Origin of the sequence: Acinetobacter sp. 18QD2AZ41W (genome assembly GCF_009829025.1) — a bacterium.
Taxonomy (GTDB): domain Bacteria; phylum Pseudomonadota; class Gammaproteobacteria; order Pseudomonadales; family Moraxellaceae; genus Acinetobacter; species Acinetobacter pseudolwoffii.
Genome location: NZ_WURP01000003.1, coordinates 288,357 through 336,974 on the forward strand (window position 1 = coordinate 288,357; position 48,618 = coordinate 336,974).

General features: G+C 44.3%; 42 protein-coding genes, 1 tRNA gene, 1 rRNA gene and 1 riboswitch (1 of these 45 cut by a window edge). Of the genes, 23 read left to right on the forward strand and 21 right to left on the reverse strand.

Annotated features, from left to right (window positions below; all coding sequences use genetic code 11):
* The 5 genes from GVV58_RS07230 to GVV58_RS07250 all read right to left on the reverse strand — a co-directional run.
* On the reverse strand, positions 1-835 hold the 5' portion of the coding sequence (locus GVV58_RS07230; protein ID WP_159516253.1) for a protein adenylyltransferase SelO family protein. The gene continues 611 nt to the left of window position 1, outside the view; only the first 835 of its 1,446 coding nucleotides appear in the window; the start codon lies at positions 833-835; its stop codon lies off the left edge, out of view.
* Positions 836-969: 134 nt separating this feature from the next.
* Positions 970-2,133, reverse strand: a complete 1,164-nt coding sequence (locus GVV58_RS07235) for an acyl-CoA desaturase (RefSeq protein ID WP_005095770.1) — start codon at positions 2,131-2,133, stop codon at positions 970-972.
* Between the two features lie 440 nt (positions 2,134-2,573).
* On the reverse strand, positions 2,574-3,287 hold the full coding sequence (locus tag GVV58_RS07240; RefSeq protein ID WP_005095772.1) for a glycerophosphodiester phosphodiesterase: 714 nt from the start codon (positions 3,285-3,287) through the stop codon (positions 2,574-2,576).
* 142 nt (positions 3,288-3,429) lie between these two features.
* Positions 3,430-4,014, reverse strand: coding sequence for a cob(I)yrinic acid a,c-diamide adenosyltransferase (locus GVV58_RS07245; RefSeq protein ID WP_159516254.1), 585 nt, complete (start codon positions 4,012-4,014; stop codon positions 3,430-3,432).
* 95 nt (positions 4,015-4,109) lie between these two features.
* Positions 4,110-5,930 (reverse strand): TonB-dependent receptor, encoded by a 1,821-nt coding sequence (locus tag GVV58_RS07250; protein ID WP_100329208.1) that lies wholly within the window; start codon positions 5,928-5,930, stop codon positions 4,110-4,112.
* A gap of 38 nt (positions 5,931-5,968) precedes the next feature.
* Positions 5,969-6,178: riboswitch (cobalamin riboswitch) on the reverse strand.
* 144 nt (positions 6,179-6,322) lie between these two features.
* Here GVV58_RS07250 and GVV58_RS07255 point away from each other — a divergent pair.
* Positions 6,323-6,967: a phosphoribosylanthranilate isomerase gene (locus tag GVV58_RS07255; protein WP_005095778.1), complete on the forward strand. Its 645-nt coding sequence runs from the start codon at positions 6,323-6,325 to the stop codon at positions 6,965-6,967.
* Positions 6,948-8,192, forward strand: coding sequence for a tryptophan synthase subunit beta (gene trpB, locus GVV58_RS07260; RefSeq protein WP_159516255.1), 1,245 nt, complete (start codon positions 6,948-6,950; stop codon positions 8,190-8,192). Before GVV58_RS07255 ends, trpB begins: the two co-directional genes overlap by 20 nt.
* A 122-nt stretch (positions 8,193-8,314) precedes the next feature.
* Here the strand turns inward: trpB and GVV58_RS07265 are convergent, their stop codons facing one another.
* Positions 8,315-9,955 (reverse strand): acyl-CoA synthetase, encoded by a 1,641-nt coding sequence (locus GVV58_RS07265; RefSeq protein WP_005095781.1) that lies wholly within the window; start codon positions 9,953-9,955, stop codon positions 8,315-8,317.
* Between the two features lie 233 nt (positions 9,956-10,188).
* On the opposite strand from GVV58_RS07265, the gene GVV58_RS07270 reads away from it, so the two are divergent.
* The 4 genes from GVV58_RS07270 (at position 10,189) to infC (ending at position 15,358) form a co-directional block, all read left to right on the forward strand.
* Positions 10,189-11,472 (forward strand): D-arabinono-1,4-lactone oxidase, encoded by a 1,284-nt coding sequence (locus tag GVV58_RS07270; protein WP_159516256.1) that lies wholly within the window; start codon positions 10,189-10,191, stop codon positions 11,470-11,472.
* Positions 11,473-11,484: 12 nt separating this feature from the next.
* The gene (locus GVV58_RS07275) at positions 11,485-12,654 is read left to right on the forward strand and encodes an alanine racemase (RefSeq protein WP_159516257.1); all 1,170 of its coding nucleotides are present in this window, start codon (positions 11,485-11,487) and stop codon (positions 12,652-12,654) included.
* A 224-nt stretch (positions 12,655-12,878) separates the two neighbouring features.
* Positions 12,879-14,801 carry a threonine--tRNA ligase gene (thrS, locus tag GVV58_RS07280; RefSeq protein ID WP_005095787.1) on the forward strand — a complete coding sequence of 641 codons (1,923 nt, stop codon included), beginning with the start codon at positions 12,879-12,881 and terminating at the stop codon, positions 14,799-14,801.
* A gap of 5 nt (positions 14,802-14,806) precedes the next feature.
* Positions 14,807-15,358, forward strand: coding sequence for a translation initiation factor IF-3 (gene infC, locus GVV58_RS07285; RefSeq protein WP_064094722.1), 552 nt, complete (start codon positions 14,807-14,809; stop codon positions 15,356-15,358).
* A gap of 43 nt (positions 15,359-15,401) precedes the next feature.
* Here infC and GVV58_RS07290 read toward each other — a convergent pair whose 3' ends face one another.
* Positions 15,402-15,953, reverse strand: coding sequence for a hypothetical protein (locus GVV58_RS07290; protein WP_159516258.1), 552 nt, complete (start codon positions 15,951-15,953; stop codon positions 15,402-15,404).
* 103 nt (positions 15,954-16,056) lie between these two features.
* Positions 16,057-16,512 (reverse strand): Hsp20 family protein, encoded by a 456-nt coding sequence (locus GVV58_RS07295; RefSeq protein WP_159516259.1) that lies wholly within the window; start codon positions 16,510-16,512, stop codon positions 16,057-16,059.
* Positions 16,513-16,793: 281 nt separating this feature from the next.
* Here GVV58_RS07295 and GVV58_RS07300 point away from each other — a divergent pair, with 281 nt between their 5' ends.
* The 5 genes from GVV58_RS07300 (at position 16,794) to rplT (ending at position 18,971) form a co-directional block, all read left to right on the forward strand.
* Positions 16,794-17,414 (forward strand): glutathione binding-like protein, encoded by a 621-nt coding sequence (locus GVV58_RS07300; protein WP_005095793.1) that lies wholly within the window; start codon positions 16,794-16,796, stop codon positions 17,412-17,414.
* A 74-nt stretch (positions 17,415-17,488) separates the two neighbouring features.
* Positions 17,489-17,779 carry a hypothetical protein gene (locus GVV58_RS07305; RefSeq protein ID WP_005095794.1) on the forward strand — a complete coding sequence of 97 codons (291 nt, stop codon included), beginning with the start codon at positions 17,489-17,491 and terminating at the stop codon, positions 17,777-17,779.
* Between the two features lie 7 nt (positions 17,780-17,786).
* Positions 17,787-18,209, forward strand: a complete 423-nt coding sequence (locus GVV58_RS07310) for a YqaA family protein (RefSeq protein WP_159516260.1) — start codon at positions 17,787-17,789, stop codon at positions 18,207-18,209.
* Between the two features lie 196 nt (positions 18,210-18,405).
* Positions 18,406-18,600: a 50S ribosomal protein L35 gene (rpmI, locus tag GVV58_RS07315; RefSeq protein WP_004278281.1), complete on the forward strand. Its 195-nt coding sequence runs from the start codon at positions 18,406-18,408 to the stop codon at positions 18,598-18,600.
* 11 nt (positions 18,601-18,611) lie between these two features.
* A complete protein-coding gene (gene rplT, locus GVV58_RS07320; protein ID WP_005095799.1) occupies positions 18,612-18,971 on the forward strand; it encodes a 50S ribosomal protein L20 in 360 nt (119 codons plus the stop codon).
* A 455-nt stretch (positions 18,972-19,426) separates the two neighbouring features.
* On the opposite strand, the gene GVV58_RS07325 is transcribed toward rplT, so the two are convergent.
* Positions 19,427-20,449: a hypothetical protein gene (locus GVV58_RS07325; protein WP_100357484.1), complete on the reverse strand. Its 1,023-nt coding sequence runs from the start codon at positions 20,447-20,449 to the stop codon at positions 19,427-19,429.
* A gap of 158 nt (positions 20,450-20,607) precedes the next feature.
* Between GVV58_RS07325 and pheS the strand changes: the two genes are divergently transcribed.
* The 3 genes from pheS to GVV58_RS07340 all read left to right on the forward strand — a co-directional run bounded on the left by pheS (position 20,608) and on the right by GVV58_RS07340 (position 24,399).
* Positions 20,608-21,588 (forward strand): phenylalanine--tRNA ligase subunit alpha, encoded by a 981-nt coding sequence (gene pheS / locus GVV58_RS07330; RefSeq protein ID WP_005095803.1) that lies wholly within the window; start codon positions 20,608-20,610, stop codon positions 21,586-21,588.
* 136 nt (positions 21,589-21,724) lie between these two features.
* On the forward strand, positions 21,725-24,106 hold the full coding sequence (gene pheT, locus GVV58_RS07335; protein ID WP_159516261.1) for a phenylalanine--tRNA ligase subunit beta: 2,382 nt from the start codon (positions 21,725-21,727) through the stop codon (positions 24,104-24,106).
* Entirely contained in the window at positions 24,103-24,399 is a 297-nt protein-coding gene (locus GVV58_RS07340) for an integration host factor subunit alpha (RefSeq protein WP_004783565.1), read from the forward strand. The genes pheT and GVV58_RS07340 overlap by 4 nt, the downstream gene beginning before the upstream one ends.
* 103 nt (positions 24,400-24,502) lie before the next feature.
* Here GVV58_RS07340 and GVV58_RS07345 read toward each other — a convergent pair whose 3' ends face one another.
* The 3 genes from GVV58_RS07345 to trxA all read right to left on the reverse strand — a co-directional run bounded on the left by GVV58_RS07345 (position 24,503) and on the right by trxA (position 27,110).
* On the reverse strand, positions 24,503-24,790 hold the full coding sequence (locus tag GVV58_RS07345; RefSeq protein ID WP_004647530.1) for a hypothetical protein: 288 nt from the start codon (positions 24,788-24,790) through the stop codon (positions 24,503-24,505).
* Positions 24,791-25,192: 402 nt separating this feature from the next.
* Positions 25,193-26,461, reverse strand: a complete 1,269-nt coding sequence (gene rho / locus GVV58_RS07350) for a transcription termination factor Rho (RefSeq protein WP_005095808.1) — start codon at positions 26,459-26,461, stop codon at positions 25,193-25,195.
* Between the two features lie 322 nt (positions 26,462-26,783).
* Positions 26,784-27,110, reverse strand: a complete 327-nt coding sequence (gene trxA / locus GVV58_RS07355) for a thioredoxin (protein WP_004278266.1) — start codon at positions 27,108-27,110, stop codon at positions 26,784-26,786.
* A 259-nt stretch (positions 27,111-27,369) separates the two neighbouring features.
* On the opposite strand from trxA, the gene ppx reads away from it, so the two are divergent.
* From ppx to GVV58_RS07380, 5 genes are read left to right on the forward strand one after another with little or no spacing between them, the layout of a single operon-like run.
* Complete coding sequence (ppx, locus tag GVV58_RS07360; RefSeq protein ID WP_005095810.1) at positions 27,370-28,890, forward strand: exopolyphosphatase; 1,521 nt, start codon at positions 27,370-27,372, stop codon at positions 28,888-28,890.
* 30 nt (positions 28,891-28,920) lie between these two features.
* Positions 28,921-29,745: an acetyl-CoA carboxylase carboxyltransferase subunit alpha gene (locus GVV58_RS07365; protein WP_159516262.1), complete on the forward strand. Its 825-nt coding sequence runs from the start codon at positions 28,921-28,923 to the stop codon at positions 29,743-29,745.
* On the forward strand, positions 29,682-31,058 hold the full coding sequence (gene tilS / locus GVV58_RS07370; RefSeq protein WP_159516263.1) for a tRNA lysidine(34) synthetase TilS: 1,377 nt from the start codon (positions 29,682-29,684) through the stop codon (positions 31,056-31,058). The genes GVV58_RS07365 and tilS overlap by 64 nt, the downstream gene beginning before the upstream one ends.
* Before the next feature lie 2 nt (positions 31,059-31,060).
* Positions 31,061-31,900: a pyrroline-5-carboxylate reductase gene (proC, locus tag GVV58_RS07375; protein WP_005095818.1), complete on the forward strand. Its 840-nt coding sequence runs from the start codon at positions 31,061-31,063 to the stop codon at positions 31,898-31,900.
* A 19-nt stretch (positions 31,901-31,919) separates the two neighbouring features.
* Positions 31,920-32,489 (forward strand): YggT family protein, encoded by a 570-nt coding sequence (locus GVV58_RS07380; RefSeq protein WP_005095820.1) that lies wholly within the window; start codon positions 31,920-31,922, stop codon positions 32,487-32,489.
* Positions 32,490-32,791: 302 nt separating this feature from the next.
* Here GVV58_RS07380 and polA read toward each other — a convergent pair whose 3' ends face one another.
* A complete protein-coding gene (polA, locus tag GVV58_RS07385; protein WP_159516264.1) occupies positions 32,792-35,554 on the reverse strand; it encodes a DNA polymerase I in 2,763 nt (920 codons plus the stop codon).
* A 161-nt stretch (positions 35,555-35,715) separates the two neighbouring features.
* On the opposite strand from polA, the gene GVV58_RS07390 reads away from it, so the two are divergent.
* Positions 35,716-38,424: a DUF2339 domain-containing protein gene (locus tag GVV58_RS07390; RefSeq protein ID WP_159516265.1), complete on the forward strand. Its 2,709-nt coding sequence runs from the start codon at positions 35,716-35,718 to the stop codon at positions 38,422-38,424.
* A gap of 47 nt (positions 38,425-38,471) precedes the next feature.
* On the opposite strand, the gene GVV58_RS07395 is transcribed toward GVV58_RS07390, so the two are convergent.
* On the reverse strand, positions 38,472-39,395 hold the full coding sequence (locus tag GVV58_RS07395; RefSeq protein ID WP_005095828.1) for a mechanosensitive ion channel family protein: 924 nt from the start codon (positions 39,393-39,395) through the stop codon (positions 38,472-38,474).
* A 9-nt stretch (positions 39,396-39,404) separates the two neighbouring features.
* Positions 39,405-40,184 (reverse strand): hypothetical protein, encoded by a 780-nt coding sequence (locus GVV58_RS07400; protein WP_167381259.1) that lies wholly within the window; start codon positions 40,182-40,184, stop codon positions 39,405-39,407.
* A 144-nt stretch (positions 40,185-40,328) separates the two neighbouring features.
* On the opposite strand from GVV58_RS07400, the gene gspE reads away from it, so the two are divergent.
* Complete coding sequence (gene gspE / locus GVV58_RS07405; RefSeq protein WP_159138729.1) at positions 40,329-41,816, forward strand: type II secretion system ATPase GspE; 1,488 nt, start codon at positions 40,329-40,331, stop codon at positions 41,814-41,816.
* 49 nt (positions 41,817-41,865) lie between these two features.
* Here gspE and GVV58_RS07410 read toward each other — a convergent pair whose 3' ends face one another.
* The 6 genes from GVV58_RS07410 to GVV58_RS07435 form a co-directional block, all read right to left on the reverse strand.
* Positions 41,866-42,258, reverse strand: a complete 393-nt coding sequence (locus GVV58_RS07410) for a DUF4951 domain-containing protein (protein WP_100355709.1) — start codon at positions 42,256-42,258, stop codon at positions 41,866-41,868.
* Between the two features lie 174 nt (positions 42,259-42,432).
* Entirely contained in the window at positions 42,433-42,858 is a 426-nt protein-coding gene (locus GVV58_RS07415; RefSeq protein WP_005095836.1) for an organic hydroperoxide resistance protein, read from the reverse strand.
* A gap of 105 nt (positions 42,859-42,963) precedes the next feature.
* Positions 42,964-43,791 carry a carbon-nitrogen hydrolase family protein gene (locus tag GVV58_RS07420; RefSeq protein ID WP_074384078.1) on the reverse strand — a complete coding sequence of 276 codons (828 nt, stop codon included), beginning with the start codon at positions 43,789-43,791 and terminating at the stop codon, positions 42,964-42,966.
* A gap of 20 nt (positions 43,792-43,811) precedes the next feature.
* On the reverse strand, positions 43,812-44,330 hold the full coding sequence (gene gigB, locus GVV58_RS07425; protein ID WP_159516266.1) for an anti-anti-sigma factor GigB: 519 nt from the start codon (positions 44,328-44,330) through the stop codon (positions 43,812-43,814).
* Between the two features lie 112 nt (positions 44,331-44,442).
* Complete coding sequence (gene gigA / locus GVV58_RS07430) at positions 44,443-45,411, reverse strand: RsbU family protein phosphatase GigA (RefSeq protein WP_005095839.1); 969 nt, start codon at positions 45,409-45,411, stop codon at positions 44,443-44,445.
* A gap of 102 nt (positions 45,412-45,513) precedes the next feature.
* The gene (locus tag GVV58_RS07435) at positions 45,514-46,404 is read right to left on the reverse strand and encodes a VacJ family lipoprotein (protein ID WP_005172531.1); all 891 of its coding nucleotides are present in this window, start codon (positions 46,402-46,404) and stop codon (positions 45,514-45,516) included.
* Between the two features lie 539 nt (positions 46,405-46,943).
* On the opposite strand from GVV58_RS07435, the gene GVV58_RS07440 reads away from it, so the two are divergent.
* Both GVV58_RS07440 and GVV58_RS07445 read left to right on the forward strand, forming a co-directional pair.
* Positions 46,944-48,481, forward strand: a 16S ribosomal RNA gene (locus GVV58_RS07440).
* Positions 48,482-48,541: 60 nt separating this feature from the next.
* Positions 48,542-48,618, forward strand: a tRNA-Ile gene (locus tag GVV58_RS07445).

The following is a 48,618-nucleotide window of genomic DNA, read 5'->3' on the forward strand; positions in this document are numbered from 1 at the left end:
TATAACGCCCCTGATAATCCGAATGGTTATTGATCCAGTTCGGACGGAAGCGTTCCATAAAGCCATAAGGACCAAAGTCCAAAGTCGAGCCGGTAATATTCAGATTGTCAGTATTCATCACGCCATGCGCGAAGCCAACCAGTTGCCATTTGGCAATCATGACGGCAGTGCGCTGAATAACTTTGGTGGCAAAGCTCAGAATCGGCTGTTCGGCTTGCAGGCATTCCGGATAATGCCATTCAATACATTTCTGGGTAAATTCAGCCAGCAGATCCGACTGATACTGATTGATCCATTCAAAATGCCCGAAACGAATATGACAGTCTGAGGTACGTAACATCATCGCACCCGGCTCCAGCCTTTCGCGCTGAATACCTTGCATTGAGGAAGTAAAACCTACTGCATTACTGGATGCTACACCCAAAGCATTTAATGCATGACCCGCCAGATATTCACGAATCACTGAACGCAGCACTGCACGCCCATCACCCATACGCGAATAGGGCGTTGCACCCGCACCTTTTAAATGCAGGTCAATAGTCTGACCTTCCTGATCAAGGATCTGTGCAATTAACAGGCCGCGACCATCTCCCAATTGTCCAGCCCATTGACCAAACTGATGACCTGCGTAGACCATGGCCAAGGGTTGAAACTCAGCAAAGACTTTCTGACCACTACACATCTCGACCCATTGCGCTTTGTCTTCATCTGACCATTGCAGTTGTTCTGCCAAAGCTACGTTAAAATGCCCGGCTTTTGCGCCTTTCAACGGCAGCGGAACTTGATGGTGATAAAGGGCAGCAGGAAGGGTTTGATAACGAGAGTTAAAATACATGGCACTCAGTACAGGCTTGGAATACCTTGACTATAACAAAGTTGCCTGTAGAAAACTGTTGTATAAACGAGAGTTCAAGTTATCTTTCAGACATAAAAAAGCCCCGATTGGGGCTTTTTTGTGAGCAGTTTTTATTAAGATACTGCTGATTTTTTCAAATTACGAACCAGTAGATTCAAGGTTGCCCGGTGATGGGATAAACGCTGTTCAACCAGCTGGAATTCAACTTTCAGTTTGTCATCCATCTGGTGAATTTTTTCTGCCATAGAAGCCTTTTTCACCTGAATTTCTTGCTCTTTCAGTTTGGCCCAGTCATTTAAAGTTTGGGTAAAGGCATCATATTCCTGTGCAATCTTGGTTTTCACAGTAATGATGTCTTCAGAAACATCATGACCATAGACCGCAAGATCCTGTTCAGCATATTTAAACTTCATCGCCAGTTCCGCTTTTTTGATATTAAAGCTAGGAATACGACGTAAGTTTTTGGCTAAACCCAGTTTAGAGCAGGTCCAGATCAACCATTTGGTTGGATCGTATTGCCACCATTTCACGCCATTACGGTAATCGTACTGGAAAATGTGGTGGTAATTATGATAACCCTCACCCCAGGTGGCAATCGCAAGTACGAAGTTGTCACGTGCAGTGTTTTCGTCGGTATAAGGACGATTACCCCACATGTGACACAGCGAGTTGATGAAGAAAGTCACATGATGGCTTAGGATTAAACGCACTAATCCACCCAGCAGCAAGACTCCCCAGACATCGCCGACTGCCCAGCCAATTGGAAGCAAAATAGCAGCATGAACGGCAATCACTAATGGAATATAGTATTTGTCCTGAAACATGACGACTTTGTCTTTTAACAGATCTGGCGCATTTTTATAGTTTGCCACACCTGATGGATAATCACGTAACATCCAGCCGATATGTGCATACCAGAAACCTTTGTTGATCGAGTACGGATCTTGATCCACATCATCGACATGACGATGATGAGTACGGTGACCAGATGCCCAGAACAAGATACTATTCTGTACAGCAAATGTACCCATAATCATTAAGATGATTTTTAATGGTAGAGTGGCTTCATAAGCACGATGTGCCCACAGGCGATGGTATCCTGCTGTAATGCCAAGGCTGCTTACGCCCAGTAAAACAAACATGCTGATCCAAGCGGCGGCGCTAAAATCATGGTGATACGCATATAACGGAATTGCAATCAGGGCGACAATGGGTAATAACACCAATGCAAACACCGCAATCCAGTTAATGGGGGCTTTGGGTAAGGGAGCATTCATCTCCAACAGCACTCCTAGAACCTCGGAAGGTTTAACAAAAAGCAGAAACCACTGTTGATTTTAACAGCAGCCTATCTTGTTTATATTAGCATGTGGCCTATAGCATCACTAGCATTATTGTACGGTTGTATTGTACTTGTCAGTAACAGGATAAGTAGGGCAAAAACGACCATTTTGCCAGTCTAGACGGGGCTTGATTTCCGACTAAGTGACTGAGGATTATCGGTCTTTTAGACTATTTAATTGGGCTAATATTAAGCGATTTAACTGTTCATCATTTCTACAATATTGCCAGAAAATTTGCAGAATATATCTCATAGAAAATTAATTTAACATTCAAGTCGAATCAATCTAAAAGTCAGACACGCTTTAATAGCTTGACATGAAATCGAGCTGTCTTAAATAAAACGATTTGAACTGATCAATAATCAGGCTGTTTTTTAGAGTTGCTGCAGCATCAGTTTTGGGTAATCGGTAATCAGCCCTTGAATTCCCCAATCACGCAGCTCTTTGGCTCGGCTCACATCATTGACCGTCCAGACACTGATATTCAATTCAGCAGCCTGGGTGGCCTGAATCAGGTCTTTGCTGGCCAGCTCATTCATCCAGCCAATATGACAGCAATCCAGTTCTAGCGCCTGATCAATCGCTTGATATTTTAGGTCGGTTTCGATGAGTAAACCGCGTTTTAGCCGGGAATTTTGCTGTTTGAAGGCTTGCAGGACTTTGGCATCAAAACTGGTAATGATGGCCGCCTGCTCATAGCCTTGCAGTTGCTGTGCAACGCCCAGTGCAATTTTCTCAGCCGCAGCTTCGGAATCGACACTTTTGATTTCGACTTCAATATGCTCAAAGTCTCGAATGACATTTAAGGTCTGATTTAAAAGGGGAGTGGCTTCGACTTTATTCCAGTCTGACCAGGTCACAGCATGATTATAGTGTGCAAGATCTTGACGATTGCATTCATATAAATGCTTTTGCAAACCTGTGGTTCGCACAAAATCATCATCATGCATGATGATTAAGGCATTGTCTTTGAGCTGACGCACATCAAACTCAACGGCGCGAATACCGATGTCTTGAATATATTGAAAACCGCCTAGGGTATTTTCAGGGGCTTCGCCACGTGCACCACGATGACCAATTATGCGCATAGACTGCCCATAAATTGAGAAGTTGATTTCATTGTATGCGTGCTATGTGACAAAAAGATGATAAGGCTTATTGTCGTCAGATGCACTGTAAAATCAAGATACATCTGACGCGTATTTTTAGATTTAGAATCAAGAAATAATTCTAGTTTTCGATGCTGTCATTGATATTTTTTTGCCACAGCACTTCTGAACCGCCCTCGCTGCGTTGCAAGGTGCGCGATGCTACAAATAGCCAGTCTGATAAACGGTTCAGCAGTTGTAGCGACGCTGCCTGAATATTCTGGTCGCGAGAGTGGACTGACATCACGCTACGTTCTGCCCGGCGGCAGACTGCACGTGCTTGATGGGCAAGGCTACAGACCATGGTTCCCGCAGGTAAAATAAAGTCTTTCAGCATCGGTAAGCTTTCATTCATACGGTCGATATCATTTTCTAAAAATTCAATCGATACTGGTAAGACAAGATTAAAGCCGGGAATACAGACTTCACCACCTAAATCGAATAACCAGTGTTGAATTAAGCTAAGAGATTTATCCCACTTGGCTTTGTCCTCAATTGTACTTAAAGCAATGTGTGAGCGAAGTACACCAATCACGGCATTCAGTTCATCGACATCACCAAGCGCATCAATACGTAAATCATCTTTGGCAACGCGTGAGCCATCACCTAAACCTGTGGTACCTGCATCGCCGGTACGGGTATAAATTTTACTTAAACGGTGTCCCATCACAATTCCTTGGTGTGTAAATCTTGAATATAAAAAAGAATCATGCCATAGCCATGACATGATTCTCAAAAGTATTTATTTAAAATGTGCTTGGCTTAGTATTTTGCAGTCATACCAATAGAAGCTAAGCGACCGCTGGCAATATAATAAGACGTGGCATCATTCACTGCAGTTTTGTACTGGGTGTCACCGACATTACGAATATTCACAAAGGTTTTTAAATGAGGATTGACTTGCCAATAGGCATTCATGTCAATCGCTGCATAGCCCGGAACATCGAGACTATCTTGAGCTTTGCCTTTGGCCACTAAAGATGTAGATGCACCATAGTGACCATTATCCCAACCCAAGCTTAGATTGAAATTTTGGCGTGGGCGATTTGGCAAATCTTTATCTTCATCATCATTTTTGGCTTGAATATAGGCATATTCAGCGTTGGCATAGAAGTCATTTTGTGTCCATTTTAAACCCAGTTCGGCACCATTAAAGGTTGCACTGCCCATGTTTTCAAATACCCAATTGGTTAATGCACCTGAAACCATGACATTGTCGACTTGGGTGTGAAAAGCAGAACCGTATAAGCTTACTGATGGATTGATCAAATGATCAAAACCAATCTCATAAGATACACTTTCTTCTGGTTTTAGGTCAGGATTACCACCCCACCAAACGGGTTCGCTAATAATCTGTCCCACAACAGGGGCGCGAAATGCTGTACCAACATTGGCATAAATACTCGATGCAGGACTCAACTGATAGCGAGCAGCAACTTGTCCCACAGTATGGGTGCCAAATTGCTGATTATCTTCAACGCGAACACCTGCTTGAGTGCTGATGACATCATTTTGATATTGGTGCTGTACATAATAGCCCGTGCTGTCGTTGTCATCTTTAAAGGTATTGACACTTTCAGCTTCGGTTTTGTTGTAATGCACGCCTGCAAGTAGTTTATGTGCAGAATTGATTTGCCATTGAATATTAGAATCAAGTTCTTCTTGTTCAGTGATCACAGTAGATGGGTAATCACTTTGTACAACTGCGTATTCATCTTCAAATTTGGATAGACGTGTTTCCCAGACTAAATTTGGATTGAGCTTGAGATTGCCTTTGAGGTTGTAAAGGCGATTGGTAAAATCATAAGCCTGTGCTGCACCATAAGAGAAATAGTCGCCGTGACCTTCATTTTCTTTAAATTCAGCGGACAATCCAAAGTTGTCTTGATCAACGCCTAGCTTCGCTGAGTAGCCTTTTTGATCGAAACCTGCTTTTTTTGCTTGGTTACTAATAATTTGCTCACCATCTGTTTCTAGGCGTTGTCCACGAATTTGGGCGTAATAGCCATTTTCAGCAGCATCAACTCCCACAATTGATTTATAGGTGCTATTTTCACCCAGCTCGATACTGGTAAATGCACCATGTGTTGTGGGTGTCTGTGAAATCAGTTGAATGACACCACCAATCGCATCAGTACCATACTGTACCGATGCAGGACCTTTTAGAATTTCAATTTGCTTAATGTCTGCACTATCAATTAAATGTAAATTGGTACCTGCAACAGTTGCTGTATTAGAGCGCATACCATCTTGTAAAATTAAGGTGTGCGCGGCATTGCTACCACGTAAAAAAACTGAAGCTTGTTGACCGTAGCCACCAAGTTGCTTAACTGATAGTCCGGCTTGTTGGGTTAAAAGTGAAGGTAAATCAGCAATAGGTGATTGTTGAATGGTTTTTTCATCAATCACATTTAAACGTGCAGGTACATCTTTAAGATTTTGTTCACTACGTGAGGCAGTGACCACAATAGTATCTAAAGCAGTTGTTGCAGTCGTGGGTTGATTGGCATAAGCAGTGGATGTACTACCCAACGCAAGCGCGATTGCACCTACTAAGGCAGTAGGTTGAAAAGAAATTGACATGATAAATGCTCCATACATTCACTTCCCCGTGAATGATTGAGTGATAGAACGCAGTAAGCAGGTATCCGGACTTAAATGTAGTAGATCAATCTACTTGCCTATTCACCTTCCCACATAAAATATGCAGTGGCGTAAACCGAAGAGTTTAAATTGATAGACGTTTCATTTTTACCGTTGCGGGGGCAGTGCTGGATTTACACCAGCTTCCCTAAAGCCTGAAGGCTTGGACTTGCTGCAAAGTGAGCGCAGTATAAAGTTTGTATGCCTTATAAACAATCTGCATCAAGAATAATCCGGATGAACTTTACGCAAGTCAGGAAAATTGCATTACAATGATTTGCCCCAATCTTATAGATTGTTCAATACATTGGTAGATATAGAGCCAACATAATATGCGAACCCGTGCCAAAATTTGTGGAATCACCCGAGTCGAAGATGTTCATGCTGTGGTGAACGCAGGTGCAGATGCGATAGGATTCGTATTTTATCCACCGAGTCCCCGAGCTGTTACAGCAGAGCAAGCTGCTCAACTGGTTCAAGCCATTGCACCTTATGTGCAAGTGGTTGGACTGTTTGTGAATCATTCAGCTAATGAGATTCAGGATATCTTGCAAACGGTTCATCTTGATATTGTGCAATTCCATGGTGATGAAACGCCGGAACAATGTCAGACAATCGCTCAACAGGTCGGACGCCGCTGGTACAAGGCCATTCAGGTCAAACCTGATCTGGATGTAGTTGTAGAAATTCAACGTTATCAAGATGCTGGCGCGAGTGCAGTTCTGTTAGACGCATGGCATCCTGATCTGAAAGGTGGTACGGGCCACAGCTTCGATTGGGAGACATTTCCCAAACTTGATATTCCCTTGATCTTGGCAGGCGGTTTAAATCCTGACAATATCGAACAGGCAATTCTCACCACACAGGCCTATGCCGTAGATGTGAGTGGCGGTGTCGAGTCCGCAAAAGGTATTAAAGACCAACAACTCATAGAACGCTTTATGCAAGGAGTCCATCGTGGATCAGCAAAGTACTAGCCAGAACAGTCAGGCAGTTGACTATACCCAATTCCCGGATGAACGCGGGCATTTCGGTATTCATGGCGGACGTTTTGTGTCAGAAACACTCATGGCGGCTTTAGAAGACTTGGAAAAGCTCTACTTCCGTATGAAAGATGATGCACAGTTTTTGGCAGAATTTGACCGTGATCTGGCGTTTTACGTCGGTCGTCCGAGTCCTTTATATCATGCTGAACGATGGTCGAAAGAGTTGGGTGGTGCGCAAATTTATCTGAAACGTGAAGACCTGAACCATACCGGTTCGCATAAGGTCAACAACACTATTGGTCAGGCCTTGCTTGCAAAATTGTCAGGTAAAAAACGTATTATTGCCGAAACAGGTGCCGGTCAGCATGGTGTAGCAACCGCCACAATTGCAGCACGTTTAGGTCTTGAGTGCGTGGTATTTATGGGCGCTGAAGATGTCAAACGTCAGGCCATGAACGTGTACCGTATGCGTTTGCTCGGTGCGACAGTTGTGCCTGTACAAAGTGGCTCTAAAACCTTGAAAGATGCCATGAACGAAGCCATGCGTGACTGGGTAACCAATGTCGATTCAACTTACTATGTGATTGGTACCGTGGCAGGCCCACATCCATATCCGCAGCTGGTACGTGATTTCCAGTCGATTATTGGCCGTGAAGCACGCCGTCAGATTCAGGAGCAAGCTGGTCGTCTGCCTGATGCCTTGGTAGCCTGTGTTGGTGGTGGTTCCAATGCAATGGGCTTGTTCTATCCATTCCTGAACGATCAAGATGTGCAAATGTATGGAGTAGAAGCAGCAGGTTTGGGTATTGAAACTGGTAAGCACTCTGCGCCGTTAAATGCCGGACATGTCGGTGTACTGCATGGTAACCGGACTTACCTGATGTCGGATAAAGAAGGTCAGATCATTGAAACCCATTCAATTTCTGCCGGTCTGGACTATCCGGGTGTGGGGCCAGAGCATAGCTTCCTGAAAGATATGGAACGTGTGAACTATGTGCCGATCAATGATCAGGAGGCTTTACAAGGTTTCCGCGACTTGACCAAGATTGAAGGCATTATTCCGGCGCTAGAAAGCGCACATGCCATGGCATACGTGACCAAACTTGCACCGACCATGGACAAGGATCAAATCATTATTGCGACGGTTTCAGGTCGTGGTGATAAAGACTTGATGACTGTAGCACGTATTGATGGCGTGGAAATGGTTGAGATGTAACTGTTCTGATCAGCCTCTTCCTATGGGATAGGTTTGGAGAAAGTAAGTTAAAAAAATCGTGCTAAGAAAACTTGGCACGATTTTTTATTGAGTAGATTTTGAAAAAACACATTGGTATGGAATTAAGAAAACTCACCTTCAGCGCGTTCTTTGGCCCATTCGCGTAAAACAAATTTCTGCAATTTTCCGGTCGAGGTTTTTGGAATTTCGGTAATCACAACATCTTTAGGCACTTTAAAACGTGCCAGATGCTGTTTGCAGAATTCCATAATCTCTTCCGCTGTTGCAGTTTGTCCTGCTTTAAGTTCTACAAAGGCACATGGTACTTCCTGCCAGCGTGGATCCGGCTTGGCCACAACAGCTGCCGTTAAAATGGCAGGATGCTGATACAGCACTTCTTCGACTTCTAGCGAGGAAATATTTTCCCCTCCGGAAATAATCACGTCTTTAGATCGGTCGGTAATCTTGGCATAGCCATCAGGCTGACACACGGCCAGATCGCCGGTATGGAACCAGCCACCGGCAAAGGCTTCTGCGGTCGCTTCCGGATTTTTCAAATAACCTTTCATCACGATATTGCCACGGAACATGATCTCACCCATGGTCTGACCATCATGCGGAACTTCCTGCATGGTGTCAGGATCAAGCACTTTCATACCATCTTGTAGCGGATATGGCACACCCTGACGTGAATGCAATTGCGCCTGTTCCTGAATAGACAAATCACTCCAGCCGGCCTGTGATGCACAGAGCGCAGAAGGGCCGTAGGTTTCAGTCAAGCCATAGACATGTGTGACGTTAATTCCGATATTACGCATGCCTTCAATAATTGCAGCCGGCGGGGCAGCACCCGCCACCATGACTTCGACACGATGGTCAATTTTGGTCTTTTTCTCTTCAGGCGTATTGATCAGCATCGACAGGACAATCGGTGCGCCACAGAAGTAATCGACTTTATGTTCAGCAATTAGTTTGAAAATCAGTTCGGCATCGACTTTACGCAGGCAGACGTTGGTTCCGCCGTTGGCCGCCATAGTCCATGCAAAGCACCAGCCATTACAGTGGAACAGTGGCAGTGTCCATAAATAGGTCGCGCGAGGCATCATGCCACAAGCAATGATATTACTGGCTGCATTAATGTAGGCACCGCGGTGATGATAAACCACACCTTTCGGATTACCCGTGGTTCCAGAGGTGTAACTTAAGCTAATCGCATCCCATTCATCTTGAGGCAAATGCCAGTCAAAATTTGCATCGCCTTGGGCAATCCAGTCTTCATATTCGATTTGACCAATACGGCTGTCTTCACCTTCAAACTCTGCATCGGCCACATCAATCACATAGATCTCTTGTGAAACCAGCGCCAGTGCTTCGGTCGCAAGCGCTGTAAATTCAGGGTCGACCAATAAGACTTTGCTTTCAGCATGTTCCAGCATAAAGGCGAGCGTCTTGGCATCCAGACGGGTATTTAAGGTATTGAGTACCGCACCTGCCATCGGCACAGCAAAGTGCGCTTCAATCATGGCAGGGACGTTAGGCAGCAGGACAGACACGGTATCATTTTTACCGATGCCTAATTTTTGGAGTTGGTTGGCAAACTGACGGCAGCGATTGTATTTCTCACGCCAGGTAATGCGGCGCTGACCATGAATAATCGCATTTTGATTCGGATAGATATAAGCTGCACGATCTAGATAGCGTAAAGGTGACAAGGCTACAAAATTTGCGGGGGTACGCGGTAATTCATCGTATGCGCTAACCATGGTAAAACTCCGTTGTATCGTTATTTTCATATCCTTTTGAAAAGATATGCACTTCTTCGAAATCTTGCATTTATGCTTTAGTCGAGTAAATTAATATAAATTTTAAGTCATTGAATATTAATTAAAATATTTAGCCCTATTTGATTTTTTTGAACCCGTGGGTTCCCATATTTGATTTTTTAGGTATTTTACTCTAATTGAGTCAGTAAAATAATATGAGCCAGAGAATAATAATGAAAATACAACAGGCGAATGCAGTCTGGCGAAACTGGTCAGGGAGTCAGCACAGCGCTCCTCAAGTTTTTCAGCCCAGAGAAATAAGCGAATTACAAGGTTTGGTGAAGTCACAGGCAAAGATTCGTGCAGTAGGTGCGGGGCATTCATTTAGTGCTTTGGCTAAAACCAATGATGTGCTGCTTCATCTCGATCATTTAAAAGGTGTGGTGGCTTTGGATGAGGCAAAAGTTCAATGTACCGTGCACGCTGGTACGCGTTTATATGATTTAGGTGAATATATTGCCCCGATCAATCAAGCTTTACCCAATCAGGGTGACATTGATCAGCAAAGTCTGGCGGGAGCGATTTCCACGGGAACGCATGGCACCGGCATCGATTTACCCTGTTTATCTGCTTTTGTGGACGGTTTTGAATTGCTGACTGCAGATGGAGAGCTGTTGCAATGTGATCGTCAGCAAAATGCGGACATCTTCCAAGCGGGGCGTGTGGCGTTAGGTAGTCTGGGGATATTGACCAAAATTACCCTGCAAAATCGTCCGCGCTATAAATTAAAAGAACAGATTCGGCTGTGTCCATTAAAAGACATATTTGCGCATATCGATCAATGGAAACATCAGCACCGGCATATTGAATTTTGGGCTTTTCTTCATTCTGATCAGGTCATGCTAAAAACCCTGGATGAAACGAATGATGAAATTCAGCCAAGGCAGGAGAACTGGCCATCTGAAGATGCGTTATTGACTTTGTGTTCTGAATTGACCCGATTTATTCCTGCATCTAATCCTTATCTGCAAAAATTATTGGGTGTTTTTGTTAAACCGAGTTGTTATGTGGATTGGTCATCCCGGATTTTTCCGACTCCGCGTCAGACCAGATTTAATGAAATGGAATATCAGCTTCCGGTCGATTCCGGCTTGCAGTGTCTGGACGAGGTTCTGCGTGTTTTACGCAAACATCGAGTGCCGATGTTCTTTCCAGTCGAGTTTCGTTATGTCAAAGCCGATGAGATCTGGCTGAGTCCTTTTTATCAGCGTGATTCGGTTTCGATTTCGATTCATCAGTTTTATAAACAGGATTGCCGAGCTATTTTCGATCTGGTCGAGCCGATTTTTCAGAAGTATCAGGGACGGCCACATTGGGGAAAGTTGCACAGCATGACAGCCGCTTCGCTGCGTGATCTCTACCCAAAATGGGAGGATTTTATGAGATTGCGCCAGCAACTGGATCCGCAGCAAAAATGGCTGAATCCCTATTTAAAACAATTATTTTTGTCTGAATAGCAGGAGCGAATTATGCAATCGAAGTATTTTCAGCAACTGACCCAAGATTTGCAGCAGCAGGGAACTGGTACACCGCAACTGATTCTGGATCTGGTTCAATATCAGCAGAATCTGGAGATTGTACAGGCAAAAATCCCTGCGCAGCTCAAGCCGCGTCTGGTGGTGAAGTCTCTAGCCAGTATCCCGCTACTCAAACTGGCCAGTGAAAAGCTGAATACCCGACGATTTATGGTATTTCATTTACCCCATCTTTTAGAAATGATGAGAGCATTTGAACAGGCTGATATCTTGCTGGGTAAACCGATGCCAATTCATGCGGTACAAGGTTTTTATCAAAACGTTCCTGAACAAAATAAAGCAAATGATCAAAGCAATATTCAATGGCTGATCGATGACATAAAGCGCTTGAAGCAATATCTGCAATTCGCTCAAGAATCTAATCTTCAGTTAAATATCAATATTGAAATTGATGTCGGCTTACATCGTGGTGGGGTGAGTAGTCAGCAACAGTTAATAGCCTTACTCAAACTCATTCAGCAATATCCCGACGCTCTCAGGCTTTCAGGGTTGATGGGCTATGATGCACATGTCGCCAAATTGCCGAATATTTTGAAAAGCCCCGAAAGAAGTTATCAGCAATCGCAGCAGATTTATCAACAATATAAAAATACTATTCAGCAGCAATTCCCAGATTTATGGCGGGCAGATTTGTGTTTTAACGGTGGTGGCAGTCCGACCTTTATGCAGCATTGCCAGCAGAGTGTCTGTAATGATCTGGCTTTTGGCTCGATGCTGCTCAAACCCAGTGACTTCGATCTGGACAATTTATCCGCTTTAAAATGTGCGCTCTGGATTGCCACACCGATTTTAAAGGTATTGTCTTATAGCCAGATTCCGGGTCTGGAAATGCTGAATCATTTGCCGCATCGGCATAAAGCACTGTTTATCTATGGTGGCTATTGGCAGGCAGATTATATTTATCCTGAAAAAAGCCGGCCGCATCTGTTGTATGGTCACAGTAGTAATCAGGAAATGCTTCAGGTACCTAGGCAATGCAATATTCATGTCGATGATTATGTGTTTTTAAGGCCGACACAAAGTGAAGCCATCATTCCGCAATTTGCCCAGCTCTATGTTTATCGTGAGAGAACATTTATTGAGTGGCAGACTTTCCGGGAATAACCACATTTTGAATTAAGAGATGAGCCTAAGTCTTTAAAGATCAGGGAAAGATTTGGGGGTAAATCTGATTTTTATTGGGGAAAAGGTTTAATCATGCGGCCAAGCCGTGTAAAATTCGAATCGATTTTATTTATCCACCGTTTTTATCTTTTGAGGTTTTCCTCGATCATAATCTCGCGGTGACATGCTCCATGGTACGGGGCATCACTCCTTAAGGATTTCTTATGCCAATTATCACTTTGCCAAATGGCGATCAAAAACAGTTTGATCAAGCCGTATCTGTGATGGACGTTGCACTCAGCATTGGTCCTGGTCTTGCAAAAAATACCGTTGCTGGTCGTGTAAATGACCGTTTAGTGGATGCGTCTGATCTCATCACTGAAGATGCAACCTTACAAATTATTACGCCTAAAGACGAAGCCGGTGTCGAAATTATTCGTCACTCTTGCGCGCATTTGGTGGGTCATGCGGTTAAGCAACTGTTCCCAGAAGCAAAGATGGTCATTGGTCCGGTCATTGAAGAAGGTTTCTACTATGACATCTGGATGCCACGTCCATTCACATTAGACGACATGGCAGCCATCGAAGAGCGTATGAAAAAGCTCATCGATCAAGACTATGATGTTGTGAAAAAAATGACCCCGCGTGACGAAGTGATTGCAGAATTCACAGCGCGTGGCGAAGAATACAAATTACGCTTGATCAACGACATGCCTGAAGAAACACAAATGGGCTTGTACTACCATCAAGATTACTTGGATATGTGCCGTGGTCCGCACGTTCCAAATACCAAATTCTTAAAATCGTTCAAGCTGACTAAAATCTCGGGCGCTTACTGGCGCGGTGATGCGAAAAACGAACAATTACAACGTATTTATGGTACAGCGTGGGCAGACAAGAAACAGCTTGCAGCTTATGTAAAACGTATTGAAGAAGCAGAAAAACGCGATCACCGTAAAATTGGTAAAGCGCTAGACTTGTTCCATATGCAAGAAGAAGCACCGGGTATGGTGTTCTGGCATCCGAACGGCTGGACCATTTACCAGGTACTTGAACAATACATGCGTAAAGTTCAGCAAGACAACGGCTATGAAGAAATCCGTACCCCGCAAGTGGTTGATTTCACGCTGTGGGAAAAATCAGGACATGCTGCCAACTATGCAGACAACATGTTCACCACGCATTCTGAAAACCGTAACTACGCGGTTAAACCAATGAACTGTCCTTGTCACGTACAAGTGTTCAACCAGGGTTTAAAATCATACCGTGATCTTCCGGTACGTCTGGCAGAATTTGGTTCATGTCACCGTAACGAGCCATCAGGTTCTTTACACGGCATTATGCGTGTACGTGGCTTTACCCAAGATGATGCGCATATCTTCTGTACCAAAGAACAGATCGGGCCTGAAGTTGCAGACTTTATCAAATTGACACTCGACGTATACAAAGATTTTGGCTTCGAAGAAGTACAAATGAAATTATCAACGCGTCCTGAAAAACGTGTCGGTGATGACAAACTTTGGGATATGGCTGAAAAATCTTTAGCAGATGCTTTAGATGCTGCGGGTCTTGAATGGGAGCTTCAGCCGGGCGAGGGTGCATTCTATGGTCCGAAGATTGAATTCTCTCTGAAAGACTGTCTGGGTCGTGTCTGGCAGTGTGGTACCATTCAGTGTGACTTTAACTTGCCAGAACGTTTAGATGCGTCTTATGTCACAGAAGATAACGACCGCGATCAGCCAGTAATGTTACATCGTGCAATTCTTGGCAGTTTTGAGCGTTTTATTGGTATACTGATTGAACACTACGCAGGCTTCATGCCACCTTGGTTGGCGCCGATGCAAGCGTGTGTGATGAATATTACCGATTCTCAGGCAGAAGCATGTGAGTCAGTTGTCGCAAAACTTAAAGAAAACGGTATTCGTGCAATTTCTGACTTGAGAAATGAGAAAATCGGCTTTAAGATTCGTGAACGTACATTAGAGCGTATTCCTTACTTACTGGTACTTGGGGACCGGGAAGTTGAAGAAGGTACAGTAAACGTCCGTACCCGCTCAGGAAAAAATTTGGGTACTATGTCAATCGATGCTTTCGTTGACCTAGTAAAAGCAGCCGTTGCCGAACGCGGCCGGTACATTGTGGAGTAACAGCGATTAAACAGCCTGACCGTAATCAACAGGGCGGTAACAAATCAAACCGTCCTGCCTTGAATGATGAAATTCGTGCGAAAGAAGTCCGTCTTGTAGACGAAAATGGTGAGCAAAAAGGGATTGTAAGCTTAGCTGAAGCCCTGCGCGCAGCAGAAAGTGTGGAACTTGATCTTGTCGAGATCGTAGCCAATGCTGAGCCACCAGTATGTAAGATCATGGACTTCAACAAGCATTTGTTTGATCTTAAGCAAAAGCAGAAAGAAGCGAAGAAAAAACAACATCAAGTCCAGGTGAAAGAAATCAAGCTACGCCCGGGTACTGATGTTGGTGATTACAACGTAAAACTACGTGCAATCATCAAGTTCCTTGAAGAAGGTAACAAGGTGAAAATCACCCTTCGTTTCCGTGGCCGTGAAATGGCGCACCAACAGTTGGGTCTGGCTCAATTGCAAAAAATTGAAGCTGACGTGGCTGAATTCGGTACTGTTGAACAGATGCCGAAAATGGAAGGCCGTCAAATGGGTATGCTGCTTGGTCCTAAAAAGAAAAAGTAAGCACTCATGAAGCGAACAAAGCCCTGCAGATGCAGGGCTTTTTTTATGCCCTAAAATTCCAAGCAGTTTGTATGGCCTGCATAATCTGTTGAGCCTGTTGCCGGGAAAACATTGACAATTGAATCCGGAAAAACCCGAGACAGATTTGGTTGATCAGACCAGGCTGGCATAATCTAAAATCTAGCGTGCCATCGCGTTGACTGATGACATGCGCTGGAGTTCTACTCAGCCAGCGCTTGAGATGGGCTTTGAGAGAATCGTATCGAGGATTCAGAAAGCTATAGTGTACCGAGTGTCGTTTTAAGCAGAGGCTGATCCGGAAACCGGCCAAAGTATAATAAATTGCCTGAGACGTTATTTTTAGTTTGGTTCCCAGCATGAGCAGCGAAAGACCAAGAAAGCCGACGATATAAACATAAAAGCCAGGCGACTCCTGCCATAAAAATAACAATCCTTGCAGAAAGCTGGAATTGCTACGCAGACTGCTTAAATAAAAAATGCTGAATATGCCAACCGGATAACAGAGTAGTAAATATCCGATAGCGCGCATGATCGGACTACTCTGATGAAACAAGATTTTTTCTGACGCGTTCATAGCTTATTTTTATGATCATAAAGCGTATTATTTTAATGAGCTTAGAGAATCTGGAGTTAAAAAGAAAGGCCCTTTTGGGCCCTTCTTTTAAGTCAAATCCGGCTTATTCAACTGATTTTTCATCATTTTCGATCAGCAGTTTATTGCCAATCGGAATTTGACGCGGCAATTTCTCTTCTGGAATGATACGTTGCAAGTCAATGATCAATAGACCATTTTCATAATCTGCCTGTTGTACTTCAATATATTCATCCAGACGCAAAGACAATTTAAATGTACGTCGTGCAATGCCTTTGTGCAAGAATTCGGTATTGTCATTGCTCTGGTTTTCAGGCTTACCTAAAATGGTCAGTAACTTATTTTCCAGACGAATGTCGAGTTCTTCTTGACGGAAACCCGCAGTTGCGACCACAATCCGATAATTATTTTCACCATGCTTTTCGATATTATACGGGGGATAATTCGGCGCATCACTTTGCATGGCATAGTCAATAAAGTCATTCAAGCGATCAAAACCGATACTACGACGAAACAGAGGATGAAGATTTAAGTTGCTCATGATTAGAACCTTCTCGATTAAGCAAAGTTATAAAAACAAGAAAATAAGATCTGTCATGTCAGACATCGACAGTACATAAGATTGACGCAATCCTTATGCACAAATAAATATGTGTCTGCTGTAAAAATTTTCAAGATAAAAAATAAAAAAATACATGAATTTTTATTAAGATAATGATATTTATATAAAAATATTTTTGAAATACAGGCTTGTTGTTTCTGGCTGAATCCTCTATGTTGAATGCATCATGGCATAGATAAAGTGCAGGGAGTATTAAAAAAATGATCGATTTATATTATTGGGGCACCCCCAACGGCCATAAAATTAGCATTGCTTTGGAAGAAATGGGGCTGAAGTATCAAATTTTTCCGATTAATATTCTGGAAAATGACCAGTTCCAGTCTGACTTTCTGGCTATTTCTCCTAACAATAAAATTCCGGCGATTGTCGATCAGGAAGGGCCAGATGGCCAGCCGATTTCAATCTTTGAATCGGGTGCGATTTTGCAGTATTTAGGTCGTAAAACCGGCATGTTCTATCCGACAGATGAAATCAAACGTATTCAGGTAGAACAATGGCTGATGTGGCAAATGGGTGGACTAGGCCCGATGCTTGGGCAAAATCATCACTTTAGCCGTTTTGCGCCTGAACGTATCGCCTATGCCACCGAGCGTTATGTCAATGAAAGCAAACGTCTGTATGGCGTGTTAAACAAGCAGCTGGTCGGGCAGGATTATGTGGCTGGTGAATATTCGATTGCTGATATGGCGATATTCCCGTGGTTGTTGCGACACGACTGGCAGCAGATTAATCTGGCAGATTATCCTGAAGTGGCTAAATATATCGATCGCTTGAATGCACGTCCTGCGGTTCAGAAAGCGCTTGCTATACAGGTCAGTTAAGCTGCAGCCTTTATGCTAAAATAGCCTTAAATAAATAAAGCCACCCTTAAGGTGGTTTTTTATTGGATGGATATATGAACGATTTTCTTCTGAATTTTACCAAGATTGTTGAAAGCAATACCCGAATTTACTGGAGTATTCTCTTCGGTATTGCTGCATGTTTAGTGCTTTATATTGCTGAAATTGTACATATTGATCAGGTAATTGCTGCTCTCAATACCAAAGATCAGCAGATTTTGCGTGCAGCGATTGAACCCATTACCCAGCAGTATAAATGGGGACGGATCATGGCAATGGTGGCAGCAGTACTGTGGTCCAGCTGGGAATATAGCAAAGCCAAGAAAAAACTGCGTTTAAGCCATTAATACTGGCATGAGCCTGTTTCTGCTCTTTCTATCAGCCTTCGGTGCAGCGACATTACTGCCTTTACAGTCTGAAGCTGTGCTGCTTGGTCTTTTGGTACAGGCAAGCCATAGTGTGGCACTGTTAATTGCGGTGGCCAGTCTGGGGAATATTCTGGGTTCCTGTGTCAACTGGTATCTGGGGCTAAAAATTGAGCATTATAAAAATAAAAAATGGTTTCCGGTGTCAGAAGACAAGATGCTCAAGGCACAAATGATATATCAGAAATATGGCTATTGGTCTTTGCTGCTGAGCTGGGTGCCTATTATTGGAGATCCCATTACTTTAATTGCAGGACTACTGAAAGAAAACTTTGCCCGATTTTTGCTTATTGTTAGCCTGGCGAAAATTGGACGTTATTTGTTTATTTATACGGCTTTTGCCCTGTTCTAAACCTGAAGCGATTTTCCTGATTCCGTTTTGCGCACTATTTTTAAAGTGAAATTATAAAACCATCCTGTTTAAATTCGCTTATTGGATGAAGATGCTTTTGTTTTAAACAAAGATGCTTTAGAATACTCGCTCCCTTACCTGCAGGTCGTTTTGTAATGGTGCAAACGAGCCGAACAGGTGTTCAAAAGAGGTTGTTATGCCTAAGATGAAAACTCGCCGTGGTGCAGCTAAACGCTTTAAAGCGACTGCTAACGGTTTTAAGCGTAAACAAGCGTTCAAACGCCACATTTTGACCAAAAAATCTGCTAAGCGTATTCGTCAATTGCGCGGCTGTGTAATGGTTCACGTAAGTGACGTTGCTTCAGTTCGTCGTATGTGCCCGTACATCTAAGGAGATTATAAATGGCTCGTGTAAAACGTGGTGTACAGGCTCATCGCCGTCACAAAAAAATTCTTGCTCGCGCTAAAGGTTACTATGGTGCTCGTTCACGCGTTTACCGCGTAGCGTTCCAGGCGGTAATCAAAGCTGGTCAATATGCATACCGTGACCGTCGTCAGAAGAAACGTCAATTCCGCGCTTTGTGGATTGCACGTATTAATGCTGGTGCACGTCAAAACGGTTTGTCATACAGCCGCATGATTTCTGGCTTGAAAAAAGCTCAAGTAATCATCGACCGTCGCGTTCTTGCTGACATTGCTATGCATGACGCAGTTGCGTTTGCTGCGATTGCTCAAAAAGCAAAAGATGCGTTGGCTGCATAAGTCTTTATGACTTGAAAAAAGACCGCCATTTGGCGGTCTTTTTTTGCCTGAAAAATGGGAAATAGCTAATGTGCGATTTTCGTGAAATATGGTCGCCCATCGATCAGACTAAAAAAAGTTAAGTTTGCGAATAACAACATCGATACTATTTCAGAAAAATGGGCTGAAACTAATACTGTAATCTGCTTGAATTTAACCTTTTATTCCCATCTTTACTGATCAATAAAAAGAGCATTATCTCGAGCGCTGAGTAAAAAATAATTGCGGTTAAATTCAAATAATCGAAAAAATATCAAACCCTGGTTGAGTCGAGATTCAATTGTTTGATGGATGATCAAAACTCATCGCGAAAACCGACAGCATTATTTCAAGCTCATCTCTGCTGTCGAATATCGACATATCCACTGGATTCGGCTAAGTTTTATCCAAGAAGTTAATATTTTCTTGCTGAAATCTTAAAGACCAAAATAGTAGCCAATCAGACAGATAATCACGGTAATCACAATCAAGGTCAGTACATTTGCAGAATTAGATTTGCCCGGATTTTGAGGTTTTTCCGCTTTAGATATTTTGGGCGAACGGTGTTCGGTACTCATACCCACAAATGGGTCAGGCGCAACTTTTGGGGTGAGCTGTGCAGTTTTATAGTGGTTGGCAACTTTGCTGATGAATTTGGCACTTAAATCATCAATTTTTTGTGAAAAGTGGCGTAAATTGAGCTGCTGATCTGGGCTCAGGACTTCACCATCTGACGTATAGGGATGTTGAATTTTAGTTTGAATAAACTCATTTAAGGCATCTAGCCGGTATAAAGTCTGATGCGCATAATCAGCTGAATAGTCGGTTGGAATCAGGGCCAAATGACTTTCTGTATCTGCCTGAATTGCCGGTATCGTGCCGTAGTATGGAAGATTGGTATACGCCGGTTCTATAAAATCTTGAGCTAGGCTGCTTTCAAATAACTCATAATTGGTATAAGCCTGGATATCGTCCCAGTTCGGTGCTTCCAGATCTGTGTCAATACGCTTGGCCAGTTTGGGATTCAGCTCATAACACCAGAATGTTTCATGACGTAAAGGGGATTGCTGCGATTTAGGCGCTTCGTAATCATTGTCTGCGCTATACCATTCCGGCAATTCTTTGCCAATAATCCAGGCAGTTTTGGCTTTGGCACCATGGCTGACGATAAAATGCGCCAGAGGTAGCAGCTCGACATTGGCATTCGGATTTTTTTCATCAACCAGTAAATCCGAGCGATGCAAGCTCAGTCGGCGAACCCCTTGTTTTTTCAGTCCTTCCAGCCAAATCTGAAAATGCTGGGCCAATAGGTGCTGTGACATCAGATCCCGGAAGGCAAACTGATGCTGATTAAAAATGGAATGTTGAATCCAACGATTGAAACTCAGGTCCTGAGTCAGATACTCATTGCCATAAGTGACCAAGGTCAGCTGCTGTTTCCAAATTTGATCGAGTGCCATAGTGATTTGATCTGATTGATATTGTGTTTATCTTATACTTTTTATATTTAATCATGCCAATCTAATTTTCCTTAAAACGTATCTTCATCAAAGTGTCTAAAAACTGTTAGAATGTGGGGTTTTAAAATATTTTTTAACCTGTTGCTTTGAGAGTTACTATGTCACTGGAAGCCCTGACCACTGAAGCGCTCGCTGCGATTGCAGCAGCAGAAGACCTTGCTGCACTTGATCAAGTACGAGTGCAATTTACGGGGAAAAAAAGCCAGCTCGCGGAACAATCTAAGTCGCTTGGTAAAATGGATCCTGAACAACGTAAAGTCTTCGGTGCACAAATCCATGCTGTGCGTGAAGCCATTACCGCTGCATTAACATCACGTCAAGCTGAACTGCATAAAGCGGCGTTAGAACAAAAATTGGCAAGCGAAACCATTGATATTACCTTGCCCGGTCGTGGTCAACAGGTGGGCAGTATCCACCCTGTGACCCAGGTACAAGAGCGTATTTGTCAGTTCTTTACCAAAGCCGGTTTTACGGTAGCGACTGGTCCTGAAGTTGAAGATGACTATCATAACTTTGAAGCGCTGAATATTCCGGGGCATCACCCGGCGCGTGCCATGCATGACACCTTTTACTTCGATGTAAATCATTTGCTACGTACGCATACGTCTGGTGTACAGATCCGTACGATGGAAACACAACAGCCACCGATCCAGATCGTGTGTCCGGGCCGTGTCTATCGTTGTGACTCGGATCAAACCCATTCGCCAATGTTCCATCAGATCGAAGGTTTGTATGTGGCTGAAAATACCAGCTTCGCAGAACTGAAAGGTTTGTTGATTAACCTGCTGAATGAATTCTTCGAAAAAGATTTGAAAGTACGCTTCCGTCCATCTTATTTCCCGTTCACTGAGCCGAGTGCTGAAGTGGATATCATGGATGAACGCGGTCGCTGGTTAGAAGTTTTGGGCTGCGGTATGGTGCATCCAAATGTGCTACAAGCTGCCGGCATTGACCCTGAGAAATACAAAGGTTTTGCTTTCGGACTGGGCGTAGAACGTTTTGCGATGTTGCGCTACGGTGTGAACGACTTACGTATGTTCTTCCAAAATGATGTGCGTTTCTTACGCCAGTTTGCTTAAAACTTTTTATTTAATCCTCTCCTAACCTCTCCTTTAAGAAAGGAGAGGGACTCCACGAAATAAATGGGGTTCTCCCCCTTAGAAAAGGGTGAGTCAGAGGGGGATTCTAGAGATTTGAATTACAGGTTTTATATCAATGAAAATTAGCGAAAATTGGCTACGCACATGGGTCAACCCAGCCATCGATAGCGACAAACTTTCTGATCAATTGACCATGTTAGGTCTTGAAGTCGATGAACTTGCACCTGCAGCAAAAGCATTTACAGGCGTAGTGGTTGGTGAAGTTCTGACAGTAGAACAACATCCAGATGCAGACCGTTTACGTGTAACCACTGTGAATATCGGTACAGCTGAGCCATTACAAATCGTCTGTGGCGCGCCAAACGTACGTGTAGGCATGAAAGCGCCTGTAGCAACCATTGGTGCGGTATTGCCGGGTGATTTCAAAATCAAAAAAGGCAAGCTACGTGGTATTGAGTCTCAAGGGATGCTGTGCGGCGCTTCTGAGATTGATCTCGAAGATAAAATTGACGGTCTGTTAGAGCTACCAGACGACGCAGCTGTGGGTGTCAACATTCGTGAATATCTGGATCTTGATGACAATGTGATTGACATCAGTATCACGCCGAACCGTGGTGACTGTTTCAGCATTCGCGGGATCGCACGTGAAATTGGTGTGATTAACCAATTGCCAGTGACTGCGCCTGAAATTAAAGAAGTGACTGCAACCATTGCTGATGAAAAGCAGGTTGTAGTCAGCACTGAAGGCTGTCCACGTTACTTAGGTCGTGTGATCAAAAATGTCAATACCAAGGCAGCGACTCCTGTATGGATGGAACGCGCATTAGCACGTTCAGGTATTCGTCAGCACAGTATTCTGGTCGATATTACCAACTATGTCTTGATGGAGCTGGGTCAACCGCTACATGCATTTGATGCTGCTAAGGTGCAAGGCGCAGTCCATGTACGTCAAGCCACTGCGGACGAAAAACTTGTGCTTTTAAACGAGCAAGAAGTTGAGCTTTCTGACAACGTGATGGTGATTGCGGATGACGAAAAAGCATTGGCGATTGCCGGTATCATGGGTGGCCTGTCTTCAGCAGTCAGCGATGCAACCACTGAAATTTTCCTGGAATCTGCTTTCTTCGCGCCATTACATATTGCCGGTCGTGCCCGTAGCTTTGGTTTACATACGGATGCCTCACAACGTTATGAACGTGGTGTGGACTTTGAATTGCCATTAATTGCAATGCACCGTGCATCTCAGCTTATTTCTGAGCTGGCTGGCGGTGAATTCGGACCAATCACCGTGGCGGAAAAAGCTGAACTTTTGCCAAAACGTGATGCGATTGAATTAAACCAAGCTCAAGTCGATCAGTTATTAGGTTATAAAGTTGAAAGCGACTTTATTACTGATGCATTGACACGCCTTGGTTGCACGGTGACGGTAAAAGCAGAAGGCGAATGGTCTGTAGTTCCGCCATCACATCGTTATGATATGGCGATTTATCAGGACTTGATTGAAGAAGTTGCACGTATTCATGGCTATGACAACATTCAAATCAGTCTGCCTGTGATTGATGTGAAGTTGGCGAAATACCAAGATCAGTTTGAACTCGGTCAATTGCGTCAAACTGCGGTCACTTTGGGTTATCAAGAAGCTATCAGCTTTAGCTTTGCCGATTTGAAACTTGAAAAACAATTGAACCCAAGCATCAATCCATTGGCATTAGCAAATCCAATTTCAAGTGATTTGGCTGTCATGCGTTCTACCTTATTGTCTAGTCTGATCCCTTGTGTTCAGTACAATGTTAATCGTCAGCAAAGCCGTGTACGCTTCTTTGAACTGGGTTTACGTTTTGACTATCAGGAAGCCAGCAGCATTCATGATTTAAAACAGATTCCAACCTTTGCGCTGATTGCAACCGGTTCACGTCATGTTGAATCTTGGCATGCTAAACCTGCTGCAATGGACTTCTTTGACTTTAAAGGTGATGTAGAAGAAATTCTGGCTGCCGGCCGTGTCAAAGTAGAATATGTACGTTCAGAGCGTAGCTGGTTACACCCAGGTCAATCCGCAGAAATTCTCGTGAATGGTCAATCAATTGGTTACCTAGGGCGTCTACATCCTTCTCTGGAAGACGAGCTTGATCTGGCAACGACTTGGGTGGCAGAATTGGATCAAACGGCTGTTTTGCAAACTTATGTATCTAATTTTACAGAATTATCACGTTTTCCATCGGTTCGACGTGATATTGCGCTTTTAATTAGTGATAAGATTAATGTTAGCGAAATTCAGGGACTTATCGAAAAAACAGGTGGGGAACTTTTAGACTCGACGTGGTTATTCGATGTGTACACTGGACAAGGAGTAGAAGAAGGGAAACGCTCACTGGCATTTGCACTTCTCTGGCAGCATCCAAGCCGTACACTGGAAGATGCTGAAATTAAATCAGGTATGGATAATATCCTTCAAGTGTTAGAAAACACTTACCAAGCGACATTGAGGGCTTCATGACAGCACTAACTAAAGCAGAAATGGCTGATCATTTAAGTGAGCTCACGAGTTTAAACCGTCGTGAAGCAAAACAAATGGTTGAGTTGTTTTTCGATGAGATTAGCCAAGCGCTGATCTCAGGCGAACAAGTAAAACTTTCGGGTTTTGGTAACTTCGAGTTGCGTGATAAGCGTCAACGTCCAGGCCGTAATCCTAAAACGGGTGAAGAAATTCCGATTTCTGCACGCCGTGTGGTGACCTTCCGTGCGGGACAGAAGTTCCGTCAACGTGTGGGAAATGAGCAGATCAACTGATCTGCTTTTTTTTAAATTCTGTTATTTTTCTAAATTTCAGTTTTTAAAATAAAAAAAAAGAGAGCTCAAGGCTCTCTTTTTTTGTACTGAATAATCTAAAAGATTATTGAGCAGCAGCTTCAGAAGCAGCAGTAGCGTCAGCAGCAGCGTCAACAGCAACAGCAGCAGCAGCGTCAGCTTCAGCAACAGCAGCAGTTTCAGAAGCAGCAACTTCAGAAGTAGCTTCTACAGCAGCAGCGTCAGCAGCAGCTTCAGCTTCAGAAGCAGCTTCTACAGCTTCAGATGCAGCTTGGTTAGCGTCAGCAGCAGCGTCGTCAGCTTTTTTAGCACAACCAACGAAAGCTAGAGTAGTAGCAACTGCAGCAGCAATAGCGATTTTTTTGAATAACATGGCATCACTCTCTAAAAATTGAGATTAAAAAAAACCTAAGTTAGTCTGTTAAGTGCTTTTATTGTTCCTAATTGTGTTAGGGACTAACAACGCAGGAGCAGTCTAACTGGTCTGCAAATATGCTATCACTGCGCCTTTTTAATTGCTACTAGCAAGACTCAAAAAAGTACTGAAAAATGCTAAAAAATCATAAGTTTTTAACAGAAAATAACAATGGAATGAAACATTTAGATTGGAGAAAGGCTTGTTAAGTTTTTAAAAGTTATACAATTTTTAATTTGATTATTTTATTAATCAAAAACTTAAAAATAAGTTTACATAAATGAGGCTCGATTGTTTCATTGTGTAATTTATGTCAACCTAAAAAAAGGCCACCGCTTAGGTGACCTTTCATTTGAAATTTTAATTCGAGGCTTTGCGTTTCATCTGATCAAAGAAGTCATCATTGGTCTTGGTTTCTTTCATACGATCCAGTAAGAACTCCATCGCTGCCAATTCATCTTGAGTATGCAGCAGCTTACGCAGAATCCAGACTTTGCGCAGATTGTCTTCTGACATCAGGCGTTCTTCACGGCGAGTACCAGATTTCTTGATATTCATCGCAGGGAAGACACGTTTTTCAGCAATACGGCGATCCAGAGTAATTTCCTGGTTGCCTGTACCTTTGAATTCTTCGTAGATCACTTCATCCATCTTGCTGCCTGTTTCAATCAGGGCAGTAGAGATAATGGTGAGTGAACCACCTTCTTCAATATTACGTGCAGCACCGAAGAAACGTTTAGGACGTTCTAATGCATGCGCATCTACACCACCGGTCAAAACCTTGCCTGATGAAGGAATCACCGTGTTATACGCACGTGCCAGACGGGTAATCGAATCCAGTAGAATCACCACATCTTTTTTGTGCTCAACCAGACGTTTGGCTTTTTCAATCACCATTTCAGCGACTTGAACATGACGTGCAGGTGATTCATCAAAGGTCGACGCAACCACTTCACCGCGAACGGTACGTTCCATTTCGGTGACTTCTTCTGGACGTTCATCAATGAGAAGCACAATCAGAATAGCTTCTGGGTTATTACGAACAATCGATTGCGCAATACTTTGCAGCAACATGGTTTTACCGGCTTTTGGCGGTGCCACAATGATTGAACGTTGACCTTTACCAATCGGTGCCACCAAGTCGATCACACGTGTGGTTAAATCTTCAGTGGTACCATTACCGAGTTCCATCACCAGCTGTTCAGTCGGGAACAATGGGGTCAAGTTTTCGAATAAGATTTTATTACGTGAATTTTCAGGGGTGTCGTAGTTAATCTGATTAACTTTAAGTAAGGCAAAATAACGTTCGCCTTCTTTTGGTGGACGAATAGTGCCAGTAATGGTGTCGCCAGTACGTAGGTTAAAACGACGAATTTGAGAAGGACTGACATAGATATCGTCAGGGCCTGCTAAATAAGAACCTGCGGCTGAGCGTAAAAAGCCAAAACCATCTGACAAAATTTCTAGAACGCCATCACCAAAAATCTCTTCGCCATTCATTGCATGACGTTTTAAGATGGCAAAAATAATGTCTTGCTTACGGTTACGAGCCATACCTTCAAGGCCCATAAACTCGGCAATCTTGATGAGTTCGCCAATCGGTTTTTTCTTGAGTTCGGTTAAATTCATAGGTGGTCAGATAGAATCAAAGTTCTGAGGTACAGGTTAGAAAGGGAGTAACATTCGGCCGCATACAAGCATTCAAACGAAAGCAATTGAATTTGCAAAAGAACAATTCAGAGATCTGTTTGAGTGTTTCAAAGAAAAATGTGAAAAACAATTTCTATTGCCGAGCGGCATCTTATGTAATGTGTCTTGTAAGAAATTGGCAGGATTTAAGATCCTTTATCTCTTGAGTAGCAAATATAAGAGAAAATGTCGGCTTTGTCAATTTATAGCCGAAAAAAATACGCGATTGTCAGTCGCGTATTTTTTACTGAAAATGCTGGGCTTAGATATTGTCATCAATAAACGCAGTCAGTTTAGATTTTGGCGCAGCACCCACTTGAGTTGCAACAACTTCACCATTTTTGAACATCAACAAAGCCGGGATATTACGGATGTTGAAATTTACGGCAGTTTGTTCGCAAGAAGTTACGTCAACTTTCACGATTTTAACTTTGCCCTGGTATTCATCAGCAAGCACTTCTAGTACGGGTGCAATTGCTTTACATGGTGCACACCAGCCCGCCCAGAAGTCGACCAGTACAGGTACGTCTGATTGAAGAACGTCTGCTTCGAAGTTTGCGTCAGTAGTGTTTACGATGTTGCCAGACATGGAATGTGCTCCAGATTAATATTTTAAAGATAACTAATTATTAGTATTACATAGCCATCTTTAACAATGTAGGGGAATCTGTAAATTTTCAATGCTTAATGTTATTTTGTCTAATGGATGATCACGATAGTGATGATCGTGTCCTACTATTGTTCCCGATATAAAAAGAATCATGCATCAAATTGTCGCTACAAATGGCTTTTAAATTGCATGCATGTGAATTACTCTAAGCACAATTCGTTAAAGGTTTATTTCCGGAATGTCTGACTTTTTGATTGATGAAGAATTACTTGCCGCCATCGATATGGGATCAAATAGCTTTCATTTGGCCATCGCACGTGTAGATCATGGCGAAGTTAAAAAAGTGGCATCAATGTCAGAAAAAGTTCAGCTTGCCGCCGGACTCGATGAAAATAAAAATTTAACCGAAGCTGCACAGCAACGGGGTTTGGCCTGTCTGGCACGTTTTGTCGGACGTTTAGGTGCAGTTCAGCCAAATCGTTTACGGATTGTGGCGACCAATGCCTTGCGTCAAGCCAAAAATGGGCATGAATTTATTCAAAAAGCTGCAGAAATTCTACCCAAGCCAATCGAAATTATTGCCGGCCGTGAAGAAGCCCGTCTGATTTATCTCGGGGTTTCGCATACCATGGCCAACAGTGGTCGTCGTCTGGTGGTTGACATCGGTGGCGGTTCGACTGAGCTGATTATTGGTGAAGAGTTCGAGCCGATTCATACTGAATCGGTGCAGATGGGCTGTGTCGCCTTTACCAAGGCTTATTTTCAGGATGGTGAGATCAGTGCCAAAGCTTTTGATAAAGCGGTTACTGCGGCGCGTAAAGAAATCTCCGGAATTGCCAATACCTATAAAGAAGCCGGCTGGGATGCGGTGGTCGGTTCCAGTGGCACGATCAAGGCCTGTCGTCAGATTTGTATCAATATGGGCTGGAGCAATGACAAAGAACAGCTCACCCGTGAAGGCCTGGAAAAACTCAAAGACAAACTGCTCAAATATAAATATGTCTCGGATATGGAATTCGAAGGTCTCAAAGAAGACCGCCGCGCGGTATTGCCGGCTGGGATTGCCATTCTCTATGCTGTGTTTGATGTGCTCGGAATTAATCATCTGGTTTATTCGGATGGTGCGCTGCGTGAAGGCGTGATGTATGACTTGCTTGGCCGTTTCAAGCATGAAGATATCCGTGATCGTTCCGTACATGCCCTGATTGGTCGTTATAATGCCGATGCCAAACAGGCCGAGCGTGTGGTCCAGACTGCACAAAAACTGTTTAATGACGTGGAACATGAACTGGGCCTGACGATAGAGGATAGCGATCTGTTACGTCGTGCTGCCTATCTGCATGAGATTGGTTTGGCGATCAGCCATAGTGGTTATCATCGTCATGGTGCCTATTTATTACAACACTCGGATATTGCCGGTTTCTCACAAGTCGACCAAAATCATTTGTCACATTTGGTCGCACACCATCGCCGCAAATTGCGCGTTGATGCCAAGCATGATGTGATGAAAGTCGGTGGATCGAAACTTTTATGGTTATGTTTGCTGCTTCGTCTGTCGGTTTTGGTCAATCACAGTCGTAGTGATGAGATGCTTCCTGCCATTGAACTTAAGGTTGAAAATGCGCAACAATGGCAGCTCAGCGTGTCTGGTGATGCCAAACAATGGCCATTGCTGGTGGCTGAACTGCATGATGAACAGCAGCAATTTAAAAATTGGGAGATTGAACTCTCGATTCAATCCGAACAGTTTGTTAATTAATACCTTTATAGGGATGAAAACGGTTAACCTATGAAAAATAAAGCGACTCCATCAAAAGCATGGGCGACAGTGCAGATTGCACGTCATCCGGAACGTCCACAATTTCTGGACTATGTGGGTGAAATATTCACTGAATTTGATGCTTTACATGGTGACCGCCTATATGGTGATGATGGTGCGATGATCGGTGGTCTGGCTCGTTTTGATGGTCAACCGGTGATGATCGTCGGTCAGCATCGTGGTCGTAGTACCCGTGAAAAATTACAGCATAATTTTGGCATGAGTAACCCTGAGGGTTATCGTAAGGCGCAGCGTCTGTTAGATATGGCTGAACGTTTTAATCTGCCAGTCTTCACCTTTATTGATACCATGGGTGCTTATCCGGGAGTTGGTGCAGAAGAACGTGGTCAGGCTGAAGCCATTGCCACCAGTCTGGCGCAGCTTTCCAATTTGAAAGTACCGGTGATTGCAACTGTACTCGGTGAAGGCGGTTCAGGTGGCGCACTGGGTATTGGTGTGGCAGACCGTGTGGTGATGCTGTCTCACAGTATCTATTCAGTGATTTCACCTGAAGGCTGTGCATCGATTCTTTGGAAAACTGCCGAAAAAGCCGAACAGGCCAGTGAAGCCTTGGCGCTGACTGCAGAAAAATTGCAGAAAATGGGCATTGTAGAATATGTGGTGGATGAAGGTGAGGGCGCTCATTTAGATCCGGATCATGTCATGAACAGCTTGAAAGCAGTGTTGAAAGAAGCTTTGAATGAACTGCAACCAATGGAAGCGCAAGCACGATGCGAAGCACGTTACCAACGTTTAATGAAGTTTGGCAGCGACAATTTAGGTCTGGTTTCTTAAAACAGCTGCAGGGCTTTCCTGCAGAGACAAAATTTCTCATCGGGTGCAGTGGCGGCGTAGATTCTATGCTGCTACTGCATCTGATGTTTTTTTTATGCCCGGAAAAAGTTCGGGCGATTTATGTCGATCATCAATTACAAGTTTTCAGTGCAGATTGGGGTAAGTTCGTGGCTGATCGATGCCAGCAACTGAGTATTCCCTGCATCATCCAGCCGGTTCGGGTCGAAAATGGCAATCTGGAACAGCAAGCGCGTCATTGCCGTTATCAGGCTTATTTACAACATTTGCAAACGGATGAAATTCTGGTGCTGGCGCATCATCAACAGGATCAGGCAGAAACCTTAATGCTGCGCCTATTATCTGGTGCTGGCGTGGATGGTTTGGCGGCCATGAAACAGGTTGATGTACGTGAAAATCTCACCATTTGGCGGCCACTGCTGGATATTTCCCGTGAACAGATTTGCCAATGGGCAAAACACTTAAATATTCAAAATATTGAAGATCCGAGCAATGCTGATACCCATTATGACCGGGCCTGGGCACGCCAGACCTTGTGGCCAGTTTTGAGTGAACGTTATCCGAAAATGCAGTCTGCGCTGGTACGCACCAGTGAACTGATGCAAGATGCCCAGCAAATTTTGCAAGAAGTGCTACAACAAGATTTACAGGCGTGTGGAACCGATACGCAACTTGATTTGTCTAAACTTCTACAACTTTCAAGATCACGGCAACGCCAGTTACTCTCCGCCTGGATGAAAGGCGAAGCGCAGTATCGTCCCTCTTTAGATATGGTCGAGCGTTTGCAACGCGAGGTGATTCATGCCAAACCTGATGCTCAGGCGGCCTTACACTGGAAAGATTATTACTATGTACGCTATCAGCAGCAACTATATCGTTTGACAGCAGAGGTTTATTTGGCCGAGCAGCAACAGCTTCAAACTGGCCTAAAAACCTTGAAAATTGCGTTAAAAGATCATGTGCAGGTCTTGTCCGGAAAATATGTCATTGAATCTGCAAAGGTGGGTTTATCCGCAGCATTATTGCAGCAGCCCTTATACTTGCAGCAGCGTCAGGGGGGTGAAAAGATCCATCTCTATGGTCGTGTTGGCGCCTGGCCGCTGAAAAAAGCCATTCAGGAAGCGCAAATATTTCCTTGGGTTCGGCATACTATTCAAATATTAAGCACAGATAATGTTATGCTAGGCGTGTTTACCCCTAAAGGATTTTGGTTGGCCCAATCTGCATATTGTGAAGCAGGGGGATGGCTGCCGATTTCGGTTTCTTCAACTTTAGAACTCAACAACGAGCATTAAACATGAGTGCAGCTTTAAATTGTAATATTAGTTTTATTGGTGGCGGTAATATGGCCCAAGCCTTAATTGGTGGCCTGATTTCGCGTGGTTTGCCAACAACACGTATTACAGTTTCTGATCCGGTCGAACAAGTCCGTGCCTTACTGGCGGAAAAAGAAATCAACGTGACCGATGATAATAGCGCTGCAATTCAGGATGCAGATATTGTGGTGTTTGCGGTAAAGCCTCAAGTTTTGGCACAAGTGTTACAGCCTTTAAAAGGTCTGGTCAATGATAAGCTGATTATTTCCATTGTTGCCGGTGCGGAAATAGCGACATTGGCAAGCTTATTGGGGACAGCGCGTATTGTACGGGTCATGCCGAATACGCCAGCCTTGGTACAAACCGGGGCGCATGGTCTATACGCCCATGAAGATGTAGAAAATAGTGACCGTGATTTGGCCAGTCAGGTTTTAGCCTCTACGGGCTTGACCATTTGGGTGAATTCAGAAGCGCAAATTGATGCGGTGACTGCTGTATCGGGTTCGGGGCCGGCTTACTTTTTCTATATGATGGAAAGTATGATTCGTGCGGGCAAAAATTTAGGGCTGGATGAAAAAGTGGCTACGGCGCTGACCTTGCAAACGGCTTTAGGTGCGGCACAAATGGCGATCACCAGTTCGAACACCCCAGCCGAGCTGCGTAAAAATGTGACCTCTCCAAATGGAACGACACAGGCAGCACTTGAAGTCTTCGATCGCGCCCAGATTTCTCAAAATATTCAGGCCGCACTTGCTGCTGCACAAAAACGCAGTCAAGAACTGGCACAAGAGCTCAGTGAAAGCAGCAAATCTTCAGTTTAATTTTTAGGAACGTTCAAGTATGGGTGCAAATTCTGCGCTAATTTTTGGCATTATCATTAACGTCGCGATTTTGCTCGTATTCTTCCGATTTTTAATGCAATTGGCTGCTGTCAGCCCCTACAATCCCGTGGTTCTTTCGACTGTAAAAGCCACTAAAATTGTAGATGTGTTTGGTCGAATTTTCCCAACTTTGGCCAAAGGCCGTGTCAATACTGCCGCTTTGGCATTATTGGTGGTACTGTATTTGCTGAAAATTTTCGGCATGATGTATCTCTCTGGTGGCATGCCGAATGGTCCTGTGCATTTACTGATTTTGACCTTTGTCACCATGATGCAGGACTTGATCCGTTTCTGTCGTTATTTGATTTTCGCTACGATTATCTTAAGTTGGGTGGTGATGTTTACCCAGTCTCGTTCACCGTATATTGAAGTGGTTCAGGAGTTGGCTGAACCATTGCTGGCACCTTTCCGTAAGATTATGCCAAATATGGGGATGATTGATCTCTCTCCAATTTTTGCTATTTTAACCTTGATCATCATTGAAATGATCATGAACCAGGTGGCAATTGTATTGTTGACCGGTCTTTAATTGGATTCAAATAAAAAGGACGCTGAGGCGTCCTTTTTATTTGCGCCTCCTTTTTCTAAAGGGAGGTTGGGAAGGATTTAAATTTCCCCAAACCCCTCTTTTTCAAAGAGGGGCTTTACCTTACATCTTCCAACTCAAAATTATGGACTTCAAGAAAGGCATAGGAATAAGTAAATGAAATTTTCTCTTCCTTTGGGATGAGGACATTGCTTCGTAAGGGAAGAGGGGGTTAAAACCAACCTGCATCCCCTTGCCGAATATATGCCTCATCTCCTATAGGGAGGAAGGGGCTTAGAGACACATTAATGCGCCTCATCCCAGTTTTTACCTTTACCGACTTCAACCACCAACGGTACAGAAATCTGCAATACCGATTGCATGACTTCAGCCAGTTTCGGTGCCAATTCATCGGCAATAGCTTCATCGACTTCAAACACCAGTTCATCGTGGACTTGCAACAGCATTTTGGCCTGATCTTTTGGCAACATCTTGTCGACTTCAATCATTGCCATTTTAATGATATCTGCAGCCGAACCCTGTAGCGGGGCATTAATTGCAGCACGTTCTGCTGCTTTACGCACCATCATATTACGAGCATCAATATCCGGTGTATATAAACGACGACCAGAAACGGTTTCGACAAAACCTTGATCGAGTGCCACCTGACGGGTGCGTTGCATATATTCATAAATCCCCGGATAACGATGGAAATACTGTTTAATGTATTCTTGTGACTCTTGACGAGTAAAGCCCAACTGACGGGTTAGACCGAATTCAGACATGCCATAGAGCAGACCAAAATTCACGGCTTTAGCTTGGCGACGTTGATCATTTGTCACCTCTTCAAAAGCGATGCCCAAAACTTCTGCTGCAGTACGACGATGCACGTCCTGACCGTGATTAAAGGCATGTACCAAGGCTTCGTCTTGGGAAAAATGCGCCATGAGGCGTAATTCAATTTGTGAATAATCGGCAGCGAGTAGCACACGACCTTTCGGTGCTACAAAAGCTTTACGAATTTGACGGCCAATTTTCTCGCGAATAGGAATATTTTGTAAATTTGGATCTGTTGAAGATAGACGACCCGTTGCAGTCAGCGCTTGATGATAACTGGTGTGTACGCGGCCACTGTCATTATTGGCTTGTTTGCATAAACCATCGGTATAGGTGCTTTTCAGTTTAGACAGGCCACGATATTCCAAAATCAATGCGGCAATCGGATGATCCAGTTTTTCTAAAATACTTTCACTGGTGCTGTATTGGCCAGTCGAGGTTTTTTTGCCGCCTTTGAGGCCGAGCTTATCAAACAAAATTTCACCGACTTGTTTTGGTGAGCTGACATTAAAACTTTGGCCTGCTAATTCAATAATCTGGTTTTCCAGATTCTGAATGGTTTGTGCAAATTCTTCACTGAGCTGGTCAAGGAAATGCACGTCTAACTGAATGCCATTTTCTTCCATTTTCGTTAATACACGTGCCACCGGCATTTCAATGCGATGCAAAAGCTGACTTAATTCAGGATGGACTTTGAGTTTTTCATCCAAAACTTCATAAAGACGATAAGTGACATGAGCATCTTCAGCAGCATAATGTGCAGCGGTTTCCAGCGGAATCTGGTTAAAGGTTTTCTGTTTGGCTCCTTTACCGGCAACTTGTTCATAGGTCGTGGTCAGATGGCTCAAATACAGACGCGCCACATCATCCATACCATGACGGGTTGCCACAGAATTCAGCACATATGATGCCAGCATGGTATCAAAATACCAGCCTGCCAAATGAATACTATGGTTTTCCAGTACATGCGCATCATATTTCAGATGATGACCAATCTTCTGTACGCTGTCATCTTCCAGAATCGGCTTGATCTGTGCCAAGATGACTTCACGATTGAGCTGTTCCGGTGCGCCTTCATAATCATGGGCCAAAGGAACATAGTAAGCATCGTTGGCATCAAAGGCGACCGAGAAGCCGACAATCTGCGCGATACGATAATCCAGACTGGTGGTTTCAGTATCAAAGGCAAAACGTTTTTCGCTACTTAAGCGCGCAAACAGCTTGTCCCAGTCCTGCTGGTTTAACACACTATGATAGGTTGCTTGACCTAGCTGATCATCGCCACTGGTCACAGAAGCATGATCTTCTGTGGTGTCTGGCAGAGTTGCCGGTTTGGCGGTAATGGATCTTGCCGCCTGTTTATAATTTGAATGATTCGGGTTGTTTGGGTGATCTAAGGATTGTAGCTGATTACGAAATTCCAGCTCGGTGTACAAATGACGTAAGGTCTCGACATTCGGCTCACCCAGTTTTAAATCGTCATAACCAAAGTTAAGATCCAGATCGATCACAATACTGGCCAGTTGATGGTCCAGTGCAATGCCATCCACATGCTCTTTAATATTTTGACCAACTTTGCCTTTGATCTTGTCGACATTTTCTAAAATGCCGCCAATCGAACCATATTCGGTTAGCAGTTTTGCCGCGGTTTTGGCACCGACACCCGGCACGCCCATGATGCCATCAGAAGCATCGCCCATCAGGGTCAGGTAATCAATAATCTGATTTGGCCATACGCCAAACTTTTCAAACACGCCATCGACATCCAGCGGCTTTTCTTTAAAGCTGTCTTCCAGGGTCACTTTGTCTGTGACCAATTGCGCCATATCTTTATCACCAGTCGAAATCAGCACCTGATGTCCCAAGGCTTCGGCACGTTTGGCCAATGTTCCGATAATGTCATCGGCTTCGGCACCCGGTAAGGTATGCAGGGGAATACCCAGCGCACGAATCAAGGCATGCAAATAAGGAATCTGTTCGGATAATTCCGTCGGCATGCTCGGGCGGTCACCTTTATAAATCGGTGAAAGCTCATGCCGGAACGTCGGTTCTGGCGTATCGAAAATCACCGCCATATGGGTCGGTTGGATCCGACGCATCAGTTTTTGAATAGCAGAAATCGCACCACGAATTGCATTGGTATGTAAACCGGTTGACGTGGTTAATGGTGGCAGTGCGTGAAAGGCACGAAATAAAAAGTAAGAGCCATCGACCAAGACAAATGGTGGCATGTAATCAATTCCTTATTCAAAATACAGCGCTATTGTACGTGATTTTTACTGCGCTCGCTGAGGCGAGTCTGAGTTTACAGCTTAGCGAATATCGGCTGAAGATGAAATAAGCAGCACAAGCTGTTGTATGATGGAATGATTCAGGAAAGAGAAATATAAGAATGGCTGCAGGACGCAATGAGTTACGCATGATCTGGCTGATTACTCTGCTAATTGTTGGGATCAGTGCCTGGTATCTGGATTATCAGATTGTGACTTATCTGTGTGGTGTAGGTTTTCTCTTCAGTGTGATGCAATATATCAGCGCAGTAGAAGCCCCGCTACAGCAACTGGCTGCACAGCAGCAGAGGTCTCTGGAACGCAATTCGAAAGTTCCTTTATATGTCTCTTCAATTATTGCAATTGTTGGTGGGCTGGCCGAGCTTGACTGGTTGATGGGTATCGGGATTACCACCTGGGTATTCTTTTTACTCCGATGGCTGCAACGTCTGGAAGGGCGCTTGATACAGTTACAGTCGCAATCTTATTCTGCCGATCCACCACCCTCGACACCACCGAACTGGTCTGATGCTGCACCTGTGACTGCTCAACCGGCTCTAAATTCTCAGTCTACGCCTAATCTCATCGATCAAGTGCAGCGCTGGCTTTTCCAGGGTAATCCGGTCTTAAAAGTCGCCATTAGTATTTTAGTGATCGGGGTTATTTTGTTGCTGCGTTTTGCCACCGAGCACTGGCAGCTGAGTCTGGCTGCTAAATTAGGTCTGGTTGCGCTGGCCAGTTTGTTTGTAACAGGACTGGGCTATCGGCTGATTCCTAAAAACCGCAGTTTTGCTCTGGCGCTGGAAGGATTAGGTTTAGGGAGTTTGTTTCTGACATTATTCTTTGCCTATTACAATCTGGTGATTCCAACACTACCGCTGGCAGCATGTGTATTTATCATCATTTTGGCAATGACGCTGTATTTAAGTCTGAAACAGGAAAGTATCGAACTGGCCATAATGGCTTTGCTGATTGCTTATCTGGCGCCGTTTACCTTGCCGACCCGCGATGCTTCCGCTGTTGAGCTGATCAGTTATTACTTGCTGATTAATGTCGGGGTGGCAGTGCTGAGCAGCTTCCGCCCCTGGAAAATTCTCAATCAGATTGCCTTTTTAATTACGGCGATTGTCGGTGGAATGTATAGCCTGATTCATGGTGATACTCATGAGCGTTATGCCATGACTGCGCTGATTCTGGCGCATAGTGCGCTGTTTATCTGGCTGGGTTTTCGTTTTAGCCAGTTGCTGGCACGACAGGATTTGTCCCGTTTTCAGCTAAAACCGGTACTCGACTTGGCCTTGATTTTTGCCGCACCGATTACTGCTTATATTTTTCTGTATTTGATTCACTTTAATCAGCCCGATCAAAAACTCTGGCAAGCCGGTCTAAGTCTGTTGTTCGCAGGGGTCTTTGCCACTTGTTGGACTTTATTGCGCCAAAAACAAACGATTCAGCTTATTTCACAAAGTTATCTGAGTCTGATGCTGATTTTTCTGGCACTGGTGCCACCGATCTTATTGACCGAACAATGGAGTGTGGTTGGTTGGGCTGTGGAAGGGGTGCTAATTTATCTGTGGGCCTTAGAGAAAAATGTCCGGGTGGCGCATTATTTAAGTATGGGCTTATTGTTGATGGCCGGATTTAGCAGCCTGTATTATCTGGTCGAAATCAATCCCACACCGCGGATGATTTTCTGGATTTTGAGTCTGTGTTATGTGGCAGTAGTGGCGATCAGTCAGCTCAAAGAAAAATACCAGCAGCAACTGGATAGTCTGAGTATCAGTTTTTTAAGTAGTTTAAGTGTTGCAGCCAGTTTAATGCTCTTTGCTTTGCTGGAAGATGAATTTTCGAGTCAGCATGCCTATGTGTTGAGTTTATTCATCATCACACTGGGCTATGTGCTGTTGAATGAAATGATTCTGCGCAAAAATCAGCAATGGTCCTGGTTGCTACCGAAGTGGAGTGGTATCTCACCCTTGCTGGTCATTGCAGTGATTTTGACACTGGATCGCAGTCAAAATGCGGTGATTGTCTGGGATAGCGGTCTGGAGCGCGGGGTTTTTGCCCTTTCGGCGATGCTATTAGCGATTCTGTGGCTCAGACCGCTGGCTGGTTTGCAGCTATCCAAAGAATGGATGAGTTTGGGCGTTTTTAGCAGTTTGGCTTTGGCCAGTCTGTGTCTGATCCCGAGCATGCCTTATTTCAGTATGGTGATCTTACCTTTATTGTTTTGCCTGTGGTGCTATCGACAGGACCTGCAATCAGGCTGGCAGCAGCTTTGGCAAACCAAGTGTTGTTTATTGCTGATGGCCACTTGGCTGGTATGTTCACAGTTATTTAGTCAGCAAGCATTCCAGTATTACTGGTTGCCGATTCTGAATCCTTTTGACCTGATCAGTATCGCCATGTTTGCCAGTTTTATCTGGATGCTGTTGCAACAGATTAAGGTTGGCCGTGATAAAGGCATGATGGCAGTCTTGATGGTGCTGAGCCTGTTATGGCTTTCCAGCTATATGGTTTTAAGAGCTTTACATGTGTATTTACACACGCCGTTTAATGATCTGGAGCTATGGAGTAATGCGACGGTGCAACTCAGCTTGACTGTACTTTGGGTATTGCTGGCCTGGATCACCATGTGGACGGCAACCTTAAAAAACCTGAAGCCGATGTGGATTTTAGGCGGCAGTATTCTGGTGGTTGTGACCTTAAAATTGGTGCTCTTTGACCTGTCGCATATTGGCACCCTGACGCGAGTCATTTCCTTCTTGCTGGCGGGTGGGGTGATGCTGCTGATTGCCTATATTGCGCCGATGCCAGAGAAAACTGATTGAATCCTCTCCCTAAGCCTCTCCTTTAAAAAGGAGAGGGAATCGAAGGGTTATTTCAGATCAGGCTCTCTTTTGAGTGCCTTGTCATTGGCATATTGGTCAATATCAACATTCTCTAAGGGGCGAGATAATGGATGGTCGACAAAGCCCATTTTCGGCACTGGAATTTCAATCTGATTATCGACAAAGCCATTACGAATCCGTTCCTGCATTTCATCACGTACTTTCAGATAATTTTCCTGCTGGCACCAGATCGCAAACAGCAACTCGATGGATGATTCACGAAAGGCGGTAACGGTGACTGCAGGTTTCGGGTCAGCTAGAACCAGTGGATATTTATTGGCGACATCCAGCAGCACTTCTCGTACTTTAATAATATCTTCGTGGAAATTGATCGCCAGCGTAATCGGAATACGCCGTATCGGAAATTTTGACAGGTTCTGTACCGGCGCCCGAATCAGCTGTTCATTCGGCAAACGTACATAGATATTATCCTGCGTGAGGAGTTTGACTGAAAGCAGGTCAATCGAAATCACTTCACCTTCAATGGTATGCCCACGAATCAAGGTGATTTGAATAGTATCGCCGACTTCGAAAGAACCCTCACCAATCAGGAACAGACCGCTGATCAGGTTGGATGCCGAGGTTTGTGACGCAAAACCCAAGGCTACGGTGAGAATCCCGGCAGCCCCGAGGAAGACACTCAGTTTAAAACCGGCTTCTTTCAGGCTGGCCATTACAAACAGCAGGAAAATAAAATAGAAAATCCCGCGGCGCCAGACCAGCTTCTGATGGGCATTAAAACGTACACCAATGGTCCGAATAAAGGTATTGGAAATAAAGCGCGCAATCAGGAAACCAATAAAACATAACACCACCGCGACCAAAATTTCGGTTAAACGGTCGGTATTGATATTGGTAAATACTCCCTTCAGGCTGTTGGTGACTTCGGTCGGAATATTTGAACTTGGCATCAGACGCCCTTAGAAAAATGAATCAAACATATTAAATAAAGCGCCCGCCGGATCACGCGGTGGATGCAGATAGGCGACTTCACCGGCATTTGGCGGGGTACGGTTCTCCACCCGAATACGCGGTGGGCGGTCCGAACCTTCATGCAAGACCCGGATTTGCGAGGTCCATAAGCGCCCGGTACTTTCACTGTAAAATAACGGCAGGGCAGGCACCGGGACATTCATCCGGTCAAAGCGCAATTGCTGGTTACTGGTATTGTGAAATTCAATCGGTGTAACCGCACGAAAAGCGCGTGGATGCAATTGTTTCAGTTCAGTTCTGCCATCGACTGCAGTGGCATAGCAGATTTCACCTGAGCGATGATTGGGCCCAAACCAGGTGTCTTTTGGCAAGATCACCGGGAGATCAAAAATTGGTTCGCGCTGACCCTCGACAAAACCGGCAATCCATAAGGGTGTGCTGATATAAAGCGTACCACGTTGTCCGGCAGGAATATAAATCGGATCAACCGGCTTGATCACCACCGAACGGTTTGCTAAACGTGGCATCAACTGTAATTTATTTTGGGTGGATTTGAACATATAACGTTCAATGTGCACCGGCGCTGGAAAGGCAAAGTTCGGATCATCAATCTGATGCCATTGCTGCTCATAATCATATTGCACCACAGGACGATAGTATTCCAGTCGCCATTCCTGAATGCCTCGAGTCAGACGAAACAGCAAGGAACCAAACTGCCAGGCTTTGGATTGATTTATTTCAAAAATCTGTTCTCCCCACCAGCGCATTTTCGCTGTATTCGGGATTAATTCATCTTTATCTTGCGGCAATGTTGGCACCCTTTCTTGCTAAATCTTTGAAAACATACTTCACGCTGTCATATGCTTAGAGTACACTCAATTTAAATTTTTTCATCATTATTATAATTCACGATGCAAGTACTTAAACAATTACAAATCCCATATAGCTTCGCCAAGCGCCATGGTGTGCTGTTGCGTTATGAGGGAGATCAGGCCTTTATTCTGCGTCGTGACAATACCTCGATGCTTGCATTGCAGGAAGCGCGCCGTCTGCTCGGTTATCCGGCTCATTTTCAGCTGTGCAGCGAACAGGAATTTAACCAGTTACTCAGCTCCAGTTTTGCCGGAGATAGCGGCGAATCACAACAGGTGGCTGCAGGTCTGGAAGATCATCCGGATTTACTCAGTCTGGCCGATTCCGTACCTGAAGCTGAAGATCTGATGGATCAGGAAGATGATGCGCCGATTGTACGTCTGATCAATGCATTATTGTCTGAAGCGATTCGGGTCGGGGCTTCCGATATTCATATTGAATCTTTTGAGAAAAAACTGTCGGTACGTTTACGGGTCGATGGCCAGCTCCGTGAAATTGTCCAGCCACGCCGTGAACTTGCGCCGCTTTTGGTCTCGCGGATTAAAGTCATGGCCAAACTGGATATTGCGGAAAAGCGTATTCCACAAGATGGCCGTATTTCCTTGCGTCTGGCCGGACGTGAAGTCGATGTCCGTGTATCTACTTTGCCATCATCTCATGGTGAGCGTGTGGTGATGCGTCTGCTGGACAAGCAGGCCGGTCGTTTAAATATGACCCATTTGGGCTTGATGAATAATGACTATGATCGACTGAAAACTCTGGTGCATCGTCCACACGGCATTATTTTAGTCACTGGGCCGACCGGTTCGGGTAAAACCACCACCTTATATGCCGCACTTTCTGACCTGAATGATGGTTCCAAAAACATCCTCACCGCTGAAGATCCGATTGAATATCAACTGGAAGGGATTGGCCAGACCCAGGTGAATACCAAAGTGGATATGACCTTTGCACGTGCCTTAAAAGCCATGCTGCGCCAAGATCCTGATGTGGTGATGGTCGGTGAAATTCGTGATCTGGAGACCGCAGAAATTGCGGTGCAGGCCTCCTTGACGGGGCATCTGGTGTTGTCGACCCTGCATACCAATACCGCGATTGGTGCTGTCACGCGTTTGAAGGATATGGGCATTGAGCCGTTCCTGCTTTCAAGTTCCCTGATTGGGGTAATTGCCCAGCGTCTGGTCAGAACGTTATGTCCGCATTGCGCGACCTGGTATGAAGCAGATGCTTTTGAAAAGAAACTGTTTGAAAATATTGAACATCCACAGGATTTAAGACTGCCGCAACCACAGGGTTGTGAACGCTGTGGCAATACTGGTTTTAGTGGGCGTACTGCGATTTATGAAATTGTGCCCGTCGATGATCATATGCGCCGTCTGGTTCATGGCAATGCGGCCGAATACGAAATAGAAAGTTATGCACGGCAGCAATCCGGTTCGATTCGGGATGATGGTCTGCGCAAAGTTTTGGCAGGGAAAACTACCATTGAAGAAGTATTACGGGTCACCAATGAAGCAGCAGAATAATTTTTTAATCTGCTGCTTTTAATGACTTATCCTCAGGATATCTGGATATTTACCAGAGGCTGACGATTTTTTTCATCAGTTGGGCCCGAAAAGGTGCAGTCGGATTGCCCGGATTCCGCTGAGTTTCATTTTCATAGAAGGTCTGCCAGGCCTGCGCCATTTCTAAAGTAACCCCATCCTGTTTCATTTTTTCAACATCGGCTGTGGTGACACGCTGGAAACGGACTTCGGCATCTTTGGGGCCAGCACCCCAACCAATGATACCTTTACCAAATTCAGGCAGAATCATATTGTTGGGTGTTGCAGGAATGGGCAGACGTTCAATCCCGGCATTAACTACAGATTTTACTTGGGGGCGAACTTTTTCTGAAATTTGCAGCTCTGCAAAAGAGGCAGTCGCAATGCTGAACAGGAGAGAACTAGAAATAAATAATTTGAACATGGTGACTTAAAATAAATCATTGCAAATAAGAATCATTATATATAAGTATTAAGATTTTTGCTTTTGTTTTGAAAAGAGAATTTGTTTTTAAGGGAAGATGCAGCGATTAAAATTTTATAATAGCGCTCTAGCTATCCTGAAGCATTTTTTCAGGATAGCGGTTGAATCGAAAAATTAAGTAATGACGTTTAAGTTCACATCAATATTATTGCGGGTTGCATTTGAATACGGACAGACAATATGCGCGGCATCTACCAGTTTTTGCGCTTCTTGCTGATCCATACCTTCAAGATGGATATTTAAAGTCACCTCAATACCAAACCCGGTCGGAATTGGACCAATTCCTACATCACCCTCGATATAAGCATCTTTACTCATATTCAGTTTGTCACGATTGGCAACAAATTTCATCGCACCCAAGAAACATGCCGAATAACCTGCGGCAAAGAGCTGTTCAGGGTTGGTTCCACCACCAGGTCCCCCCATTTCTTTGGGCACGGCCAATTGTACATCTAAAATCTGATCGTCAGAGGTGGCGCGGCCATCACGACCACCTGTGGCTTTGGCATGTGCGGTATAGACGGCTTTTTCTAATGACATGAGCTTAATCCCTATTTATTGTTCATGGAGCTTCTATGCTCGGCGATTTTGCCTGAAGAATAAGCAGGGATTTTGTTAATTTATGCAAGTATCCGGGCAGGTTTCTTAAGAAAGTTGTAGCAGTTTACGATGTTGCATTAAAGGCATGGATTCACGGATTTTTTGCTGTTCACTTAAATCAAAGTCCACCGTAATTAAATGTGCGCCATCAGCATGGATCATATTCAAAAGTTGGCCGCGGCTATTGGTGGCAGCTGCATGCCCCCAAGTCTGACGTTTTTCACCATGCCAGCCTTGTTGAGCGGCGCCAAGTACCGAACACTGGCTATCCATGGCACGGGTTTGCAGCAATAACTGCCAGTGCATTTCACCCGTGGTATAGGTAAATGCAGAAGGCGCAGTCAGCAGGTTTGCACCCTTAGCACGTAAGCTTAAAGCCAGTTCTGGAAAGCGCAGGTCATAACAGACCATCAAGCCGATATTGCCAAAAGGAGTCTTCGCGACGACCACCTCTGTACCAGGCTCAAAGAATTTGGACTCCTGATAACCACCGACAGCATCGCCGACTTGTACATCAAATAAGTGAATTTTGTCATAACGCGCTTCGGTTCGTTCAGGACTGATACACAGACTGACAGTACGCACCCGGCCATCTTGAATGATTGAACCATCCGGACGATAAGGGCAGGGCAAAGTCCCGGCCACAATCCAGGTTTGATATTGATGGGCAAGTTGTTCCAGACGTTGTTGAATGACTTCAAATTGTGCAGCAGTTTCGCGTTGTTTGCCTGCTGCGAAACAGACGAAATTTTCCGGGAAAACAATTAACTCAGCACCATTGGCCTTACTTTGTTGAATTAAAGACTCAATCTCCACAAAATTGGCGTCAATTTCATTTTGAGAATTCATTTGTGCAACAGAAAGTAAAGTCATGCGGTCCTCTTATATAGTCGTTATACCTTTTGCTCGGAGATTTTATCTAAATTGTCTTGCTCTTTCTGTAACTGTTTGACTAAAGGTTCAAACATATTCTGGTTGCTTTGATTTAGCTTCATCAAGGTTTTATGCGCATCCAGAACGGTATTTAGTATATTTTGATGCGTGACATGTTCTTCCATCAGCGCACGGGTGCAGACATTCGGATCGCCACAATAATTCAGAATCACAAACACCTGGCTCAGTCCCATACTGTTGGCCAAAGTAGTAATGTCGGAATTGGTGGAAAGCATAACAGCCTGAATATTATGTACTTGCTTGAGTTTCAGTCCTAACTTGGCCAAAACACCCAGTACGGTACTGTCAATAAAACTGGTTTCGGTGAGATCAACGATAGCGCCAACTACGTTGTCCTGCTGTTCAATTTTGTTCAGTAATTTGTCTAGACTAATACAAGATTGGGCACGCACTTCGCCGATAAGCTTAAAAATATGCGTTCCATTCAGACTTGCATATTCAACATGACCTGTTGACATATAAATGCCATTTGCAGAGAAGGATATTAAATTATCCCATAGGGTGTATTGATACTCAAGTAGCTGAAAGTGGTAATCAAATTAAGTGCTTATAAAGTCTGTAAATATACTGCTAATTTACGCGGATAAAGCTTAAAAAGGCGATATCGTCGGCCACATGTTCTGGAGCCTGAAATGACTCATTCTGCAAGTGATGTAATAATTGCGAAAATTGCTCATTTAATCCACCATCAAAGGGTTCCAGTGCACCATCTGAACAGATGATAAAACGGGCATTAGGGCTTAATACCCATTCGTTTTCTTCAACCTCAAGCTCTTCGGTCAGGCCTAAAGGGAAGCTGCTGGTAGAGAAAATCTTAGGTTCTTGATTGGGTTCAAATATAATCGGTGGGGGATAATGTCCGGCACTAGACCATTTTAATACATGGGTTTCCAGATTTAAAATCCCGGCAATCATGGTGATGTGCTTTTCAATATTTTCCTGCATTAGCATGCCGTTAAGCTTTTTAATCAGCTCGCGCGGCGTTTTGGAGCGACCGTGAAAAGCAGCCATCCAGGACGTGAGTAAACTACTGGTGACGCCATGTCCAGATACATCGGCCAAATAGAAAATCACTTCTTTGTCGCTAATTTTCCAGTAATCATACCAATCTCCTGAAAGATAGGCTGAAGGCTGAAAATAAGTTTCGACCTCATAATTGGTCAGTTTAATCGGGTTGGGTAACAATCTTTTTTGTAGTTCTGCCGCAGAAGGAAGATCACGGCTATCCTGGTTACGTTTATATTGCGCATCAATTTTTTGCAGCGCCAGGTCAGGATTTTCAGGAAGTTTATTCCAGATCCAGCCTGCCAGCGCCCCTTGCTCCCAAGCCTGAGCCAACGCTGTGCCTTCATGCTCTAAGGCCAGCACAATGGTAGGCAGATTCCACTTATATTTCAGATAGTCATGTACATCTGCAATTGCGATAATCGTAGAATCATACAGCTCATGATCATCCAGATAGATCATCTGAATATGCGGAAGCGTATCAAGTACCTGATCTAAATAGGGAATATCACGAGTCGGTTGAATGAAATACATAAAAAAGTGATTCGATCTCAGGGTTGGTTATAAGATGTACTATAACAAGCAAGGTATTGCTAGCGAACAGATTTCACTAGCAATCATACATCAAGCATGAACTTAAAGATCTTCTTCTGAAGATTCAATATTGTTCTCATCAAAAGGTACATCTTCAGAACTATCTTCTTCGAAGTCATCTTCTAGGAATAGGGTATCTTGTTCTGTACCTTTCTTTTCAGCAATCGCGTAATTGGTGCGTTGCAAGTAAATATCCCGAATCTGGGCATAACGATCACCGGTCAGCACCCCTTCAACATCCAGTATTTCCGAGCGGTTATCAATGGCACGCCAGAACTGGTCGGTCCAGTAAAGCCCATCTTCATCTTCGAGAAGATATTTTTGTGGGCGGGTTTGACTATCTACAGCAGTACCAATCACCCCACGCACTGAACTTGGGCCTAAAAATGGCAACATAATATAAGGACCAGACGGAACACCATAATAACCCAAAGTAGTTCCAAATCTCTCGTCTTCATGACTTAAACCAAGGCGACGTGCCGGATCAGCCAAACCTAAGGTCGTTAAAGTATTAATGGTAAAACGTCCCAAGGATTTTGCTGCGCGGGTCGGACGGCCCTGAATCAGCTGATTGACTACATTCCAGGGTTCACCCAGGTTATTACGGAAATTGGTGTAGCTACCGCGGACATCCTGTGGAACTTTCTCAACATACTGAACAGCTATAGGACGTACCACAGTACGGTCAATCGCATCATTAAACTGATAAATCTTTCTATTTAACGGTTGGAAAGGATCTTTGACTTCTTCAGCCTGTGCTGCACTGGCATCGACTTTTAGCTGTGTCTGTAATTGTTGTGCCTTGGCCGATATTTTGGTTCTGAGTGGCGTTTTCAAAGATTCATTTTCCACATCCGTGTTGACCTCTGCGAAAACATGTACGCTTGATACTAGAGAAAATAAGCATATAGATAAGTAAATAGAACGATGCATAAGGAAACCCGAGGCCTTGTCTGAGTAAGGAGCACTACTTATTAGTATAAAAATAATAAACGTTATATTCACGAATAGACATCATTTAAGCAAATTTGTATAAAAAATGAATGAAAATACACAAAAAGAGTAAAAAATGTACATGCAAAATAATTTTCTTGAAAAAGGTGTTGCAAGCCTCCTGAAATCCTGTAGAATGCACATCCATCGGCAGTGATGAAGATTAAAACTTCTGATAAAACAGTAACTTAGCACGAAGTGTTAAGATTAGGTTTTGTTGGTTAAGTTTAAATTAATTTGAATTACGGATTGACACTCTAGAAATTCAGTGTAATATAGCCGACCTAGCTTGCTGGTGACGAATCAGCAAGAAGATCATTAAGAGATTATGAAGAACAACTTGTGTGGATTTTTACTGGTTGATCGATCGAAATTATTTTCATTGATTGATGGTAGAAATTACTCGAAGTTTATTTGAGAAATATTTGTCAGAAAATTGATGAGCCAAGATTGGTAGCCTTTAAGCTACTACTGATTTTAAACTGAAGAGTTTGATCATGGCTCAGATTGAACGCTGGCGGCAGGCTTAACACATGCAAGTCGAGCGGGGAAAGGTAGCTTGCTACCTGACCTAGCGGCGGACGGGTGAGTAATGCTTAGGAATCTGCCTATTAGTGGGGGACAACATCTCGAAAGGGATGCTAATACCGCATACGTCCTACGGGAGAAAGCAGGGGATCTTCGGACCTTGCGCTAATAGATGAGCCTAAGTCGGATTAGCTAGTTGGTGGGGTAAAGGCCTACCAAGGCGACGATCTGTAGCGGGTCTGAGAGGATGATCCGCCACACTGGGACTGAGACACGGCCCAGACTCCTACGGGAGGCAGCAGTGGGGAATATTGGACAATGGGGGGAACCCTGATCCAGCCATGCCGCGTGTGTGAAGAAGGCCTTTTGGTTGTAAAGCACTTTAAGCGAGGAGGAGGAGCTCTTGGTTAATACCCAAGATGCTTGGACGTTACTCGCAGAATAAGCACCGGCTAACTCTGTGCCAGCAGCCGCGGTAATACAGAGGGTGCAAGCGTTAATCGGATTTACTGGGCGTAAAGCGCGCGTAGGTGGCCAATTAAGTCAAATGTGAAATCCCCGAGCTTAACTTGGGAATTGCATTCGATACTGGTTGGCTAGAGTATGGGAGAGGATGGTAGAATTCCAGGTGTAGCGGTGAAATGCGTAGAGATCTGGAGGAATACCGATGGCGAAGGCAGCCATCTGGCCTAATACTGACACTGAGGTGCGAAAGCATGGGGAGCAAACAGGATTAGATACCCTGGTAGTCCATGCCGTAAACGATGTCTACTAGCCGTTGGGGCCTTTGAGGCTTTAGTGGCGCAGCTAACGCGATAAGTAGACCGCCTGGGGAGTACGGTCGCAAGACTAAAACTCAAATGAATTGACGGGGGCCCGCACAAGCGGTGGAGCATGTGGTTTAATTCGATGCAACGCGAAGAACCTTACCTGGTCTTGACATAGTAAGAACTTTCCAGAGATGGATTGGTGCCTTCGGGAACTTACATACAGGTGCTGCATGGCTGTCGTCAGCTCGTGTCGTGAGATGTTGGGTTAAGTCCCGCAACGAGCGCAACCCTTTTCCTTATTTGCCAGCGGGTTAAGCCGGGAACTTTAAGGATACTGCCAGTGACAAACTGGAGGAAGGCGGGGACGACGTCAAGTCATCATGGCCCTTACGACCAGGGCTACACACGTGCTACAATGGTCGGTACAAAGGGTTGCTACCTAGCGATAGGATGCTAATCTCAAAAAGCCGATCGTAGTCCGGATTGGAGTCTGCAACTCGACTCCATGAAGTCGGAATCGCTAGTAATCGCGGATCAGAATGCCGCGGTGAATACGTTCCCGGGCCTTGTACACACCGCCCGTCACACCATGGGAGTTTGTTGCACCAGAAGTAGGTAGTCTAACCGCAAGGAGGACGCTTACCACGGTGTGGCAGATGACTGGGGTGAAGTCGTAACAAGGTAGCCGTAGGGGAACCTGCGGCTGGATCACCTCCTTAACGAAAGATTGACGATTGGTAAGAATCCACAACAAGTTGTTCTTCATACGATGTATCTGAGGGTCTGTAGCTCAGTTGGTTAGAGCACACGCTTGATAAGCGTGGGGTCACAAGTTCAAGTCTTGTCAGACCCACCA

What these genes read in the sequence shown, in the direction of transcription:
- GVV58_RS07250 (WP_100329208.1), bottom strand. Translation starts at nt 5,930, where the DNA reads ATGTCAATTTCTTTTCAACCTACTGCCTTAGTAGGTGCAATCGCGCTT.
- GVV58_RS07300 (WP_005095793.1), top strand. Translation starts at nt 16,794, where the DNA reads ATGATCGATTTATATTATTGGGGCACCCCCAACGGCCATAAAATTAGC.
- GVV58_RS07340 (WP_004783565.1), top strand. Translation starts at nt 24,103, where the DNA reads ATGACAGCACTAACTAAAGCAGAAATGGCTGATCATTTAAGTGAGCTC.
- GVV58_RS07295 (WP_159516259.1), bottom strand. Translation starts at nt 16,512, where the DNA reads ATGAGCAACTTAAATCTTCATCCTCTGTTTCGTCGTAGTATCGGTTTT.
- pheT (WP_159516261.1), top strand. Translation starts at nt 21,725, where the DNA reads ATGAAAATTAGCGAAAATTGGCTACGCACATGGGTCAACCCAGCCATC.
- rpmI (WP_004278281.1), top strand. Translation starts at nt 18,406, where the DNA reads ATGCCTAAGATGAAAACTCGCCGTGGTGCAGCTAAACGCTTTAAAGCG.
- GVV58_RS07380 (WP_005095820.1), top strand. Translation starts at nt 31,920, where the DNA reads ATGGGTGCAAATTCTGCGCTAATTTTTGGCATTATCATTAACGTCGCG.
- rho (WP_005095808.1), bottom strand. Translation starts at nt 26,461, where the DNA reads ATGAATTTAACCGAACTCAAGAAAAAACCGATTGGCGAACTCATCAAG.
- thrS (WP_005095787.1), top strand. Translation starts at nt 12,879, where the DNA reads ATGCCAATTATCACTTTGCCAAATGGCGATCAAAAACAGTTTGATCAA.
- gigB (WP_159516266.1), bottom strand. Translation starts at nt 44,330, where the DNA reads ATGTCAACAGGTCATGTTGAATATGCAAGTCTGAATGGAACGCATATT.
- GVV58_RS07410 (WP_100355709.1), bottom strand. Translation starts at nt 42,258, where the DNA reads ATGTTCAAATTATTTATTTCTAGTTCTCTCCTGTTCAGCATTGCGACT.
- rplT (WP_005095799.1), top strand. Translation starts at nt 18,612, where the DNA reads ATGGCTCGTGTAAAACGTGGTGTACAGGCTCATCGCCGTCACAAAAAA.
- GVV58_RS07415 (WP_005095836.1), bottom strand. Translation starts at nt 42,858, where the DNA reads ATGTCATTAGAAAAAGCCGTCTATACCGCACATGCCAAAGCCACAGGT.
- gigA (WP_005095839.1), bottom strand. Translation starts at nt 45,411, where the DNA reads ATGTATTTCATTCAACCGACTCGTGATATTCCCTATTTAGATCAGGTA.
- GVV58_RS07245 (WP_159516254.1), bottom strand. Translation starts at nt 4,014, where the DNA reads ATGGGACACCGTTTAAGTAAAATTTATACCCGTACCGGCGATGCAGGT.
- GVV58_RS07270 (WP_159516256.1), top strand. Translation starts at nt 10,189, where the DNA reads ATGAAAATACAACAGGCGAATGCAGTCTGGCGAAACTGGTCAGGGAGT.
- gspE (WP_159138729.1), top strand. Translation starts at nt 40,329, where the DNA reads ATGCAAGTACTTAAACAATTACAAATCCCATATAGCTTCGCCAAGCGC.
- GVV58_RS07390 (WP_159516265.1), top strand. Translation starts at nt 35,716, where the DNA reads ATGGCTGCAGGACGCAATGAGTTACGCATGATCTGGCTGATTACTCTG.
- GVV58_RS07325 (WP_100357484.1), bottom strand. Translation starts at nt 20,449, where the DNA reads ATGGCACTCGATCAAATTTGGAAACAGCAGCTGACCTTGGTCACTTAT.
- trxA (WP_004278266.1), bottom strand. Translation starts at nt 27,110, where the DNA reads ATGTCTGGCAACATCGTAAACACTACTGACGCAAACTTCGAAGCAGAC.
- GVV58_RS07345 (WP_004647530.1), bottom strand. Translation starts at nt 24,790, where the DNA reads ATGTTATTCAAAAAAATCGCTATTGCTGCTGCAGTTGCTACTACTCTA.
- GVV58_RS07310 (WP_159516260.1), top strand. Translation starts at nt 17,787, where the DNA reads ATGAGCCTGTTTCTGCTCTTTCTATCAGCCTTCGGTGCAGCGACATTA.
- GVV58_RS07290 (WP_159516258.1), bottom strand. Translation starts at nt 15,953, where the DNA reads ATGAACGCGTCAGAAAAAATCTTGTTTCATCAGAGTAGTCCGATCATG.
- GVV58_RS07400 (WP_167381259.1), bottom strand. Translation starts at nt 40,184, where the DNA reads ATGCGCTGGTGGGGAGAACAGATTTTTGAAATAAATCAATCCAAAGCC.
- GVV58_RS07255 (WP_005095778.1), top strand. Translation starts at nt 6,323, where the DNA reads ATGCGAACCCGTGCCAAAATTTGTGGAATCACCCGAGTCGAAGATGTT.
- GVV58_RS07435 (WP_005172531.1), bottom strand. Translation starts at nt 46,404, where the DNA reads ATGCATCGTTCTATTTACTTATCTATATGCTTATTTTCTCTAGTATCA.
- GVV58_RS07395 (WP_005095828.1), bottom strand. Translation starts at nt 39,395, where the DNA reads ATGCCAAGTTCAAATATTCCGACCGAAGTCACCAACAGCCTGAAGGGA.
- GVV58_RS07240 (WP_005095772.1), bottom strand. Translation starts at nt 3,287, where the DNA reads ATGCGCATAATTGGTCATCGTGGTGCACGTGGCGAAGCCCCTGAAAAT.
- proC (WP_005095818.1), top strand. Translation starts at nt 31,061, where the DNA reads ATGAGTGCAGCTTTAAATTGTAATATTAGTTTTATTGGTGGCGGTAAT.
- GVV58_RS07365 (WP_159516262.1), top strand. Translation starts at nt 28,921, where the DNA reads ATGAAAAATAAAGCGACTCCATCAAAAGCATGGGCGACAGTGCAGATT.
- GVV58_RS07275 (WP_159516257.1), top strand. Translation starts at nt 11,485, where the DNA reads ATGCAATCGAAGTATTTTCAGCAACTGACCCAAGATTTGCAGCAGCAG.
- polA (WP_159516264.1), bottom strand. Translation starts at nt 35,554, where the DNA reads ATGCCACCATTTGTCTTGGTCGATGGCTCTTACTTTTTATTTCGTGCC.
- GVV58_RS07420 (WP_074384078.1), bottom strand. Translation starts at nt 43,791, where the DNA reads ATGACTTTACTTTCTGTTGCACAAATGAATTCTCAAAATGAAATTGAC.
- ppx (WP_005095810.1), top strand. Translation starts at nt 27,370, where the DNA reads ATGTCTGACTTTTTGATTGATGAAGAATTACTTGCCGCCATCGATATG.
- pheS (WP_005095803.1), top strand. Translation starts at nt 20,608, where the DNA reads ATGTCACTGGAAGCCCTGACCACTGAAGCGCTCGCTGCGATTGCAGCA.
- tilS (WP_159516263.1), top strand. Translation starts at nt 29,682, where the DNA reads ATGCGAAGCACGTTACCAACGTTTAATGAAGTTTGGCAGCGACAATTT.
- GVV58_RS07265 (WP_005095781.1), bottom strand. Translation starts at nt 9,955, where the DNA reads ATGGTTAGCGCATACGATGAATTACCGCGTACCCCCGCAAATTTTGTA.
- GVV58_RS07235 (WP_005095770.1), bottom strand. Translation starts at nt 2,133, where the DNA reads ATGAATGCTCCCTTACCCAAAGCCCCCATTAACTGGATTGCGGTGTTT.
- GVV58_RS07305 (WP_005095794.1), top strand. Translation starts at nt 17,489, where the DNA reads ATGAACGATTTTCTTCTGAATTTTACCAAGATTGTTGAAAGCAATACC.